Raw genomic sequence first — 55,678 nt, 5'->3', positions numbered from 1 at the left:
CCTTCGGTGCCGAGCGCGGCTTCCCCGCGGGCAATTTCGTATTCGCCGCGGCGCTTGCGCTCGCCGCGCTGCTCATCGTGATTCTGCGCGTCGTGCCAAAAGTTCGCCCCGCACCGATTGCGTAACGAAAACCGCGCCCCATCTCCCGCGCTCAAGCACCGGAGACCATCATGATCGAGCTCTATTATTGGCCCACCCCGAACGGCCACAAGATCACGCTCTTCCTCGAAGAGGCGGGGCTCGATTACGAGATCCATCCGGTGAACATCGGCAAGGGCGACCAGTTCGACCCCGAATTCCTCAAGTTCAGTCCGAACAACCGCATGCCCGCGATCATCGACCGTGCCCCCGCCGATGGCGGCGAGCCGATCAGCGTGTTCGAAAGCGGGGCCATCCTCCTCTATCTCGCCAACAAGACCGGCAAGTTCTTCGGCCCCGACCAGCGCACCAAGATCGAGCAGTCGCAATGGCTGATGTGGCAGATGGGTGGCCTCGGCCCCATGGCCGGACAGAACGGCCATTTCAACGTCTACGCGCCCGAGAAGATCGACTATGCTATCAACCGCTATGTCAACGAAACCAATCGCTTGTATGGTGTCCTCAACAAGCGCCTCGAGGGCCGCGAGTTCATTGCCGGCGACTATTCGATTGCCGATATGGCGAGCTATCCGTGGATCGTGCCGCACGAGGCGCACAAGCAGAATCTCGACGATTTCCCCGCCCTCAAGGCCTGGTTCGATCGCATTGCCGCCCGCCCCGCTACGATCCGCGCCTACGAAAAAGGTGGCGAAGTCCGCTCCTATGCGACCCCGATGACCGACGAGGAACGCAAGGTCCTGTTCGGCCAGACGTCGAGTGCGTCAAAAAGCTGACCATCCTCCAGGCCTCTCCCGCTTCAGTCTTGGGCGTGGATAGAATTTTCGAAACTTGCGTATGGCGTTCGTCCCGGCGGTCGGTTAGCGTTCCAGACATATGGGGGACACTTTCACGACCGCCGCGACGATGCTCGCCAGCGACTTCGCCACACTCGCCGATCTCATCCGCGCCCATGCCCGCGAACGCGGCACCAAGCCCGCGATTGTCTTCGGCGACCGCGTAGTGAGCTATACCGAGCTCGACCGGACGATGGATCGCATCGCCTTCTCGCTCCAGCGCGACGGCGTCACGCCGGGCCAGCCGGTCGCGATCCTCGGCCCCTCCACGCTGGACTATGGCCTGGTGCTGCTGGGTGCCCTGCGCGCCGGCTGCGTCGCCGCCCCGCTCGCCCCCTCCGCCACGCCCGGGCAACTCGCCGCAATGGTTGCCGATTGCGGCGCGCCGATCCTGTTCCACGACGCCGCGCACGCCATCGACGTGCCGGTGCGCACCGTCGCGCTGGAAAATCTCGACGACTGGCTCGGCGACGGCACGCCGGCGCCCGCGATCATCGCCCCCGAAGATCCGTTCAACATCATCTATTCTTCCGGCACCACCGGCACGCCAAAAGGCATCGTCCAGCCGCACGCGATGCGCTGGGTCCATATCGGCCGTGCCCCTGCCGGGTTCGGCGAAGCAGTGACGATGGTCGCCACCCCGCTTTATTCGAACACCACACTGGTCAGCTTCCTCCCCACGCTCGGCTGGGGCGGCACGGTCGTGCTGATGGCCAAGTTCGACGCGCGCGACTATCTGGTCCAGGCCGAGAAGCACCGCGGCAGCGTCACGATGCTGGTGCCGGTCCAGTATCGCCGGCTGATGACCGATCCCGAATTCGACCGCTTCGATCTCTCCAGCTTCACGCTCAAGACCTGCACCAGCGCGCCCTTCTCCGCCGAGCTCAAGGCCGATGTGCTCGCCCGCTGGCCCGGCCTGCTCGTCGAATATTACGGCATGACCGAAGGCGGCGGCACCACGATCCTCATCTGCAACGCCCACCCCGACAAGCTCAACACCGTCGGAAAGCCGATCGACGGCCACGACATCCGCCTGATCGACGACGAAGGCCGCGAAGTCGCACAAGGCGAGACCGGCGAAGTCGTCGGCCGCTCGGGCGCGATGATGACCGGCTATCATGGCCGGGCCGAGGCCACCGACGACGCCAGCTGGTATGACGAGGCCGGCAACCGCTTCATCCGCCACGGCGATATCGGCCGCTTCGACGAAGACGGCTTCCTCACCTTGCTCGATCGCAAGAAGGACCTGATCATCTCGGGCGGCTTCAACGTCTATCCCTCCGACCTCGAAGCGGTACTGGCCCAGCATCCCGAAGTCGCCGACTGCAGCGTCGTCGGCATGCCGTCCGAGCAATGGGGCGAGACTCCGGTCGGGTTCTATGTCGGCGGCGGCGAAACCGCGGATATCCTGGCCTGGTGCAACGCCCGCCTCGGCAAGACCCAGCGCCTTGCCGATCTCCGCCGCGTCGACGAGCTGCCGCGCAGCGCGATCGGCAAGGTGCTCAAGCGCGAGCTGCGCGACCGCCATCTATGACACCGATCGCCGATATCCTCGCCGCCGCCGAGCGCCACGACGCCGGGTTCCGCGCCACGATCCCGGGCGACTGGATGCAGGGGCGTACTGCCTATGGCGGGCTTTCCGCTGCACTCGCGCTTCAGGCCGCGCTCGAACTCGAACCCGACCTGCCCCCGCTCCGTTCGGCGCAGATCGCGTTTATCGGCCCGCTCGCCGGTGACGTCACCGTCACCGCGACCAAGCTCCGCCGCGGTCGCAACGCCGCCTTCCTCCAGGCCGATGTGACGTCCGAGGCCGGCCTCGGCCTGCGCGCGACCTTCGTGTTCATGGCCGAGCTTTCCTCGGTGATCGCGCATGACGAAGCGCCCCGTGGCACGATCGCGCCTCCCGCGCCCGACGCTGAACTCTACACCGGTCCCGAAACCTTCTTCACCGGCAACTTCAATTTCTGGGATTCGAAAGCCGATCTGGGGCCCACCGAATGGCTGCGCTGGGCGCGCCTTCGCGCGCGCGAAGGCCTCCACCCGATGGTCGAACTGATGGCGATCGGCGACGGCCTGCCCCCCGGCGCCTTCAAGCTCGCGGCGCAGCGCCAGACTCCGCTCAGTTCGCTCAACTGGCAGATCAACTTCCTCACCCCCGAGCCGCGCACCGATGACGGCTGGTGGCTCCTCCACGCCCGCGCCGACACCGCGCATCACGGCTATAGCAGCCAGCGCATGTCGATCTGGAATGCCGCCGGCGAACCGATCGCAGAAGCCATGCAGGGCGTCGCGATCTTCGGCTGAGCCCCAAGCCGAAACCCACCCGTTCCCCGGCGAAGGCCGGGGCCCAGTTGCAATCCCGTCGGTGGATGGTGCCAAGCTCGCCAGTTCGTCGAAGCTGGGCCCCGGCCTTCGCAGGGGTACAATATGCGTCGCACCTCCCGCGACAATTTGCGACAACTTGCCCACTCGCTGACAAACCCTTGCGACAGCTCCCCGCCAAAAGGCCATCAGTCGCGGAATTCCGCGCCCTGTTGGAGTTCGCCGCATGAACAAGACCCTTGCCGCCGCGCTGCTCGGCACCGCGCTGCTCGCCGCCCCCGCCCTCGCCGCGCCGCAGGCCGGCGCCGACCCCTTCGGCCAGGCCGATACCAATAGCGACGGCACTGTCACAAAGGCTGAGTTCCTCGCCGATGTCGACGCACGGTTCGCCAAGCTCGACGCCAACAAGGATGGCAAGATTGCCAAGGACGAGCGCCCCGGCGACGGCACGCGCGGCGGCCGCATGATGGGCCGCATCGACACTGATGGCGACGGCGCCATCTCGCTCGCCGAACAGCGCGCCCAGGCCACGCGTCGCTTCGAGCGCCTCGATACCAACGGCGACGGCAAGCTCGACCAGGCCGAACGCACCGCTGCGCGTGAGCGGATGCGCGGGATGATGGAGCGCCGCGGCGCCGAATAGCTTCCCTGTGCCGGGCGGCTTACCCTCCTCTCGCCGCCCGGCACTTCTTTTCATCGTCGGAGTTGTTACGGTCGCATCATGTCCGAAGCCCCCCATCTCCTCCTCGTCGACGACGAACGCTCGATCCGCGAGCCGCTCGCGCAATATCTCACCAAGCAGGGGTTTCGCGTCACCCAGGCCGGCGATGCCGAGGGCGCTCGCGCGCGGATGGCTGCCTACGCGATCGATCTCGTCATCCTCGACATCATGATGCCGGGCGAGGACGGCCTGAGCCTTTGCCGCCATATCCGTGAGACCGGCGAAACCCCGGTGATCCTGCTGACCGCGCGCAGCGAAGAGACCGACCGAATCGTCGGACTGGAGATGGGTGCCGACGACTATGTCGTGAAGCCGTTTTCCCCGCGCGAGCTCGCCGCGCGCATCAAGGTCATCCTCCGCCGCGTGGCCGGCGGCGGCGCCAAGCAGCATGCGCCCGAGACCGGCAGCTACGCCTTCGCCGGCTGGGTGCTCAAGACCGGCGAGCGCGCGCTGGTCGACCGCGAAGGCGTCTCGGTCCCGCTGTCGACCGGCGAATACAACCTCCTCCACGCGCTGGTCACCCGCCCCCGCCAGGTCCTCACCCGCGATCAGCTGCTCGATCTGACCCAGGGTCGCGAGGCCGCCGCCTTCGACCGCGCGATCGACAACCAGGTCAGCCGCCTGCGCAAGAAGATCGAGCCCGACGCCAAGAACCCCGCGCTGATCAAGACCGTCTGGGGCGGCGGCTACACCCTCGCCGCCGAGGTGACCCGGCTTTGAGGCGTTTTCTCCCGAAAAGCCTGGCCGGCCAGATGGCGCTGCTCATCGCCGTCGCGCTATTCACGGCGCAGGCAGTCAATTTCGCCATCGCCGTGCGCGACCGCACTCAATTCCGGCTCGCCCAGGCGACGAGCCAGTCGATCACGCGGATCACCGACGCGCTCGAACGCGAACGGACCAACGGGCGCGCGCTGTCCCCCGATCGGGGCCGGGTGCGGCGGGTCGCGAACAATCCGATCCCGTCCGGGCTCGAACGGCGCGACGAAGTTGCTGCAGAGCTCCGCGCCCAGCTGTCCGAACTCGGCATCGCCGCCGGACGGATCGACACCGGGATCCGCCAGATGGCTCCCGAAGAGAGCCGCGATCGCCGGCGGCCGGGCATTGCGCTGGTCGTCGCGATCGAGCAGCCGGGCAAGGGTTGGCTTACCACCAATGCGCCCTGGTATCGCGCCGATCGCCGGCTGATTGCCGCGCTGATCTTCCAGACCCTGATCCTCTACGTCATCATCCTGTTGCCGGTGATGTGGATCGTCCGCCGCATCTCCAAGCCGTTGCGCTCGCTCGCCGGCGCCGCGCGCGACTTTCGCCCCGGCGATGGCGCCAACCCGCTCGAGGAGCGCGGACCCAGCGACGTCCGCGCAGTGATCGCCGCCTATAATCTGCTCAGCCTGCGCGTGAACGCGATGCTCGACGAGAAGGACCGTATGCTCGGCGCGATCGGCCACGACCTTCGCACACCGCTCGCCGCGCTGCGCGTCCGGATCGAATCGGTCGATGACGACGACGACCGCAATCGCATGGCCGACACGATCGACGAGATGAACCGCACGCTCGACGACATCCTGTCGCTCGCCCGCCTGGGTCGGCCGAGCGAGCCGCCCACCGACGTCGATCTCTCGGCCTTGATCGACGCGGTGGTCGATGATTTCCGTGAGCTCGATCACCCGGTCGAGTTCGAGGAAGCGCCGCGGCTCAAGATGCACCTGCGCCCCTCGCTGATGCGCCGGGCGGTGCGCAACCTGATCGAGAACGCCGTCAAATATGGCGACGGCGCGCAAGTCCGCCTGCTTCCCGGCGAGCACAAGGTCGCGATCGAAGTCGCCGATCGCGGCCCCGGCATCCCCGCCGACAAGCTCGCCGCGGTGTTCGCGCCGTTCACGCGATTGGAGACCTCGCGCAACCGAGACACCGGCGGCATCGGCCTTGGCCTCGCGCTGGCGCGTGCGATCGTCAATGACGCCGGCGGCGACATCGTCCTCGCCAATCGCGACGGCGGCGGCCTCACTGCGACGATCACGCTGCCGCGTTAGCGGTTCCCGTAGCCGGCGCTCTGCGCTAGCAAGGGTCGATGCGGGAGAAGCGCGAGATACTGGTGGTCGGCGGGGGCACGGCCGGGTGGCTCACCGCCGCCTATCTCGCGCGCTTCTTCGAGGGGCGGATCACGGTCACGCTGCTCGAATCCCCCGATATCGGCATCATCGGCGTCGGCGAAGGCGCCTTCCCGACGATTCGCTCGACGCTCAAATTCCTCGGCATCGACGAGACCCGCTTCATTCGCGAGGCTTCGGCCACCTTCAAGCAAGGCATCCGCTTCAACGACTGGCTGCATGCGCCAAGCCCCGACGGCACGCGCCACCAGTATCTCCACCCGTTCGAAGCGCCCTTCTACACCGAAGGCGGCAGCCTGGTCCCCTATTGGCTGCTCCAGGACGCGGACAGCCGCCCGCCCTTCGCTGCGGCGATGACAATCCAGAACCGCGTCGCCGAGGCCCGGCGCGCACCCAAGCGGCCAGGCGAAGGCGATTATGCCGGCCCGCTCAACTATGCCTATCATTTCGACGCGGCCCGTCTCGCCCAGGTGATCGAGGCACGCGCGGTCGAGCTCGGCGTTCGGCATTTGCGCGGCCTGCTCACCGGCGTCGACCTCGCCGCGGACGGCAGCATCGCCGGCATCCGCACCGACGCCCACGGCACGCTGGAGGCCGACCTCTACATCGACTGTTCTGGCTTCCGCGCCGAGCTGATCGGCAAGGCGCTCGGCGTGCCGTTCAAGTCGGTCAAACACCAGCTGTTCACCGATCGCGCGCTGGCCTGCAAGATCCCCTATGACCGGCCCGACACACCGATCGAGAGCTTCACGATCGCCACCGCGCACGAGGCAGGCTGGACCTGGGACATCGGCCTCGAAGGCGCCCGCGGCATTGGCTGCGTCTACTCCTCCGCGCATATCGGCGACGATCGCGCGGCGGAGATCCTGCGCCGCTATATCGGCCATGACGACTATACCGCCCGGATAATCCCGTTCGAGCCCGGCTATCGTGAGCGCCAATGGGTCGGAAACTGCGTCGCGGTCGGCCTGTCGGGCGGCTTCCTGGAGCCGCTCGAATCGACCGGCGTGGTGCTGATCGAGGCCGCGGTCGGCATGATCGCCGAGCTGTTCCCGCATAGCGGCCCGGCCGACGCACCCGCGGCGCGGTTCAACCGGCTGATCGCCGCGCGCTACGAGAACATCATCAACTTCCTCAAGCTCCATTACTGCCTGAGCCGCCGCCCCGAGCCCTTCTGGCGCGACAATGCCGATCCCGCCTCGATCCCCGAGCCGCTCCAGGAGCTGCTCCGGCAATGGCGCCACCGTCCGCCCAGCCGCTTCGACTTCCTGCTCGATCTCGAAAGCTTCGCCTTCTTCAACTACCAGTACATCCTCTACGGGATGGAATTCCCCACCGATCTCTCGGCAAGCCGCGGCGATTTCCCCAATGTCGAGGCGGCGGAGAAGCTGTTCGCCCGCATCCGCAATTTCAGCGAACAGGCGACCCAAGACTTGCCGAGCCACCGCGCGCTGATCCGCGAGATCAACCAGGGGGCGTCGCGGGGGGCTTGATCCGCCGACTTTCCCCGCCGGCCCGGTCCGGGCTCGCATCGGCGCTGCTCTGCGCCGGCGTGCTGCTCTTCTTCTGGCCTGGTGTCGCGCATTATGACAGCGTGGCCCAGTACCAGCAGGTCGTTTCCGGCGCCTATTATGACTGGCATCCGCCGGCGATGGCGCGGCTCTGGTCGCTCTTCCATGCGCTGGGCTGGACCGGCCAGGGACCGATGTTCCTGCTCCAGACCCTGCTCTGCTGGACCGGCCTGGGTCTCCTCGCGGCGGCGCTGGCCCGTAGCGGCGCACGCGTCGCCGCACTCGCGGTGCTCGCACTCGGCCTGTGGCCGCCCTTGCTCGGCTGGCAGGCGGTGGTGGTCAAGGACGGGCAGATGGCCGCCACATTGCTGGCGGCAACCGGCCTCGTCGCCTGGCAGCGGCTGCGAGGCAGGCCGCTCGGCGCCCCCGGCACCGCCGCAGTGATCCTGCTCCTCGGCTATGCAATCCTCGTCCGGTCCAACGCCGTCTTCGCCGTGACGCCGCTCGCGGTCGGGCTGCTCGCGCCGTGGCGGTGGCGCGACTGGCCCTCGCGGATCCTGCTGATCGTTGCGGCGACGCTTGCCGTCCTCGCGCTATCCCCTGCGATCAACCACGGCTTGCTGGATGCCGAGGAAAGCGGTGTCGAGGCCACCCAGCCGATCTTCGACATCGCCGGCATCGCGCATCGCGCCGGGCCACAGGCAGTGCCGTTGCTGCGGCCGGAAACCTGGCACCGTCTGGAGGCGCAACGCTGCCACTCCTCGATCCTGTGGGACATATTCTCGATCGGCAAGCGCTGCGATTTCCTCCAGCACGACCTCACCGGCCGGCCCCGCCAGGAGCTATTCTCGGCTTGGACCGGCGCCATCATCGCGCACCCCGGCGCCTATCTGTCGCATCGCGCGGCGCACTGGAATGCGACGATGCGCTGGTTCGTCCCCTGGCACTTCCCGCAGGCGGTGCCCCAGGCCCAATCGCTGCCCAACACCTTCGGGCTCGGCTCGCCGAGACGTCAGGTGGTGCTCTATGACCGGTTCGCCGGCTGGCTCGCCAACAGCCCGCTCGGCGCGCCGATCCTCGCGCTGGCCGTGGCATTGGCGGTGCTGGCCCTGGCGCAGCCCGCGCAAAGTGCCGCGCACGGCCTCGCGGTTCCGCTCGCGCTATCGGCGACAGCGATGGAACTGAGCTTCCTGGTCGTCAGCATATCGATCGACTGGCGCTACCATCTCTGGTCGATGCTCGCCGCCGGACTGTCCGCGATCCTGCTGCTCACCGAGCCGCTTCCGCGGCGTCCGGCGCGGATTGCGCTGGCGATGCTGGCATTGGTCGTTCTCATTGCGCTAGGCGCACGGCTGGCATTGCCGCAGATCGGCGACGACTATTCGGCGCTGATCCGCTGAGCCCGCCTCACAGGCTCCAGTCGAACTGTAGCCAGAATTTGTCGGTATCGGTCGCGAACGCATCCGCCTTGTAATGCGCATAGCGCGCCGACAGCGCATACCGCCCCCGCTTGACGCTCGCCAGCAGGTCCAGCTCGTCGCCGTAATGCTGGTCGAGCCGATCGCTGTCGAAACGGTGGACGACTGCGCTCAGATTGACGGTGTCGAACGGCCCCACGCCTTTCCAGCCATGCCCCAGCGATCCGTACAGGTCGCGCAGCCCATTGGCCGGGGTCGGCCCGACCTTGCCCGCCCAGCCATTGTAGCGGAACGCCGAGCTCAGCGGCACCTGCACGCTTGTCAGCGCCACGCCCTGGTCGGCGCCGAGCACTTCATAACCCGCCGTCGCGCTCAGCCCCTTGGCAGTCAGGCTGGCCTCACCCTGCCAATAGCCCGCGGCATAGTCGTTGGGATTGCGGCGCCAGTCGCTCTGCCGCGCCCAGGTCGCGACATAGCCGAGCTTGAGATCCTTGCCGATCGGCGCCGCCCCGACGAAGCGCACGCCATAGGTCTGGCTCGACAGCCGATAGCCCTGCACCGCCGCTTCGTCCTGGTCGATAAGATAGGCGAACCCGGTCAGCGTACCCACTGCGGTCCCATAGTTCAGTAGCGCAAAGACATTGTCCCCGCCGATCGCCGTCGGCCGCGCGCCGGTGCCGTTGCGGCCGTTCACCGTCCGCACGCTCCAGCTATAGGTCAGGTCGGCGCTCAGCCCCTTGGGCTTGCCAAGCTGGACGCGCACTGCGTCGAAGGTCTGCTCGCTCTGCCGCCACGGCGCCGATCCGACGAAGCGATCGTCGCCGAGCGCGATCCGCTGGCGCCCGAGCGTCACTGATCCGCCCGTTCCGGCGTAGCGAATCTGCGCGCGGTTGAGCTCGATATTCTCGGGATCGACCACCAGCGGATAGGCGATCTTGCCGTTGGTCCCGTCATTATAGCTATCGGCAAGCGCCACCACGCCCTCGCCTTCGATCAGCGCGGACCAGCCGGTCCAGCTCGCCGTCAGCCCCGGCCGCACCCGCAGCGTCACCGCATCGGCATCGCGCGGCACTCCTTCCTGATCGACATGCTCGTAGCGCAGCCGCACGTCGGCGCTGGGCGTCAGCTTCACGTCCTGCGCATGCGCAGAACCACAAGCCAGCAGCCCCGCGGCCCCGGCAACCATCCGTTTCATGAATTTCTTCCCCGGAAAAAGATGCCCGCCCCGCAAAGCGCGCGGGGCGGGCTACAGGAGGAACTCAGGCAGTGGCGAGGCGCGAGTCGATCTGGTCGAGTTCGCCGGTCTCGCGGGCCTTCTTGCCATAGACCAGTTCGAAAACCGGGGTCGCCATCACGGTGGTGATGATCGCCATCAGCACCAGCATCGAGAACAGGGTCGGCCCGATAATGCCCTTTTGCAGGCCGATATTGATGATGATCAGCTCCATCAGCCCGCGCGAGTTCATCAGCGCGCCGATACCCAGCGCCGTCCGGTTGTCTTCACCCGAAAGCCGCGCCGCAGCGTAGCAGGCACCGAACTTGGCAAGCACCGAAACCACCAGGATGCCGAGTGCGATCAGCAGCAGCGACACCGAATTGACCATGTCCATCCGGGTGTTGAGCCCCGAATAAGTGAAGAACATCGGCAGCAGCAGCACCACCGCCAGCGGCTCGACCTTGCGCTTCAATTCCTCGACGAACAGCCCGCGCGGCATGCACACGCCGATCAGGAAGCCGCCGAAGATCGCATGGATGCCGATCGCGTCCATCACGAAGGCCGAAAGGCAGAACAACAGCATGGTGATCGCGAGCACGTTGGTGCTCATCTCGCCCCGCGCCTCGACTGCGCGGCCCAGCGGCGCGAGCAGCTTGCGCCCGAACAGGATCATGAAGCCGGCATAGGCGACAGCTCCGACGATCGCGATCACGGCAACGCCCGGCCCGGCGCCGAACGTGGCAAGCACCACTGCCAGCACGCACCAGGATGCCGCATCGTCGAATGCGCCCGCGGTCAGCGTCAGCGTGCCGAGCGAAGAATTGGCGAGCCCGCGCTCATTGATGATCCGGGCGAGCATCGGGAAGGCAGTCAATGCGATGCACGCGCCCATGAACAAGGTCGCGTTCGCCTGGCTGATCCCGGCAGTGAACAGCCCGGGCACGGCGAGCAGAAACGGCGTGATCAGCGCGGCAAGCAGGAACGGCGCGGCGATGCCGGCTGCCGAAACCGTCGCGGCGCTTTTCGCCTTGGACTGGAAATGATCGAGCCGCAGCGTCAGGCCGACCATGAACATGTAGAGGCCGACGCCCAGCTGCGCGCCGACATAAAGAACGTTGCGCGTCTCCTTTGGGAAGATCGCGAGCTGGAGATCGGGAAAGAACAGCCCGAGCAGCGACGGCCCGAGCACGACGCCAGCGATCATCTCGCCGACAACCTGAGGCTGCTTGAGCAGCTTCTGCCCGAGCCAGCCGACGACGCGGCAAGTGAGAATGATGACGGCGAGCTGCAGGAAGAAATGCACGCTGAAGTCCGCCGGCGTATAGCTTTTGACGGCGTTCACGGCCGGCCCGTGCGGATTGAGCACGTCCGTCAGCGCAAACCAGGAATTCTCCAGTAGATCCAGCATTCAACCTCCCCCGATATCATGTCCGCGCGGCAATGTTGCTGCCTGTCGCGAAGCTGAAACATCGCCGCATCCATCTGGTGTGCAACTCAAAATCATGTGCCTCCCGCATTTTCCCGGGTTCGGCGACGTTTGTGTTGCACCGGGCGCACAGCATAGTAACGTACCTACATGACAACGCGGACATTCTAGCGACGTAGGTACGATAATGAGGGTGATCGGAAGCCGCGAATTCAACCAGGACGTCAGCGCGGCGAAGCGACTCGCGCGGCTTGAGCCCGTGTTCGTTACCGATCGCGGGCGGCCTACGCACGTGCTTATGAGCATCCAGGCCTTTCGCCAGCTGAGCGGTCAGCGCGAAAGCATCGTCGACTTGCTGGCGCTCCCCGCCGCTTCCGACGCCCAGCTCGCCCCCGCTGAGCGCTGGGACGGGAGCAAGGGCTGATGTACCTGCTCGATACCCCGATCGTCTTCGAACTGCGCAAGGCCCGGTCGGGCGATACCGATACGGGCTTCGTCGCCTGGGCGGCGGAGGTGCCGCGCGAACGCCTCTTCCTTTCCGCGATCAGCCTCGTCGAGCTGGAAGCAACGGTTGCGCAGACCGTCCGGCGCGACAAGGCGGCCGGCGCAGCGCTGCGCAGCTGGATCGACGATCAGGTCGTCCCTGCATTCGACGGGCATATCCTCGCGCTCGACGCGGCAGTGGCGCGCCGGCGCGGCCAGCTCGCGCTTGCCGAGACGCGCGATGCGCTGTTCGCCGCTACTGCGCTCGAACATGGCCTGACTTTGGTCACCCGCAACGCCGCAGCGTTCAAGGGCGCGCGGGTGAAGCTGTTTGACCCCTGGGGCTATGAACCTAGCGCGCTCGATGAGGACGGCGATTGGCGCGCCGCCGGCCGCAGCGGCCCGCTCTGGCTGCGCAACCTGTTCGTGCGCGCGTAGCATCATAGTACGATAGCGTACCCAACCGAGTTGAGCGGGACGTACGTTCAAGCAATGCGACGCACGAACTAGAGAATTCGCCGATTTGTTTACCTTGATTGATCTAGCACATACGGACTGGAGGCTGGATCATGCTGACGATAGTCAAGCTCAAGACGAAACAAAGCAACGTTATGCGGGCGTCTTGGGCTGACCGGCGATCGAGCGAGCGCCTCTCCACCTGTCTCAAGGCAGAGTTGCGCGGCCGCGGCACCAGCCGCCGGATAAAGGCCGAAGTCGTCGATGTATCGGTCACCGGCTGCCGGTTGCTTACCTGGGCCTGTCGCCTCGGCGACGAAGTGCTCGTGGCGATCGGCCATCTGTCGCCTGTCCCGGCACAGGTCTGCTGGGTGCATAATGGCGCGATCGGCGTGCGATTTGCCACCAAGCTGCACCCCTCCATCGTGAGCCATCTCGCGAAGCTCTGACGCTTCGCACACGGAAAAGCGGCGCCCCCTCGCCCCTTTCGGCCGTGGCCGCTGGAAGCAAGGGAACGCCGCGCGTCCTTATCGGCCTCGCCGGAGCGAGGCTATCGCCGGCAGATTTAGCCGACGATTTCTTCGGGCTTGAAGAAATAGGCGATTTCGATCGCCGCGTTCTCGTCCGAATCCGAACCGTGCACCGAATTGGCCTCGATCGACTCGGCCAGTTCCTTGCGGATCGTGCCGGCATCGGCGTTGGCGGGATTGGTGGCGCCCATGATGTCGCGGTTGCGCTGCATCGCGTTCTCGCCTTCGAGCACCTGCACGACGACCGGGCCCGAGATCATGAACTCGACGAGCTCGCCGAAGAAGGGGCGCTCCTTGTGGACGGCATAGAAGCCCTCGGCCTGCTCGCGGGTCATCTGGATGCGCTTCGAGGCAACGACGCGAAGGCCGCCATCCTCAAGCATCTTGGTGACCGCACCGGTCAGGTTGCGGCGAGTGGCATCGGGCTTGATGATCGAAAAGGTCCGGGTCGCGGCCATGGCCGTGCGGCTCCTGTATTTGGGTTGTGGAAAAGTCGCGGCTCCCTAGTCCGGCCCTGCGCGCGATGCAAGCCACGGTGCTTGCAATGTAGGATAGCGCGCGCTGAGGTCGCCGGGCCGCCTTCGCTTGGCGCCCGCTCTTTGCAATCGTCGATCTACAGCGTTCCATTGCCAGGACCCGCGTGCATGCAATGTGGAATGCCAGATTCCCCAGGTGTCAATCTCGGCGTCTACTTGTTCCGCTTTCCCTATGGCGAAACCGGGCGGCGTGGAAATTTCCCACCGATCCGCCGCAATCCCTTCCACCTTCGCCTTGGCAGACGTCGACGTCAGGCCGCTTTTTCCCACCGCCCGTTCTCGTTCTGCTTCCAATAGTTGCGCTCGACTCCATCGCGGTCGGCCAGCCCCTTCCACGCCGCCCGCGCCTCGCCGATCCGTTCCTCGTCGAAGAAATGGAAGACCCGATCGAAGCGCAATGCCTCCTCCCGCCAGACCCCGTCGGCAAGCGCGATGTTGCGCGCCCCATTTGCCGCATCGGGTTCGCCTGCGATCAGCACCGGCTGCCGCGCATCGTCCTCGCCACCGGCCTGGCCATGCGGCAGGAACGTCTCCGCCGCATAGCTCCACAGCAACTGGTCGAGCCCGGCGCGCTGCGCTGCCTCTCCGGCCACGATCAACAGTCGCCCGCCGCTGGCGAGTACCTTCTCCGCGATCTGCGGCAGCGCGCGTTCGAGCGGCAGCATTGTGAGATGATAGAAATCGACCTGCATGGCTCCTGTTAGCGGTTCCGTGCGTTCGGGCCAACGCACGTGACGTTGCGATGCCGCAACCGCTGCGATAGGGCGGAGGCCGCCGCGTGCCGGGAGTGAAGTCAAAGGTGGGAATCGTCGTTACGCGCAAGGTCTTGCTGCTGTCGGCCGCGCTTGGTCTGTGCCTTGCCGCTCAGGCGCGCGCGCAGCAGATCGGCGATCCGCCAGAGGCGCCGACTCAGCAGGTTCTGCCGCCGCCCACACCGGTGCCCAGCGCCGATCTGCAGGATCGCGGCACTACGCCGCCGCCGCCCTCGACCGAAGCCACGGCGATCAGCCCCGACGAGGTCCAGTTCAACGCCGACCAGCTCGACTATGACTATGAGAACGACGTCGTCACCGCCGCCGGCGAGGTTCGCCTCTATCGTCGCAGCGATCGGTTGCGCGCCGACAAGATCGTCTGGAACCGCAAGACCGGGCAAGTCGTTGCCGAAGGCAACATCGTCATCGTCAATCCCGAGGGCGACGCCGCTTATGGCGACCGCATCGAGCTCACCGACACGCTGAAGGACGGCGCCGTCGAGAACATGCTCGTCGTGCTCGAAGCCGGCGGCCGGATCGCCGCGCAGCGCGGGGTCCGCGCTGACGGCATCATCACTGTCGAGAACGCCGCCTACACGCCCTGTGCGGTCACCGATACCGACGGTTGCCCGAAAGAGCCGTCATGGAAGATCACCGCACGGCGCGTGGTCTATGATCCAAGCAAGAAGCGCATCCGCTATACCGGCGCGCGAATCTCGGTGTTCGGTTTCGCCTCGATCCCCCTCCCCGCCTTTTCGCATCCGGCGGGGGGGAGTAGTGATGATGGGTTTCTCACTCCTGATGTACGCTACGATCGCACCAACGGATTCCAGATCGCGCTGCCTTATTACTTCAGTTTCGCGCCCAATCGCGACCTGACGATCACGCCGCGCGTATTCACCGACACGCTGCCGATGCTCCAGGGCGAGTATCGCGCGCTCGAAAGCTTCGGCGCCTATCGCGTCACCGCCTACGGCACCTATAGCCGCCGCGCCGACGACCTCACCGTCCCGGTCACCCCGGCCACGTCGAGCAACAATTTCCGCGGCTATCTCGACGCCGTCGGCCGTTTCCAGCTGTCCCCCGAATGGAGCGCCAGCACCTCGCTCCGGCTGGCCACCGACCGCACCTTCCTGCGCCGCTACGACATTTCGCGCGACGATCGGCTGCGCAACAATGTCCGCGTCGAACGGATCGATCCGGACAGCTATTTCTCGATCAATGCCTGGGCAGTGCAGACCCTGCGCGTCGGCGAGCGCCAGGGCCTCCAGCCCTTTGTGCTCCCCGAGCTCGACTATCGGCGGCGGATGGACGACGGCCTGATCGGCGGCCGCTTCGAATTCCAGCTCAACACGCTCGCAATCGGTCGCACCGACGGCCAGGATTCGCAGCGCGCCTTCGCCAGCGCGCGCTGGGATCTGCGCAAGCTGACCAATTGGGGCCAGGAAGTCACCTTCACTGCCTATGGCCGGGCTGACGCCTACAACACCGACGATACGCTCTCGACGCTCGTCCCCAGCTATCGCGGCGACGAAGGCTTCCAGTTCCGCGGCATTGCTGCTGCCGCGATCGACGTGAAATGGCCGCTGGTCGGCGAGTTCCTCGGCGGCACCCAGCGGATCACCCCGCGCGTCCAGATCGTCGCCGCGCCCAAGCTCGAGAACCTCGCCGTCCCCAACGAGGATGCCCGCGCCGTAGATCTCGAGGATTCGAACCTCTTCGCGCTCAATCGCTTCCCCGGCTACGACCGCTTCGAGGATTCGACGCGCTTCACCTGGGGCGTCGATTACTCGCTCAACCTTCCCGGCTTCAGCGTCGACGCCAATGTCGGCCAGAGCTACCGCCTTACTTCGCGCCCGACGATCTTCCCCGACGGCACCGGCCTCTCCAATCGCGTGTCCGACATCGTCGGCCGCACCGTGGTGCGCTTCCGCGACTTCATCGCCTTCACCCACCGCTACCGGCTCGACAAGGACGGCCTCGCCGTCCGCCGCAACGAGATCGACGCGACGGTAGGCTCGCGCAGCACCTATCTTCAGCTCGGCTATCTCCGCCTCAACCGCAACATTTCCGCCACGCTGGAAGATCTCCAGGACCGTGAAGAAGCCCGGGTCGGCGCGCGCGTCCAGATTGCCCGCTTCTGGTCGGTTTATGGCGCAATCCTGGTGGACCTCACCAATCGCGACGAGGACATCCTCTCCCAGGCCGACGGGTTCGATCCTGTGCGGCACCGGCTGGGCTTCGCCTATGAGGACGACTGCCTGCGGCTCGGCCTAACCTGGAAGCGCGATTACGAGACGACCGGCGACGCACGGCGCGGCAACAGCTATCTTTTGTCTCTGGCGTTCAAGAATCTGGGACGCTAGCGTGCCGCCCGGCGGGGCGTAGCTCGAATCCGTCAAGCCTTGGTTCAGGCACAATTGGCGAGTATGCGCCACGATCTCCCGTTATGGATGAGGGTACGGCTCCACGTGAACATGGGTGTTGCAAAGGCGGCTCGCTTCGGCCGCAAGACTATTCTGGCGCTCGCGCTGGGCGGCGTGGCGTCGATCGCGCTCGCTCAGACCGTCCCCGATCAGCAGGTGCCGAGTACCGGCCTCAACCTGCCGGCGAACTTCCAGCTCTTCGGCAAGTCCGATCCCAACATCCGCAAGCCGACGGCGATCGTCAACGACACGGTGATCACCGGCACCGATGTCGATCAGCGCGTCGCGATGGTCGTGGCGATCAGCAAGCTCAACCTCAAGCCTGAGGAGCGCGACCAGCTCAAGCTGCAGATGCTGCGCCAGCTGATCGACGAAGCGCTGCAGATCCAGGAGGCCAAGGCCAACGAGATCACCGTCGATCCCAAGGAGATCGAGCAGAGCTTCGCGCGGGTCTCCAAGAACTTCCAGCGCACGCCGGAGCAGATGCGCGCCTGGCTAAAGGAAGTCGGCGCATCCGAGCGTACGATCCGCCGCCAGATCGAAGCCGATCTCGCCTGGGGCCGCCTGCTCCGCCGCCGCGTGAACATCAACGTGGGCGAGGCCGAAGTGAAGGCGATGATCGATCGCATGAAGGCCGCCAAGGGAAGCGACGAATATCACGTCTACGAAATCTACATGAACGCGACACCCGATCGCGCGCAGGAAGTCCATGCTTCCATGCAGAAGATGATCCAGCAGATGCGCGAAGGCGCGCCGTTCGACTATCTCGCCAAGACCTATTCGGAAGCATCGACCAAGTCGGTCGGCGGCGATCTCGGCTGGGTTCGCCCGTCGATGCTGCCGGACCAGCTTGCCGCCGCCGCGCAGGACATGCAGGCCGGTCAGGTCGCCGGACCGGTCCAGCTGCCGACGGGCTTTTCGATCCTCTACCTCGCCGAGAAGCGCAAGGTGCTGACCGCCGATCCGCGCGATGCCAAGCTGAGCCTTCGCCAGGTCGCCATCAATTTCGTCAAGGGCACCACCGAAGCGCAGGCGAGCGCTCGCGCCGGCGAGTTCGCCACGGCGACGCAGGCGATCAAGGGCTGCGGCGACGTCGCCGCTGTCGCCAAGGCACAGAATGCCGAGATCGTCGATCGCGACGGCATTGCGATCAAGGAACTGCCGCCCGCGCTGCAGAACATGATCATGCCGCTCCAGGTCGGCCAGGTCACCCAGCCGTTCGGCTCGGTCGAGGACGGTGTCCGCGTGCTCGTTCTGTGCGGGCGCGACGAGCCCAAGGAATCCTACGATCCGTCGGTCGAGCAGGTGCAGGAGCGGCTCGAAGAGGAACGCACCAATCTGCGCGCCCAGCGCATGCTGCGCGACCTTCGTCGCGACGCGCTGGTCGAATATCGCTGAGGTGAGCGCCGAGCGGATGCTTCCGCCGCTCGCGATCGCCATGGGCGATTCGGCCGGAATCGGGCCGGAGATCACTGCCAAGGCCTGGGCCGCCCGCGCACTTCAATCGCTCGCGCCGTTTTTTGCGGTGGGCGATCCGCGGGCGATCGAGAAGGTCTGGAACGGCCCGATCGCGCGCATCAGCGATCCCAACCAGGCCGCTGCGGTGTTTGCCGATGCCCTGCCAATCATCTCGGTCGGCGATGTGGGCGACGTCACGCCCGGATCGCCCGATGCCGAGAGCGCCCGATGTGCGCTGCAGTCGCTCGAGCTCGCCTCGGGACTGACTCGTTCGGGTGCTGCGAGCGGGTTGGTCACCGGGCCGGTCTCGAAAGCGCAGCTTTATCGGATCGGTTTCACCCATCCAGGCCAGACCGAATTTGTCGCCGAGCGCTGTGGCGTCTCCGGTGAAAACGCGGTTATGATGCTCGCCGGGCCGACGCTCCGGGTCGTGCCGATCACCGTGCATGTGCCACTGGCCGATGTGCCGCACCTCATCTCGCAGGAGTTGATAGTTGCCAAGGCACGGGTGACCGCACGCGGGCTCCATCGCAATTTTGGCATCGAGAAGCCGCGCCTCGCCTTTGCCGGTCTCAACCCGCATGCCGGGGAGAGCGGTGCGATCGGGCGCGAGGAGATCGACATCCTGATGCCCGCTATCGAACAGCTGCGCGCCGAGGGCATCGACGCCGTCGGGCCCTTTGCCGCGGACACCATGTTTCACGCCCGCGCGCGCGCCGGCTATGACGCCGCACTCTGCCTCTATCATGATCAGGCACTGATCCCGATCAAGACGCTCCATTTCGACGATGGCGTGAACACCACGCTGGGACTGCCGATTGTCCGCACCTCGCCCGACCACGGCACGGCCTTCGGCATCGCCGGGCGCGACGAAGCCAATCCCGGCGCGATGATCGCGGCGATCCGCATGGCCGCGGCCCAAGCCGAGCGCCGCGCCGAGGCGGCCACCGTAAACCCGTGACCGAACTGCCGCCGCTCCGCGAAGTCATCAAGAGACACGGTCTCAGCGCGAGCAAGGCGCTGGGACAGAACTTCCTGTTCGACCACCAGCTTCTCGCGCGCATCGCCAAGGTTCCCGGCAGCATCGAAGGCGCCGAAGTGTTCGAAGTCGGCCCCGGCCCCGGCGGCTTAACCCGCGCATTGCTCGAAGGTGGCGCCGCGGTGACCGCCGTCGAGCGCGACCGCCGCTGCATTCCCGCGCTCGCCGAACTGGGCGATTTTTTCCCTGACAAGCTCAAGGTGATCGAAGGCGATGCGCTCGAAGTTGATGCGCCGTCGCTGTTCGCGGGCAAGCCGCACATCGTTGCCAACCTGCCGTACAATGTCGGCACCGCGCTGTTGATCGGCTGGCTGTCGGCATCGTGGGAGCCGTGGTGGGCCAGCCTTACGCTGATGTTCCAAAAGGAAGTCGCCGAGCGCATCATCGCCCCGGCAGGGTCCGACGCCTATGGTCGGCTGGCGGTGCTCGCCCAATGGCGGTCGACGCCGCGGATCGCCATGACGGTCCATCGCTCGGCGTTCACCCCGCCGCCCAAGGTGATGTCGGCAGTGGTCCATATCGTGCCTGCTGAGGCGCCCGAGGGCGTCCGGCTGCAAGTATTAGAAGGGCTGACCGCCGCGGCATTCGGTCAGCGCCGCAAGATGCTGCGTCAGAGCCTGAAGGGCGTGCCCGGTGCGCTCGAGGCGATGGAACAGCTCGGGATCGAGTCGAGCCGGCGCGCAGAGACGGTCTCGGTCGCCGAATTCGTCGCGCTGGCGCGCGCGCTTAGCTAGGGCTTGGCGGTCACCGGCTGCGCCGGTTCGACCTGCGCCGTTGCCGTCACCGGCGGCCCCTTGGCAATCGAGGCGGCGAGGACAGTGGCATCGTTGCACGCGGTCGTGCCGCAGATCGTCTTGATCTTGGCGAGGTTCTCCTTCGCCTTCGTGGTCGCGCCCTTGGCGACCAGCGCCTCGCCTTGCCCGCGCAATGCCGCAAGGTCGTTGGGTTCCAGCGCCAGCGCCTCGCTATAGAAGCGGATTGCCTTGCCGGGCAGGCCGCGGCCGCGCGCGATCTCGGCGAGGACCACGAAGGCCTCGCGGTTACGCGGATCGACGGCGAGCGCACTCTCCAGTGCGTCCTGCGCGCCATCGAGATTGCCGGCCGCCTTTGCCAGGCGTCCTTCCTGCAGCAGTGCAAGCGACTTGGGATCGATCTGAGCGTCCGGGCGCTGCGCCATCAGCGACGTCGAGACCGAAAGCACCATCAACGCGGCGGCGGCCGAAATCGCGGTAACTCGCATGAAAATCTCCGAAATCCGGGTATTGGCTACCATGGCCGAACCATCTTCGCGACAAAAAAGCCGTCGGTCGAGTCCGCCAGGGGGGTGAGCCTAAGCCCGGCGCCGCGTTGCCGGCCTGCGCCGAGCGCAAGCGTCTTGGCAGTCCAGCCGGGATAGGCGGCGAGAAACGCCTGGACCTGATCCGCACCCTCGTCATCGAGCACCGAGCAGACGACGTAGACCAGCGCACCGCCCGGCCGCACCAGTTCGGCGGCGAGCCCCATGATATGGCGCTGGGTCGCGACCAGCTTGTCGAGCCGATCGCGTGTCAGCCGCCAGCGTGCCTCGGGATTGCGCCGCCAAGTGCCGGTGCCCGAGCAAGGGGCATCGACGAACACCACGTCGCCCCGCGCCACCTGGTCGCCCAGTTGCTCCGCCTCGCGATTGGGATTGAGCAGCCTCGTCTCGGCGATCGTCACCCCTGCCCGTTCGGCGCGCTGGGGCAGGCGCTGGAGCCGGCCGCGATCGATGTCGCAGGCAAGAATGCTGCCGTGGTTCGCCATCAGCGCGGCCAATGCCAGTGTCTTGCCGCCACCGCCGGCGCAGAGATCTACGACATGCTGCCCGCGCTCGACTCCGGCTGCCAGCGTCACGAGCTGACTGCCTGCATCCTGCACTTCGAGCTGTCCGGCATCATAGGCAGGGAGCTGATCGACCTTGGTATCGTGCGGCAGCCGCAACGCATCGGGCGCGAATGCCAGCGGCTCGGCGCCGGCAATCTCCGCTGCAAGCTCATCGCGCGTGGTCTTGAGGCGATTGACGCGAATGTCGAGCGGAGCCCGGCCAAGCAATGCCGCCTGCTCCTCGATGCCGATTTCGGAGGCGCGCAGCCTCTTGATCAGCCAACCCGGGGCATGACCGGACGTAGCGACGGGCTCGCCTGCCTCGATCGCGGCAGGACCGTACGGCGAGCCATCGAAGGTCTCGGCGAGTTCGGGCCGCCCGGCCATCAGCGCCAGCATCGCTGCGCGCCCGCTTTCCGGTCGTTCGCCGCACAGCCGGATCGCATCGTAGATCAATTCGCGAACTGCGCGGCGATCCTTCGATCCTGCGTAGCGGCGCTCGGCGAACCAGCGCGCGATGAGTGTGTCTGCGGCGGCGCCCTGGTCGCGGGCGGCGGCAACGATGCGGTCGAGCAACTCGATCGCCGCCTGGGTGCGGGCAGCGGGCGTCATGATTTACCGTGTGGGATAATTGGGTGCCTCTCGGGTGATCGTCACGTCGTGAACGTGGCTCTCACGCAGGCCTGCGCCTGTGATCCGCACGAACTTCGCCTTTTTCTGGAACTCGGCGATCGTCGGGGCGCCGACATAGCCCATCGCGGCCTTCACGCCGCCGACCAGCTGGTGGACGACGTCGCGGGCACTGCCCTTGAACGGCACCTGACCTTCGATCCCCTCGGGCACCAGCTTGAGCTGGTCCTTGATGTCCTGCTGGAAATAGCGGTCGGCCGACCCGCGCGCCATCGCGCCGACCGAGCCCATGCCGCGGTAGGATTTATAGGCGCGGCCCTGATAGAGGAACGTCTCGCCCGGCGCTTCGGCAGTGCCCGCCAGCAGCGACCCGACCATGCAGGTCGAGGCGCCGGCTGCAAGCGCCTTGGCGAGGTCGCCCGAGGTGCGCAGCCCGCCATCGGCGATCACGGGCACGCCGGACTTCGCGGCTTCGTTCGCCGCGTCCATCACTGCCGTGAGCTGCGGCACACCGACGCCCGCCACGACGCGCGTGGTGCAGATCGAGCCTGGCCCGATACCGACCTTGAGCCCGTCCGCGCCCGCATCGATCAGCGCCTTGGCGGCTTCGGCGGTGGCGATGTTGCCGGCGACCACTTGGACGCGGTTGGAGAGCTTCTTCACGCGCTCGACGGCGCGGCCGACATCCTTGTTGTGACCATGCGCGGTGTCGATGACGATCAGATCGACTTCGGCATCAACCAGCGCCTCGGTGCGCGCAAAACCCTTGTCGCCCACGGTAGTGGCGGCCGCGACGCATAGCCGGCCTGCGCCGTCCTTGGTGGCGTTGGGGAAGTTGACGGCCTTTTCGATATCCTTGACCGTGATCAGCCCGACGCAGCGATAGTCATTGTCGACGACAAGCAGTTTCTCGATCCGGCGCTGGTGGAGCAGGCGGCGCGCCTCCTCCTTGCCGACGCCCGTCGCGACAGTGGCGAGATTATCATGGGTCATCAGCTCGGAGACCGGCTGGTTGGGATTTTCGGCGAAGCGGACGTCGCGGTTGGTGACGATGCCGGCGAGCTTGCCGTTCGCTTCGACCACCGGGATGCCGCTGATCTTGTGGCGCTCCATCAGCGCGCGCGCCTCGCCCAGCGTACCGTTCGGCGCCATCGTGATCGGATTGACTACCATCCCGCTCTCGAAGCGCTTGACCGCGCGGAGTGCCTCGACCTGCTCCTCCACATCGAGATTGCGGTGGAGCACGCCGATCCCGCCCAGCTGCGCCATGACGATCGCCATGTCGGCCTCGGTCACGGTATCCATCGCCGAGGAGATGATCGGGATGTTGAGCGCGAGGCTGCGCGTAACGAAGGTACGGGTGTCCGCCATGCTCGGCAGGACTTCGGACTCGCCCGGATACAGAAGGACGTCGTCGAAGGTGAGGCCGAGGGGGATATCCATGAGGTGCGCCAAAGTCCTGAGTCGGAGGTTGGCGGCCCATGTAACCGCGGTCAGCCCAATGTGCTAGTGCCGCACTGGCCACCCGATTTCACAAATACGCGTAAAGCGTCGCCTTCTCGACTTCGATCTGCGCGCGCATCGACCGGCGCATCGCGAACGACGCCTGGCAATAGCCCTGCCAGTCCTTCGCGATCTCGCGCAGGCTCCACGTGCTGATATGCTCCGAGGATGCCGTCATGGCGGCGGTATTGGTCTCGTGCAGCGCCTCCAGCTGCGCGGTCTCGCCCTCGGGCAAAACCATCTTCAGTTCGAGGCATAGCGCGTCGATCAGCTTGCGCCGCGCGCTGCTGGTCCGGGTCAGCCGGTAGCGCAGGCCGGCCAGTACCGCCTCGTCGGGACCGGGCTGCGCGGTCAGCCGCTCGAGATCGTCCAGCATTTGCAGCAGCTGGGCGTGCAGATCGTGAAGGTCGGACATGGTTCACCGTCGCAAAGGCGGGTTCGCGAGGCCCCATAGCGGCAACTTCGCCCGACGACATTGCAGGAGAATCCCGGAGCTTAGCGGCGATGGCGCTCGATCAGCGCGCGGGCCTGGTCGACATGCATCGCCTCGATCATGCGATCGCCGAAGCGCTCCGCGCCGCCGGTCGCCGCCTCGACCAGCGCGAGGGCATCGGCGAGTTCCTCCGTGCTGGGCCCAAAAGCCTGCGCGGCGATGTCGATCTGATTCGGATGGATCAGCGACTTGCCGTCGAAGCCAAGCGTGCGGCCATGACGGCACTCGGCAGCGAGGCCGTCTGCATCGTCGAGCGCGTTGAAAACGCCGTCGATCGCCCAGACCTGGCTTGCCCGGGCCGCGAGCACGATCATCTGGAGTGACAATGCCAGCCCCTCGCGCCCGCCGCCGGCCGGTATTCCAAGCGTCGCGCGTAAATCATTGGCGCCGGCAAGCAGGCCACAGACCCCGACCACCGCAGCGATATCCGCCGCGGCAAGGATCCCGCGCGGCGTTTCGATCATCGCCAATAGCGGCTTGCCCACCACATCGGCGATCGCCCTGGCGGCTCCAGCGGTCTCGACCTTGGGAACGACGACAAAATCGCAGGCCGAGCCGGCGACGGCGGCGAGATCGGCTTCGTGCTCCCGGGAGCCGCTACCGTTGATCCGAATCGCGCAGAGACGATCCCCGAATCCTTCGTCGGCGGCCGCCACTGCAGCCAGTCTCGCCTCAGCCTTGGCATCGTCACGCACTGCATCTTCGAGGTCGAGGATGACCAGATCGACGGCGAGCCCGCGCGCCTTGGCGATCGCCCGCGGATTGGAGGCAGGCAGAAACAGCGCAGTGCGCGGGGCGAGGCGGGCTGTGGTCATCGCCCGACTCTATGCTAGCAAGGTGGAGGAAATGCGAGGGGGAGTCGGAGTATGGATGTGTTGAACGTATTTCTCATCGTGATGGTGGCCGTGGTGCTCCTCTACCTCTTCTCGAGCGTGAAGATCGTCACCCAGGGCTATCAGTACACGATCGAGTATTTCGGTCGCTTCACCGCCGTCGCATCCCCCGGCCTCAATTTCTACCCCGCCTTCTTCTATCGCGTTGGCCGCAAGGTGAACATGATGGAGCAGGTGATCGACATTCCGGGTCAGGAGATCATCACCAAGGACAATGCGATGATCTCGACCGACGGGGTCGTGTTCTTCCAGGTGCTCGATGCCGCCAAGGCCGCCTATGAAGTGTCGGATCTCTATGTCGCGCTGCTCCAGCTCACCACGACCAATCTGCGCACCGTGATGGGATCGATGGACCTCGACGAGACGCTGTCGAAGCGCGACGAGATCAACGCGCGGCTGCTCAACGTCGTCGATCACGCCACCACCCCATGGGGCGTCAAGATCACCCGCGTCGAGATCAAGGACATCCGCCCGCCCGCCGACATCGTCAACGCGATGGGCCGCCAGATGAAGGCCGAGCGCGAGAAGCGCGCCAACATCCTTGAGGCGGAGGGCATGCGCGCCTCCGAAATCCTGCGCGCCGAGGGCCAGAAGCAATCGCAAATCCTCGAAGCCGAAGGCCGCCGCGAGGCCGCCTTCCGCGACGCGGAGGCGCGCGAACGTTCGGCGGAGGCGGAAGCGACCGCCACCCGCGCAGTCTCCGAAGCGATCGAGAGCGGCAGCACGCAAGCGATCAACTATTTCATCGCGCAAAAATATGTCGAGGCGATTGGCAAGTTCGCGACCTCGCCCAACGCCAAGACCATCCTATTCCCGGTCGAGGCGACCCAGCTGATGGGCACGCTGGGCGGTATTGGCGAGCTGGCACGCGAAGCGATCACGGGCTCGGGCCCCAGGCCGCCGGTTCCGCCCGTGCCTCCTGCCCCGCGCGCGCGACCAAACCCCTTCGGTTCGCAGGAAGGCTGAGGATGGACGCGTTGCTCGCCACTCCCGGGCTCGCCTGGCTGATCCTTGCCGCCGTGCTCGCGATCACCGAGCTGCTGGTGCCAGGCATCTTCCTGGTGTTCGTCGCTGCCGGCGCGGCGGTGACCGGCGTAGTAACGCTGATCATTCCCGAATTCGCGCTGCTCTTCCAAGTCGTAGTATTTACCATCGCGACATCGGCGGCAGTGGGAATCGGGCGACGCTGGTATGCTAACAATCCGGTGCCGAGCGCCGACCCGCTGCTCAACGATCGCGTCGCGCGGCTGGTCGGCGAGGTGGTGACCGTGGTTGAGCCAATCGCGGCGGGCAAAGGCAAGGTTCGCGTCGGTGACGGCGAATGGCTTGCTTGCGGCCCCGATGCGCCGGCGGGCGCGCGCGTGCGGATCACGGGGGCGATAGGCACCTCGCTCAATGTCGAACCCGTGATCGCCTGAGTTCCAAGGAGTGACGATGCTTACCACCCGCCGCGAGCTGATGCTCGGCACTGCCGGCACGCTCGCCTTCGCCGCTTTGCCGCGCCAGGCCGACGCGTTCTTCGCCGACCCCGATGCCCGAGCCGATGCACTGCTGACGCGCACCGCCGAGGCGTTCCTAAAGCTGTACCCCGAGAACGCGACCTCGCTTGGGATCGACAAGGACAAGCGCGCGCAGCTCAAGCACCAGCTGACCGACCGTTCGCCTCAGGGCCAGGGCAAGATCGTCGCGCATCTGCGCCAATCGCTCGCCGATCTGGGCAAGCTGGACGCCGCGGCGCTGAGCCCGGTGATGCGCACCAATGTCGAGGTCGTCCAAGCCTCCTACCGCAACGCGCTCGATGGCTTCGGCTTTGGCTATGGCGACGTGGCGGTCGGCAGCTGGCGCAACACGCCCTATGTCGTCGTCCAGAATGTCGGCGCCTACCTCGACGTGCCGCGGATGCTCGACACCGATCATCAGGTGAACACCCGTGAGGATGCCGAGGCCTATCTCGACCGGCTCGAATCCTATGCCGAGCAGCTCGACGGCGAGACCGAGCGGCTCGAGGTCGCCGCCACGAAGGACGTGATCCCACCCGATTTCCTGCTCGACAAGGCACTCAAGCAACTCAAGCTCGCCCGCAGCGGCAATACTGCCGGCTGGGGGCTGGTGACGTCGATCGCCAATCGCAGCGCGGGGATGGACGGCGATTTCGGTAATGGCGCGTGGATGCTGGCGAATGACAAGATCGCGCCGGCACTAGATCGTCAGATTGCCGAGCTCGAACGCCACCGCGAGCGCGCCACCTCGGACGCGGGCGTGTGGAAGTTCAAGGACGGCGAGGCCTATTACGCCTGGGCGCTGCGCGCCGGCACCACCACGACGATGAGCCCCGAGGAAGTCCACCAGATGGGCCTCGACCAGCTCCGCGCGATCCAGGCCGAGATGGACACGATCCTCAAGAAGCAAGGCTATAGCCAGGGCAGCGTCGGTGCGCGGATGGAAGCGCTGGCGAAGGATCCCCGCTTCACCTTCGCGGAAGGCGATCCGGGCCGCGCCGAGATTCTCAAGTTCCTCAACACCCGCATTACAGATATTCGCAGCCGCATGCCGCAGGCGTTCAACACGCTGGTGAAGGGCAATGTCGAGGTCCGCCGCCTGCCGCCCGAGGAAGAGCCAGGCGCCCCCGGCGCCTATGGCGGCCCCGGCTCGATCGACGGGACGATCCCAGGCAAGTTCTGGATCAACCTGCGCACTACCAGCCTGCACACGCGCTTCAGCCTGCCCGATCTAGCCTATCACGAGGCGATCCCGGGCCATGTCTGGCAGGGCGAGTACGCGTTCAAGCTGCCGCTGATCCGCTCGCTGCTCCAGTTCAACGCCTATTCCGAAGGCTGGGCACTCTATGCCGAGCAGCTCGCCGAGGAGCTCGGCGTCTATGCCGACAATCCCGCCGAGAAGCTCGGCTATCTCCAGTCGCTGGGGTTTCGCGCATGCCGGCTGGTGGTCGATACCGGGCTCCACGCCAAGCGCTGGACGCGCGAACAGGCGATCCGCTGGTTCGTCGAATCCAATGGTTCGTCCGAGGAGGAAGTCTCCGGCGAAGTCGATCGCTATTGCTCGTGGCCGGGACAGGCGTGCGGCTACAAGGTTGGGCACAGCGAGATCAATCGACTGCGCGACCGCGCCAAGACTTCGCTCGGCGCGCGCTATGATTTCAAGGCGTTCAACGACGCAGTGGTGCTGGGCGGCAACGTGCCGATGACAGTGCTCGGCCATGTCATCGACCGCCACATTGCGGCCCGAAACGTCTGACGAGCAGCGCCGCTGCGCTCAGTTGCCCGCGACGACCGCGGCAATCGCCTCGGTGACTTCGGCGACGGTCGAACTCAGCACGACTTCATGGGTCTTGTCGAAGCCGATGATGCCCATTTCGACGCCGGCGAGGTCGATCGAGGAGACCGTGCGGATGGCGGTGACGTTGACGAGGATCGGCTCGCCGTTGATCGCCTTCAAAGAGATGAACTTCACGTGGTGACCCCTGCTTTGTTATCTCTCCCCTTATAGAGGCTATGGCAGCGGAGCGCGGTCCGGGGGGACGAAACCGCGGCGCGCCGGCACCGAAAACAGCAGTTCGCGGCTGTAGAAGCCGAGCGGCCAGTCGCGACGGCCAATCGGCGATATCAGGAGCGCATTGACCCGCTCGGCAAGCGCACCTTCGGGATGCGCGCGCAGGAACAGGCGGATCCCGGCAACATAGGCACGCGTGATAGTGTCGTGATAGCCGCCCCTATCATCGTTTACTCCGCCGACGCTTTCGTTGAAGCGCGAGATCAGGCCGGCGATCTCGGCATCGACATCCACGCCCGGCCGTTCGGCCAGTAGATAGAGGCTGGCGCCGAGGTGCGCCTCGTGCGTCCAGTCCTCCCTGGCGAGATCGCAGGCAAGCAGGCCCTCGCCGAGCCGGACGATCTCGGTGTCGGAAGCGAACAGGCGGGGGGAATGGCCGGTCATCGATCGAGCTCTTACGATCCCGATCGGTGACTGGGCAAGTCAGGCAGGTAGCGGCGCACGGGGTGCCGGTCGGCGCACCCCCTCGTCGAGGTGGTAGGCGAACTCGGCGAAGTTCCTCGTTGAACAGGTCGACCAGTTTCGCCGCGGTGGGATCATAGTGCGCCTTGTTTGCCCAGCTCTCGCGCGGATCGAGCACCGCCAGGTCGATCCCGGCGAAATTGGCCGACGCCCCGAACCCGAAATTGGGATCTATCCGGAATTCGGCGTCGCTCAGGCTGCCATCGTAGCCATGGTCCTGCCCGGCCCGTATTGACCAGCCGGCAATCCACCTTGCCTCTGGCGATCCGCAACTTGAGCTGTTTGCCATATTCGGAAGGATGGCGCGGCATGAAGCAGGTCGAGAAGGTCGCTTCGGGCTCGGACACGCCGATCTCGGTGGCGGCCACCTTGGCGGTATAGCCCGACAGGAAGTGGGACATCGCCTGGTCGGGGCTGACCCTTGCGATCGGCGGCATGATCCCGAAGGCGTCGGCGGTGAGGAGGCAGCCGCAAGAGCGGCTCAATCCGGGTGAGCGGTGTCAATAGATTGAGCCGGCCGCGACTTTGCTTTACCCCCTCCCATTATGCTTCAAAGCCACGCACGCTGCCCGGCATGACCGCGACGATCGCGCTGGTCGATGACGACCGCAACATCCTCACTTCGGTCTCGATTGCGCTCCAGGCCGAGGGGTTCCTGACTCGCGTCTATTCGGATGGCGAAAGCGCACTCAAGGCGTTGATCGAGAATCCGCCCGACCTGGCAGTGCTCGACATCAAGATGCCCAAGATGGATGGGCTCGAGCTGCTGCGGCGGCTGCGCGAGAAGAGCGCTATCCCGGTGATCTTCCTGACCAGCAAGGACGACGAGCTCGACGAGGCGCTTGGCTTGGCGATGGGCGCGGACGATTATATCGCCAAGCCGTTCAGCCAGCGGCTGCTGATCGCGCGCATCCGCGCGATCCTGCGCCGCACCGAGATCGTACAGCCCAGCGTCGAAGGCGAACAGGCACCGGCAGAGAGCCTGGAGCGCGGGCGGCTGGTGATGGACCCGGCGCGCCACCGCGTGACCTGGGGCGGCACCAACGTGACGCTGACTGTCACCGAATTCCTGATCCTGGAGACGCTGGCGCAGCGTCCGGGCATCGTGAAGACGCGCAACCAGCTGATGGACGCAGCCTATCAGGACGACATCTACGTCGACGATCGCACCATAGACAGCCACATCAAGCGTGTGCGGCGCAAATTCCGGCAGGTCGATCCGGAGTTCGATGCTATCGAAACGCTCTATGGCGCCGGTTATCGCTTCTCGGACGAATAGCGAGCGCGACCTTGCGCTCAAATGGTCGAATCGCGTCAGCCTGACGCCGCGGATTCTGGCGGTCAATATCTTCGCGCTGGCGCTGCTCGGCAGCGGCTTCTTCTATCTCGATTCCTACCGCAGCCGGATCGTCGACAGTCGAATCGCGCAGGCACGCGGCGAGGTTCGGCTGATCGCCCAAGCCGTCGCCTCGGCGACGCCAGAGCGGCGCGACCTGCTGGTGCTCAGCTTGGCGCGCGACACCGGCACGCGGATCCGGCTATACGACGAAGACGGTGTACTGATCACCGACAGCCATGAACTTGGCCTGCGCAATCTCGTGCTGCGCGATCCGGACAAGGATCCGTTCAACCAGTCGACTGCGCGCTTCCTCGACGCGGTCATCGATACGGTAGCGGGCGCAGACCGCGCGCCGCTGTACCGCGAACGCAGGCGCGATCGCGGGCTCGACTGGCCCGATGTCAGCGTCGCGCGCGCGACCCACGGCACGCCCGCGACGGTGTGGCGAGCACCCGATCGCACCCCGGTGATCACTGCGGCGGCGCCGATCACCCAGCTCGGGGTGGTGATGACGACGGTCAATGCCCGCGACATCACCCAGACCGTGCGTTCCGAGCGCTTCCGGCTTAGCGTGGTGCTGGCGATCGTGTCATTGCTGTCGATCCTGCTCTCTCTGTTCCTAGCACGGACGATCGTGCGGCCGTTGCGCCGCCTAGCGCGGGCAGCGGTACGCGTACGTTTGGGGCGAGCGCGTGAAGTCGTGGTGCCGCGCCTGCCGGAGCGCAGCGATGAGATCGGCATGCTGGCACGCGCGCTCTCCGACATGAGCCAGGCGTTGCGCGCGCGGATCGACGCCACGGAAAGCTTCGCGGCCGACGTGACGCACGAACTGAAGAACCCCCTCGCCTCGCTCCGCTCTGCCGTGGAAGGTCTTTCGAAGGTCAAGGACCCCGCGTTGCAGGAGCAATTGCTGGCGATCGTCCGCGACGACGTCCACCGGCTCGACCGACTGATCACCGATATCTCTGATGCCTCCCGCCTCGATGCCCAGCTCAGCCGTGCCACGTTCGAGCCAGTCGATGTCGGCGCAATGATCGCAGCGCTTCTCGATCAGCGTGCGACGCGCGGACTCCCTAACGGGATCCGCATCCTCTTCGATCGTCGCCCCGGCGACCTGCTCGAGGTGCTGGGCGAAGGCGCGCGGCTGGAACGGGTGTTCGAGAATTTGATCGAGAATGCGGTTTCCTTTTCGCCGAAAGGCGGGCTGATCACGGTTTCCGCCGCGAGCGATGGCGAGATGCTGATTGTGCGCGTCGAGGATGAGGGACCCGGTGTGCCCGACGAGGCGCGTGAGGCGATCTTCCGTCGATTCCATTCGGTGCGTCCCGAAAGTGAAGCCTTTGGTCAGCATTCGGGGCTAGGCCTTGCCATCGCACGCACCATCGTCGAAGGCCATCAGGGGAGCATTTCAGTGGAAACGCGAGAAGATCGAGTGAGCGGAGCACGGTTCGTGGTGCGGCTGCCTCTGGCGGAGCGCGACTGATGCCTGAGCCCCGGCTTCCCGAAGTCTCTTCCGAGACGGTGCATGGCGCATGCGTCGCGATCGGCGGGCGCGGCGTGCTGATCGAAGGGCGTTCAGGCGAAGGCAAATCCGACCTCGCGCTCCGGCTGATCGATCGCGGCGCGGCACTGGTGTCCGACGGCCAAGTGATCTGCCAGCGGCAGGACGGCGGATTGATCGCCTGCGCGCCCGCGAACCTCGCCGGGCGGATCGAAGTGCGCGGTCTGGGCATTGTCGAGATGCCCAACGTGGAGCGTGTTCCCGTGGAACTGCTGATCGTGATCCTGGATACCCCGCCTCGCTTCCCCGAAGATCAGCGGACGCGGCGCATTGCTGGCATCAACGTGCCGGTGCTCGCGCTTGCTGCGCTCGAACCTTCGGCGCCGATCAAAGTGGAGCTGGCGCTGAAGCAGGCGGCCCGGTGAACCGGCGACAACCCAAACAGATATTGCTGGTCACCGGCATGTCGGGCGGGGGCAAATCGACGGTGCTGCGGACGCTGGAGGATCTCGGCTGGGAGACCGTCGACAATCTGCCGCTGCTCCTGCTCCACCGGCTGCTCGACACTCCGCCCGGCGAAGGCGCCGACGGCGACGACGACCGGCCGCTCGCACTGGGCATCGGCACCCAGACTCGCGGGTTCGATGCCGAAAGCATCGTCCAACGCGTCAAGAAGCTGAGCGAGCAGGACGGCCATCATGTCGGCACGCTGTTCCTCGAATGCGCCGAGTCCGAACTCGAGCGGCGCTATTCGGAGACACGGCGGCGCCACCCGCTGGCGCAGGACCGCCCGGCGAGCGACGGCATCGCCCGCGAGCGCGAGCTGCTGATGCCGCTGCGGCGCTGGTCGAACCGGCTGATCGACACGACCAATTTGTCGTCCAACGAACTCCAGCAGCAGATTCGCGCGACCTTCGCGGACGACAGCATGGGACGGACCGTACTGACGATCACGTCGTTCGGCTTTGCACGCGGACTGCCGCGCGACGCCGATCTGGTGTTCGACATGCGCTTTCTGCGTAACCCGCATTGGGTAGACGCGCTTCGTCCCGGTACTGGCAAGGATGCGGACGTTTCGGCCTATGTCGCCGACGATCCCGCTTATGGACAGGCGATGGCGCAGATCGAGGCGCTGCTGCTCCTGCTGCTGCCCCGCTATCAGGCTGAAGGAAAGGCATATGTTACCGCCGCATTCGGGTGTACGGGGGGCCGCCATCGCTCGGTCCACGTCGCCGAACGGATGGCGCGGCGGTTGCGTGAAGAGGGATTTTCGCCCACGGTGACCCACCGCGATTTACAGACCGCGCCGCAGGACTCGCTGGAGGGGGCCCCGGTGACCATAGCAGGGGGCGGAGTTTGAGATGATTGGTTTGGTGCTCGTGACCCATGGGCGGCTCGCTGAAGAGTTCGTGGTCGCGATGGAACATGTAGTGGGCCAGCAGGAGCGGATCGAACCGATCTCCATCGGCCCCGACGACGACATGGAAGCCCGCCGCGCGGACATCGCCGCGGCGATTGCGCGCGTCGATGAAGGACGCGGCGTCATCGTGCTCAGCGACCTTTTCGGAGGCACACCGTCCAACCTCGCCATTTCGCTGATGGAAGCCGGTCGGATCGAAGTGATCGCGGGCATCAACCTGCCGATGCTGATCCGGCTGGGAAGCGCACGCAAGACGATGAAGGTGACCGAGGCCGTTGCCGCCGCGCGTGATGCCGGGCGGAAATACATCACTGTCGCATCCGAAGTCCTGGGAGAAGCCGCCGCGTGAGCCGGACGACGCGCACCGTGAGGATCGAGAATCGCCGCGGCCTGCACGCGCGCGCCAGCATGGCCTTCGTCACGCTCGCCACCGGCCAGCCGGTCGAGCTGACCGTGGAGAAGGACGGCGCCAGTGCATCAGGCACGTCGATCCTCGACCTGATGATGCTTGGCGCTGCCAAGGGCGATTCGATCACGATCAGCGCTGAGGGCGAAGGCGCCGATGCCGCGGTGCAGGCGCTCGCCGAACTGGTCGAGGCACGCTTCGGCGAGGAATAGCCATCGTTCGTCTTCATCGAACGGATCCACCGATCAAGAACGGCCCTTCGACAAGCTCGGGGCGAACGGGTTAAAGGCCTGCCATGCCCCGCGAGATAACTGCCTTTTCCAATCCGCTGATCAAGCGCGTCCGCAACCTGCGCGACAAGAAGCATCGCCGCGAGGAAGGACTGTTCCTTGCCGAGGGGCTGCGCATCCTCACCGAGGCACGCGAAGCCGGGAGGCTGCCGGAATATCTGTTCTTCGCGAGGGAGATGGCGGGGCATCCGCTGGTCCGGGCACTGGTCGATGCCACCGAGGGCGCCGGCGGCGAGGCGATCGAGACCAATGCCGACATCCTTTCCAAGCTATCGGGCAAGGACAATCCCGGCGCGGTGGTCGGCGTCTATCCCGATTTCGCACTGACGCTGGCCGATCTCGACCGCAGCACCGCACCGATCTGGCTGGTCGCGGAACGGCTGCGCGATCCGGGCAATCTCGGCACGATCCTGCGTACCGGCGACGCAGTCGGCGCGGGCGGGCTGATCCTGATCGATGAGTGCGTCGATCCGTTCTCGGTCGAGGCCGTCCGCGCAAGCATGGGGGCGTTGTTCACCGTTCCCGTCGCCAAAGCGAGCTGGGCCGAGTTCGTTGCGTGGCTGCGCGCCGGTCCCGGACAACTGGTCGGACTAAGCCTCGACACCGAACATGATTACAAGGCCCCGCCCTACACCGCGCCGACCTTCCTGCTCACCGGCAACGAGGCGCAGGGCATGCCCGATTTCATGGCCGCGGAATGCGATCTCCTGGTCAAGATTCCGATGCTCGGCAAGGCCGACAGCCTCAACGCGGCAGTGGCGACGGCGGTGATGGCGTATGAAGTGCTGAGTAGGATTCGCGGTGGCTAATTTCACGGTTTATACGGTGAATCGGCAATTTAATTATAGCTTGTTGTAAGATTGTTTTGCCGAAATGCAGTTCTGTGCCGGACATTTTCAAAGAGCTGAACCCAAGGCTGGCACAGCAAATCCTACATTGCCAGCATCCTGAACGGCAGCCGATCGTTACGGCCATGCGCGGTTCAGCCGCGCGGCGGCATACCGCCCGAGACGAAGGAGACCTATCTTGATCAAGCTTGCTGCTGCCGGCGCCTTGGTGCTGATCGCCCTGCCCGCCTACGCCCAGTCGAACGCCGCGCCCTATCGCGCGCTGGGCACCGAGCCGTTCTGGTCGCTGACCATCGACGGCAGCACGATCCGCTATGAGCCTGCCGGCGGCCGTGTGGTGCGCGTCGCCAAGCCGCGGCCGATCGTCGGGTTCAATGGCGAGCGCTACCAGGCGCGCGGTATGACCGTAGACATCACCCATGTCGAATGCAGCGACGGGATGAGCGACCGCACCTTCCATGATACCGTCACAGTCACCCTGCGCGGGCGCACGCTGCGCGGCTGCGGCGGCGAGGTGCTTTCCGAAACGCCGGAGCAGACCTCTTTGCTCGAAGGCGATTGGCGGATCGAATCGATCAATGGCCGGCTGGTCGCGCCGCGCACCAACCCGCGGGTGACGTTCAACGGCGCCCGGATCAGCGGCAATGCCAGTTGCAACAATTTCAACGGCAGCTTCCGCTTCGAGCGCGGGCGGCTCACCGCCGGCCGGCTGGCTTCAACGAAAATGGCGTGCGCCCAGCGCATGCAGAATGTTCAGGAGAGCAGCGTGCTACGCATCCTCGGAGAGCCGCTCAGCGTCAGCCGCAACCGCAACGGAAAGCTGGTGCTGACCGGCGCGCATCGCACAAGGCTGGTGCTGGCGCCCGAGAGGCGCCTGTAGATGGTGCGGACGACAAAGTCGCCCGCACCGCCTACACCGCGGTCGCTTGGGAACTAGTAAAAGACAAACCCAGAAGGCGATTGAGCGCCTTCTGGGCGTCCCTACGATCTTCCCAAGAGCGATCGATCTCGAACACCGGCTGGCCGTCGGGTGTGAACCCGCCGATATGCCACCGCTGATCGCAATCTTGGTGCAGGTTGTATAACAACCTGTCCATGATCGTTCTCCGTAGTCGATCAGGCCCGGAGACTGCGACCGCAAGGTAGAGACAAGCATTCTTCGATCAAACGAAGCCCCGGCCGGTTTTGGGCTGGGCGAACGCTAATTGTAACACTACCGAGAAGGGCAATTGCCGAGCTAACCATCGGCGATGAAAGAACTGCCGACAAACCAAGGGTACTCCTCCGCGAGCCGCAGTCAATCGATGTTCTCGCTCCGTTCGTCGCTCGCAGGCAGCGCCTCGACGGAACCATATCTCGCCAAGGCTTCGATCTCTTGCGTGGACTCAATCTCCCTAGAGCCCGTTTCGATGTTTAGGTCTTTAAATTTTCTTCCAGTACTCAACACGTTACGCTCAAAGCTCCCAACAAATTTGTTGTAGTTGTTGACCGCGCTGGAGAGCCCTGACCCTACAACGCGAAGATGTTGAGAGGCGACCGCAAGCCGGTCGTACAACTCCTTGCCGAGCTCGCCGATTTGCCGCGCCTCCTTGGCGAGCTTTTCCTGACGCCATACCGCCGCGACCGTGCGCGCGATCGCGATGAGATTGGTCGGAGTGGAAAGCAGAACCCGTTTGTCGAACGCGAAGTCCCAGAGCGTCGGATCATGTTCGAGCGCGGCGGAGAGGAAATGCTCGCCGGGGACGAACATGATCACATAGTCCGGCGCATCCTCGAACTGGCTCCAATAGGCCTTGTTGCCCAGGCCATTGATGTGCGCGCGCATCGAATCGGCATGCGCCTTGAGCCCGGCGAAGCGCTCGATATCATCGACCGCGCCGAATGCGTCCTGATAGGCATTGAGCGACACCTTGGCGTCGATCACCAGCGCGCGACCGCCCGGCACCCGGACGATCGCATCGGGACGCAGGCGTCCCCCCTCCTCGCCTGCGGCGTTCACTTCGGTCTGGAAATCGGTGTGTTCGGAGAGTCCACAGGTCTCGAGCACGTTCTTGAGCTGCTGCTCGCCCCAGCGACCACGCGACTTGGGGGCGTTGCGCAGCGAATTGACCAGCTTGGCGGCTTCGGTGCTGACCTTTTCCTGGCCGATCCGCATCTGCTCGATCTGGCCCTTGAGCTCGCCGAACGCGTCGCGGCGCTCGGCCTCAACCTTGGCGACGCCTTCCTCATAACGCTGGAGGCGATCGCTGACGGGCTGGAGCATCGATTTGAGGTTCTGCCCGGCGACGTCCTCCGATTGCTTGAAGCGGGCCTCTGCACGTTCGAGGAAGGCCTTTTGGGTTTCGCCAAGCATCGTGGTGGCGAGTTCGCGGAACTGGCCCGCCATCGCCTCTCGCGCGCCCTTGAACTCGTCGAGGCGCTCTTCGAAAGCTTCGGCCTTGGCGCGGAGTTCGGTGAGCTGGAGGCGGGCTTCGTCGCGTTCGTCGCGCAACGTGGCGTTCTCGTCGCGGAGCGCGGGCAGCTGGCCGGCGCGTTCCTCGGCGAGGACGAGATCGGAGATTGCCGCCTTGAAGTCAGATTCGCGGCGATCGCGCTCGGCGCGTGCCTCGGCGACACCGCGGGTGCCGAGAAACCAACCGAGGCCGAGGCCGGCAATCAGCACGACGACGATCAGGATAAGTGCGAGCGTGTCCAACCTTGCCTCCCGGAACAGAAGGCGAACTTACTCGGCGGCGCGCCTTGGAGCAACCCTATAGTCGGCGTGCGGCGCTGTGGTGCGTGACGGCAGAGGAAGCTTCCACCGTGCTCCGGTGAAGCGCTTACGCGGCGGCCTTACGCGCCTTGGTCAGCTTCTTGAGGATCATGTCGCGCTTGAGGCGAGAGAGATGGTCGATGAAGACGATCCCTTCGAGATGGTCCATCTCGTGCTGGATGCAGGTGGCGAGCAGGCCCTCGAAGAGCTCGTCATGCGCGACGCCCTGCTCGTCGAGCCAGGTCACGCGGCAGCGCGCGGGGCGCTCGACATCGGCGAACTGCTCGGGAATCGACAGGCAGCCTTCGGTGTAGACCGACTGCTCCTCGGCGGGATCGAGAATTTCGGGGTTGATGAAGACGCGCGGGGCGCGGATCGGCTTGCCCTCCTCGTCCTCTTCCTCCTGCAGGTCCATGACGACGATGCGCTTGGGCACGCCGACCTGGATCGCGGCCAGGCCGATGCCGGGGGCATCGTACATTGTGTCGAACATGTCGGCGATAAGATCGCGCACCTCATCGTCCACCGTCTCCACCGGCGTGGAAATGAGGCGCAAGCGCGGGTCCGGTACTTCGACGATCGGTAAGAGAGCCATAAGGCTGATTTAATTCGCCGTTCGCGCCGCCGCAAGTCTCGGAAACTACGCGACCGGACGGCGCGCGCGAAGCGCCTGGGCGAGCGTGCCTTCGTCGAGATAGTCGAGCTCGCCGCCGACGGGCAGGCCGTGGGCGAGCTGGGTGATGCGGATCGGGTAGCTCTCGAGCCGCTCGGCGAGGTAATGCGCGGTGGTCTGGCCGTCGAGCGTGGCATTCATCGCGAGGACGACTTCGTCGATCCCGCCGGCGGCGACGCGGCGGACGAGCCCGTCGACGCGCAGATCCTCGGGGCGGATGCCTTCGAGCGCCGACAGGCGACCGCCGAGGACGTGGAACTTGCCGGGAAAGAGGCGCGAACGATCGAGTGCCCAGAGGTCGGCGACTTCCTCAACCACGCAGAGCGCGCGGGCATCGCGGCGCGGATCGGCGCAGATCGCGCAGGGGTCGCTGGTGTCGACATTGCCGCAGATGCCGCAGGTGCTGAGCCGGCGGCTGACTGCAGTGAGCGCCGCGAGCAGCGGATCGAGCGCAGTCTCGCGCTTCTTGAGCAAGTGGAGCACCGCGCGGCGCGCCGAACGCGGGCCGAGCCCGGGAAGGCGGGAGAGCGCCTGAGTCAGTGCCTCGATTTCAGGGGATGCCATGCAGGAAGACATAGGGGCTTGCCTAGCGCCCTGCCAAGCGGCGAGAGGGACACTATGCGGATCATCTTCATGGGCACCCCCGAATTCGCCGTCCCCGTGCTCGACGCGTTGGTCGCGGCGAGTCATGACGTCGTGGCGGCATATAGCCAGCCGCCCCGGCGCGGGAATCGGGGCAAGGTAGCGCCATCGCCCGTCCAGGCACGCGCCGAGGCGCTGGGGATCGAGGTCCGAACGCCGCTTTCCTTCCGCAAGGAGCCCGACGCGGTTGTCGCTTTCGCGGCGCTGGGGGCCGACGTAGCGGTGGTCGCGGCCTACGGGCTGATCCTGCCGGTTGCGGTGCTTGCGGCGCCGCGGCTGGGTTGCCTCAACGTCCACGGCTCGCTGCTGCCGCGCTGGCGGGGTGCGGCGCCGATCCAGCGGGCGATCCTCGCCGGCGATGCCGAGACCGGGGTGGGGATCATGCAGATGGAGGCGGGGCTCGATACTGGCCCGGTGCGGCTCGAGGGGCGGACGCCGATAGGGGGAAAGACCGCGGGCGAACTCAGTGGCGAGCTCAGCGAGATGGGGGCGCGGCTGATGGTCGAGGTGCTGCGGGATATCGGCTGCTATCCGGCGGCGGCACAGCCCGAGGATGGCGTCACCTATGCCGCAAAGATCGACAAGGCCGAGGCTCGGCTCGATTTCTTGAGAACCGCGGCTGAGGTCGAGCGGCAGGTGCGCGCGTTCAATCCGGCGCCGGGGGCGTTCTTCGAACTAGGCGGCGAGCGCGTGCGAGTGCATTCGGCGGAAGTGGCGGCCGAGAGCGGAGAAGCCGGAACCGTACTCGACGACCGCATGACGATCGCCTGTGGCGCAGGGGCGATCCGGCCGCTGCTCGTCCAGCGGGCGGGACGTGGTGTCATGACGTCACAGGATCTGTTGCGGGGCTTCGCGATCCCGGCGGGCACGCGGCTTTGACGCGGTTCGCGCTCACCGTGGAATTCGACGGCCGGCCTTTCATGGGCTGGCAGCGGCAGGACCACGGCCCGAGCGTCCAGCAAGCGATCGAGGACGCCGCTTTCGCAGTGACCGGCGAGAAGGCAGTGGTCCATGCCGCGGGGCGTACCGATGCCGGGGTGCATGGCCTCGGTATGCGCGCGCATCTCGACATCGCGCGGGAGATCGCGCCGTTCCGGCTGATGGAGGCGCTCAATGCGCGGCTGCGGCCCAATCCGGTAGCGATTCTCGATTGCGTCGAAGTGCCGGACGACTGGCATGCGCGCTTTTCGTGCCTGGGCCGGCACTATGAGTATCGTATCGTCACGCGCCGCGCACCGCTGACCTGGGAAAAGGGGCTGGCATGGCGGATCCCGGCCGAGCTCGATGCACGCGCAATGCACGAAGCCGCGCAATTGCTGGTGGGACGGCATGACTTCACTACCTTCCGCTCGGCGCATTGCCAGTCGGAGAGCCCGGTCAAGACGCTCGACCGGCTCGACGTGTCGCGCGCAGGCAACCGGCTACTGGTACACGCGTCGGCGCGGTCATTCCTGCATCATCAGGTGCGATCGATGGTCGGATGCCTGGGGCTGGTGGGTCAGGGCAAATGGGCGGCCGAGGACGTAGGTGCCGCGCTGGAGGCACGCGACCGTTCGCGGCTAGGCCTGAACGCGCCACCTGACGGGCTGTTCTTCGTGCGGGCGAACTATCCTAGCGGCTGAACTTCGCGGCGAGTTCAACATGCGTCGACCAGCGGAATTGCCCGACGGGCTGGACCCAATCGAGGCTATAGCCGGCTTTGGACAAAATCTCGGCATCGCGTGCGAACGTGCTGGGATTACACGAAACATAGGCGATGATTGGCGCGTTGGACGCCGCAATCTCGGCGACCTGTTCGCGTGCGCCGGCGCGGGGTGGATCGAGGACGACCGCGTCAAAGCGAGAGAGATCGGCGGCGGTAACCGGGCGCCGGAAAAGGTCGCGATGCTCGGCGAACACCATGCGGCCCGCAAGGCTTGCCGCAGCCTTTAGCGCCATGATCGGATCGCGTGCGGCTTCAGCGGCATAGACCTTCGCCTTCGGGAAGGCGAAGGTAAAGGTGCCCAGACCAGCGAACAGGTCGGCCACCGCCTTTGCGCCGCCGGCGATCTCCTGCGCCGCCGCGACGAGCGCGGCCTCGCCCTCGGGGGTAGCCTGGAGAAAGTTGCCCGGGGGGAAGGGCACGGAGATGCCGCCCAGCGTGACGGTGACCGGCTCGGGCTCGTAGCGCGCAGTGGGGCCGAAGCCTTCGTCGATCGACAAGCGTGCGAGATGGTGGCGATGCGAGAAGGCGCTGAGCGCCTCGGCAGCGGCAAGTCCTTCGGCTTCGAGGCCGTCGATCAGGACGTCGGGCCCTTGGTCGGTCTGGACGAGATGGACGTTGATCCGGCGAGTGCCGGGGATCAGCGCGGCGAGCATGCCGCGCAAGGGGGCGACCAGCGCGAAAAGCTCGGGAGCGAGGACCCAGCATTCCTCGATATCGATCAGGTCGTGGCTGCCCTGCCGGGTGAAGCCGAGGCGTACCTGACGGCCGCGGCGCTCGGCATGGAGCGTGGCGCGGCGGCGGGTGTTGGGCGGCGACAGCAGCGGCGCGCGGACATCGGCCTCAAGCCCTTGCGCGGCGAGCGCGCCGGTGACGCGATCTGCGATGAACTGCGACCAGCTGATATCGTCGAGATGCTGGAGCTGGCAGCCGCCGCATTCCGGGTAATGCTTGCAGGGCGGTGTCTGGTGATGCGGGCCGGGGAGGACGGCGCCGTCAGGCGTTACCCGATCGCCGGGTGCCGCGAAGGCGACATGGCGGCCATCGGAAGTGACGCCATCGCCGCGCGCGGCAACGCGCAGCACTTCATCATCGTTCACAGACATTCTGAAATCGCCCCGGGGATATGCCCGACAAGCGCATCGGCGATCAGCGCGGGTCCGGCAAGCCGCGCGGCGCGGGCGTGAAGCCAGACCGCAGCTTCGGCGGGGGCAAGCCCCTTCCCGCCCTGCGCCACTTGCGCAGCGAGCAGCCCGGCGAGGACGTCGCCGGTGCCGGCGGTCGAGAGCCAGGGCGAGGCGCCGGCGAGGACGCGGACCTGGCCTTTCGCATTGGCGACCACGGTATCGGCGCCCTTGTGGAGGATCGTCGCGCCGGTCTCGGCAGCGGCGGCGAGTGTGCGATCAATCTTGCTGGCGCCTCCGCCTGCGAACATTCGGTCGAACTCGCCCGAATGCGGGGTGACCCAGGTCGACGCGGCGCGGGTTTCCAGCCAGCGCGCGGCGCCGCTGCCAAGCAGGCTCAGCGCGTCGCCGTCGAGGATCAGTGGCTTGTCGGCAGCGAAGGCGGCGCGGAGATAGGCCTCTGCCCGGCGATCGCGGCCGAGACCCGGGCCGAGCACCACGGCGTCGATGCGGTCCCAGTCGAGAAATTCGGTGAGGTCCTCGGCACTGCGCACCTCGCGCCGGACCAGCGCATCGGGACCGGCACCCCAGGGGCGATCGCCCGCGAGCACGACATAGCCCGCACCACCCGCCATGGCGGCACGCGCGGCAAGGCGCGCGGCGCCGGGCATCGCGCCCTCGACCACCGCGACCAGGCCTCGGGTGTATTTGTGGCTGTTGGTATCGGGAGCGCGGAGCCGGGGCCGCGCGACGGTGCGCCTGCTGCCCTCGACGGGGATCCCGATATCGGCAAGCAACACCCGACCGCAGCGTTCGAGCCCGGCGTCCAGGACATGGGCAGGCTTGAGTGCGCCGAGCGCGAGCGTAACGTCAATTCCGCGGGGTGCGCCGAGATCGGCGCCGGTGTCGGTGTCGATCCCGGAGGGCAGATCGATCGACAGTGTGAATTCGGCCTGCTTGCAGAGATCGGCGAAGACCGCAGCAAGCCCGCGTTCGAGCGGCCGAGTCAGGCCTGTGCCGAACAGCCCGTCGATGACGACCGGACGCGAGCGGGCTGCGTAGAGCGAGCTTGTGGGGCCTTGCCAGCGTACGTGCATGCGCTCGGCGGCGCCTGGCGCGGGCGCACCGGTGGCGACGAGGTTGACGTCATGACCCCAAGCCTGGAGCAGCCGCGCTGCGACATAGGCGTCACCGCCATTGTTCCCCGGACCGGCGAGGATCAGGATCGGGCGGCCCATCGCGAACCGCGCGGTCTCGCGGGCGACTGCGGCCCCTGCCCGCTCCATCAATTCGTCCTGCGCAACGCCGCCGGCGAACACGGCCTCTTCGGCGTGGCGCATTTCGACGGCGGTGAGGATCGGCGCGCCCGAGGGGATCATTTCGCCTGCCCGCGAACCGTGGCCGGAAGCCGATAGCGCGCTCCGCCGAGTTCGACTTCGATGCGATCAGACCCGAGTGGCGTCACTTTCGCCGATTCGGCGCCGTCGGCGGCGATAACCCCGCGGCCGTCGCGGGTGATCTGCAGGCGATGGAAGCCGCCGTCGGGGTGGCGAAGGGTCAGGATGACGCCATTGGGGGTTTCGGTGCGGTCGAGGGTGCAGACCGGGGCGAAGTCGGCGACTCCGGGGGCGGCGCATTCGATCTTGGGCGCCTCGGGCTCGGAAACAGCCGTCTGGCTGGCTTCCGCTTCAGGCGGAGCGGCATTCTCCGCCGGTTGTGACCCGCACGCCGCGAGCGAGAGGGGGAAGAGCAGCGCCATCAGCACGCCCCTCCCCGCAAGGGAGGGGATGCGGGCGGGTGCGAGCACAGCGAGCCTATCGACACAGCTCGTCGGGCGCGCCCCTGCGGGCCGCGCACCCACCCCTAGCCCCTCCCTTTCAGGGAGGGGAATCTAGTATCAGATATCCGCGTAGACATGGCGTTCGGCGCTGGCTCCCGGGTGCGTTACAGCGCCCTTATAGGCGGGGCCCACCGTACGGGAATAGCGCCAGAGCGCGCCGGCCTGGTAATCGTTGACGCGCGGCTGCCATTTCGCGTGGCGCTCTGCCAGAACATCCTCAGGAACGTCGAGATCGATCGTGCCGCTCTCGGCATCGATGCGAATGATGTCGCCATCCTCGACCAGGGCAATCGGGCCGCCATCGGCTGCCTCCGGGCCGACATGGCCGATGCAGAAGCCGCGGGTGGCACCGGAAAAGCGCCCGTCGGTGATCAGCGCAACCTTCTCGCCCATGCCGAGGCCATAGAGCGCGGCGGTGGTCGACAGCATCTCGCGCATGCCCGGACCGCCCTTGGGCCCCTCATAGCGGATGACGATGACTTCGCCTTCGTTGATCTCGCGATTCTCGACTGCCTGGAAGCATTCCTCCTCGCAGTCGAACACACGCGCCGGGCCGGTGAACTGGAGCCGGTGCATTCCGGCGACCTTTACGATCGCACCTTCGGGAGCGAGGGTGCCGCGCAGGCCGACCACGCCGCCTGTGGGCGAGAGCGGCGTCTTGACGTCATAGATGACCTTCTGGTCGGGGTTCCAGGTGACCTGATCGATATTCTCGCCCAGCGTCTTGCCAGTGACGGTGATGCAATTGCCGTCGAGGAAACCACCTGCAAGCATCGTCTTCATCAGCATGTAGACGCCGCCGGCCTCGTGCATGTCCTTGGCGACATACTTACCGCCGGGTTTCAGATCAGCGATGTAAGGTGTTGATTTGAAAGCTTCGGCTACGTCATGAAGATCGAATTCGATCCCCGCTTCGCTCGCCATCGCCGGCAAGTGCAGCGCGGCGTTGGTCGAGCCGCCGGTCGCCGCGACGACGCGGGCGGCGTTGATGAAGGCCTCGCGGGTGCAGATGTCGCGGGGGCGCAGGTTCCGCTCGATCAGGTTCATCACCTGATGCCCCGCCGCGACGGCGATCTGCTCGCGCGACTGATAGGGTGCGGGCACCATGTTCGAATTGGGCAGCGACAGGCCGATCGCCTCCCCGACGCAGGCCATGGTATTGGCAGTGAACTGGCCGCCGCACGCGCCGTGACCGGGGCACGCGACCTTTTCGAGCGCGGTCAGCTCATGGAGCGGGCAGCTGCCGGCGGCGAACTTGCCGACCGCTTCAAACACATCGACGACGGTGACGTCCTTGTCATGGAAGCGGCCGGGGAGGATCGAGCCGCCATAGACGAAGATCGAAGGCACGTTGAGGCGGAGCATCGCCATCATCATGCCGGGGAGCGACTTGTCGCAGCCGGCAAAGGCGACGAGCGCGTCGTAGCAATGGCCGCGAACACTCAATTCGACCGAGTCGGCGATGACTTCGCGGCTGACCAGCGAGGACTTCATGCCCTGATGGCCCATCGCGATGCCGTCTGTCACCGTGATCGTGTTGAAGCGGCGCGGCATGCCGCCATTGGCAATCACGCCTTCGCGCGCGGCATCGGCCTGGAAATCGAGCGTGGTGTTGCACGGCGCGCTGTCATTGCCAGCGCTGGCAATCGCGACGAAGGGCTTGGCGATGTCCTCCTCGGGAATGCCCATCGCGTAATAATAGCTGCGATGTGGCGCGCGCTCGGGTCCAACGGAAACGTGGCGGCTCGGAAGGCGGGATTTGTCGAATCGGTTTGTCATGATGCGCAAGCCTATGTCGCGGAGGACGCATTTCGCGCAAGACTATTGCGCAAAGAATTTGCCAGCCCGGCTAAAGCCTGGCTCCATCGCTCGATGCCGGATGCATCCGCGAGCAGGTCGTTGCGGACTTCGATCGCGACCGAGGGGATGCCATTGGCCTCGGCATGGCGGTTGAGCGTGGCGTTGAGCAGGCGGCCCGAATAGGGCTCGTTATCGCCCGTGACGAAGCCCCTGCTCCGGAGGAACTCGATTGCGGCATGCGCGGCGCGGGCGTCGCGATTGTACAGGATGCCGACCTCCCACGGGCGCTGCGTGCCGCCATGGTCGAGGCAAGGCGTGAAGCTGTGGATCGAGAGAATGAGCCCCGGCCGTTGGGCACGAATGCGCCGGGCGAGCAGCCGGTGATAGGGGGCGTGGAAGCGGGCGATGCGCGCGGCACGGTCCACGGGATCGTTGCCAGGGATCAGATGGCCATCGCTGCGGCGCGGGATCAGGCCGATATGGTCGGGCTCGCGGTGGAGATCGATGACGAGACGCGAGACCGTGGCTAGGATCGCCGGCACATCGAGCCGTGCGGCGAGACTACGCGTGAGCGGGTCAGTGCCGATATCGACGGCGATATGGAGATCGAGCAGTTCGGGCGCAGTACCAAGGTCGATATCCGCCGGTACGGCATTTGAGGCGTGATCGCAGAGCAGCAGGATATCCTGCTGACTTCCCTCGATGATTTCTGCAGGCGCGCTCATCTGTATACCGGTCTGCGGCGTTCGCGGAACGACGCCAGCCCTTCGGCGAACTCGGTTTCGCCGAACGCATCGTCGAATGCCTGGTCCAGCCCTTCGCCGCCGAGGAGCGTGCGCTTGAGCAGGCGGACTGCCTGAGGTGCATTGCCGGCAATCGCCGCAGCCAAGGCCGCTGCGGTCTCGCCTGCATTCTTCGCCTGGAGTTCGACGAGGCCAATGCGCTTGGCTTCGTCTGGCATCAGCCGGTCGCCGGTGAACAGCATCAGCGATGCCATGCCCTTGCCTACCTGCGCCGCGAGCCGTGCGATATCCTGCTGCGGATAGCCCAGGCCGAGCCGCGCCGGGGTAGTGGCGAACTCGGCATGGGCGCCGGCGATGCGGATGTCGGCGGCGAGGATCAGCGCGACCGCGGCGCCGAAACAGCCGCCGTCGATCGCGGCGATCACCGGCATGGGAAGCGCGGCGATCGCCTCGATGGCGTCGCGCATTGCCGTGCGAAAGACGGAGCGGAGCGCCGGATCTGTAGCGAGAGTCTCGAATTCGCGAACGTCGGCACCGGCGGAGAAGATGCCGGGCACGTCCGACTTGAGGATCACGGCACGGGCATCGCCGATATCGCGTGCGGCAGCGGCGAGCGCCTGCCACGCGGCGATCGGCAGTGCGTTCTTCGCTTCGGGGCGGGCCAGCGCGATGGTCGCGACCGGGCCGTCGCGGGTGACGTGGATCATGGCAGCGCTCTGCCCGATCGGGCCGCCGCTGTCACGCCGGCTTGCAGGGCAGCGCGATGCCCGATAGCGCGCGCCGATGACCCGCATCGTCGGCCATGTCGCGGCGCTCAACCGCTTTCCCGTCAAGTCGATGGCGGGCGAACAGCTGGCGATCGCCGAAGTCGACTGGCAGGGCATCGAGGGCGACCGGCAATATGCCTTTGTCCGCAAGGCTAATGGCACGCGGGTTCCGTGGCTTACCGCACGGCAGGTGCCGGCGATGGTGCTGCACCGCGCCGGCTTTGCCGATCCCGGGGGCCCCAAGACGTCGGCGGTGATGGTCGAGACGCCGGATGGCGCCCTCGTGTCGCTCCACGATCCGCTGCTTCAGGGACATCTCGAGGCGGCCGCCGGCGAACCGGTGGGGCTGCTCCAGGTCGCGCGCGGCATCTATGATGCGATGCCCATCTCGATCCAGACGACCGGCGGGCACGCCCTAGTCGAAGCAACGCACGGTAGCGCGTTGGATGTGCGGCGGTTCCGCATCAACATCGTCATCGAGAGCGAACTCGAGGCGGCGGACTGGATCGGACGCCGGCTGGCATTCGGCAACGACGCCGACGGCGCGCTGGTCCAGTGCGCCGATCCTATCCCGCGCTGCGTGTTCGTGACGATCGATCCGGATACCGGCGCCAAGGACGCCAGCATCCTGCGCACCGTCGCGCAGCGCTTTGGCAATCGATACGGCATCTATGCCGGCCCGGCCCGGCCCGGCCTGATCCGGATCGGGGACGTCGCTCGCCTGATCGACTGATCTCAGCCGGGCTCGACGACGAAGATCTTTCCGTCCGGCTGGAGAATGTAGAGGTTCCGGTTGGCATCCTCGCCGAACGCAAAAGCCCATTCGGCAGGCGACAGCTCGGTGCGGAGGCTGATCTGCGGATAGACGTTGGGATCGACGACGTTCTGATCGAACAATGCCGCGTTGCGCGCTGCAAGGAGCTTCAGAGCGCGCGACCCATAGACCAGCATCCCCTGAAGCGGCTCGATCGGTCCGCGATAGACCGGCCCGGCAACCAGCGTGAGCTCGTTCGCCGGAGAGGGGCTGGTCAGGCCATAGCCGAGCCGGAAGATCGGGTAGAACAGACCTGCTCCCAGGGGCCCGGAACTCCCTAGGCGCTCTCGCCACGGCGAGAAGTCGCTACCGGCATCCTGCGGGCGGATCATGTTGATTTCGGGTTCGTAGAATGCGCTGACCGGGGCCCCCAGATCATCCACGTAGAGATTGTTGGTGAAGGTATCGAAGGCCGCGCGGCGCGGATGGCGGAACCCAGTCGCCCAGATCTCGGGCCTTCCCCCCGTCGTCGCGAAGGGATTGCCGGCGGGAATGGCGTAGTCGCGGAGCGGATCCGCAGGATAGGCGTCGCTGCGCACGTCGATGCGAAGCACCTTGCCGGCAAGGTTGGTCTTGTCCGTTCCGGGTTCGGGACCGTTGCCGGTAGTCACGTAGAGATTGCCGTCGGTGCCGAATCCCAGCCAGCCGCCAGTGAAATTATTGTCCGGCGTCGGCACAGACAGGATCACGTCGGCCGAGGCGGGATTGCCGATCTCGCGCGTGCCCGGCAGCGCGCGATAGCGGCGCACCTCGAGATTGTTCGCCGGCGTGACCAGCGCCACATAGACATATCCGTTGGCCACATAATCCGGATCGGCCGCGAAGCCGAGCAGCCCGGCTTCCAGGCTGGTCGTCACTTCGGCGCTCAGATCGAGGAAAGGCGTGGGCACCGCCGCACCCGTCGCCAGGGTGAGCAGCCGCACGGCGCCGGTCTTTTCGGTTACGAACACGCGTGTGGCATCGCCCGGCTTGACGACAAGGTTGTTCGGTTGCGTGAATGTCGCTGCCAACTGGCGCGCATGATAGGCGCCCGCAGTAGCATTGGTGACCGTGACCTGGAGCGCGAGTGACGTCGTGGCGACACCGTCCGATGCGACTAATGTAACCTGATAGACATTGTCACGATTGGCATCGCCCGGCGCTTCGAAATCCGGTGCCGCGCGGAAGGCCAGATGGCCGCTGGCGTCGATCCTGAACAGCGGTGAATCGGTGCCCCCGCCTATCGAATAGGTGATCGTGTTACCGTCAGCATCGGTCCCGGTCGCGGTGTAGAAGGTCGCAGTCGTATTCTCCGCTACCGTCCCGGTCGTCGCCGAATTGAACACCGGCGCATTGTTGGTTGCCGTGGGCGCCGGAGTCGGCGTGGGGGTGACCACGCCGCCGCCCGAGGAGTCACCGCCGCCGCATGCCGCGAGCATCAGCGACGTCGCGAGCGCAACGCTCGAAGACAAGTACCGGCAATTGGGCGACATGGCCTCTCTTTCGTCTGTTTGGCGAAAGATATGAACGCCCCGTCGACGACCGGCAAATTGTTTCGTTTGGCGCATCCCGTTCGCGAAACGTCGAAATCACACTTCAGGACGACGGGCTCGATATCTGCGGTGGGCCAGCTGCAGGGCTAGGATTCGAGTCCGTTCAACGCCTTCTCGACTGCGTCCATCGTGAAGGGCTTGGACAAGATCGGGCGGTCGCGCCACGGTTCGGCGATCGAATCCCCTGCCCCGCCGGTAGCGAGGATGAAGGGAATGCCGAGTTCCGCGAGCCTAGCGGCAATCGGCCAGCTCTGCTCGCCGGCGCGCAGGTTCACATCCAGGATCGCGGCATTGACGCCGCCCTGCTCGATCACCGCGAGCGCCCCGACGACATCATCGGCGGTGCCGGCGACCTCCCGGTCGAGGGCATCGAGAAAATCCTCAAGCATCATCGCGATCAAGGGTTCGTCCTCGACGATGAGGACACGGCGAAGGTTTGGCATGGTCGCTGCTTTGCAGGAAATCCCGCCGAGGCCAAGAGGTTATTTCGCAGCGAGAACGTCGCGGGTAGCTTCGGCAAGCTGTTGAACCGAAAAGGGTTTGGGCAGGAAGGCGACATTATCGATGTCGATCGAATTTCGCAGCTGCTCTTCGGCATAGCCGGACATGAACAGGATCGGCAGGTCCGGATAGCGCGCGCGGATCTGGCGCGCCATCGTCGGGCCGTCCATCAAGGGCATGACCACGTCGCTGATCAGCAGGTCAGGCTTGTCCATCGTCTCGAGCGTTTCGAGTGCGACTTCGCCATTCTCGGCGGTGACAACGGTGTAGCCTTGGCGAGTCAGCGCGCGCTCGGCGACGGCGCGGACCATGTCCTCGTCCTCCACGAGCAGGATCGTCCCCGAACCCCAGAGGTCGATCTGCTTGGGCTTGACCGGCGTCTTGGCGACCACGGCCTCGGGCGCGCTGTGCACCGGCAGATAGATGGTGAACTCGGCGCCGCCGCCGGGATTGTTGTCGGCGAAGATGAACCCGCCCGATTGCTTGATGATGCCGTAGACAGTCGAGAGGCCGAGCCCGGTCCCCTTCCCCACTTCCTTGGTGGTGAAGAACGGTTCCCAGATCTTGCCCAGGATATCGGGCGGAATTCCTGTGCCGGTATCGGTGATGCGCAGCGCGGTATAGTCGCCGACGGGAAGGACATCGTCGTCCATCTGGCGCACTTCGGCCGCGGCGACGCAGGCGGTCGCGATGGTCAGCGTGCCGCCGCCATTGGGGTTGGCGGTGAGCATTGCATCGCGGGCGTTGACCGCGAGGTTGACGACCACCTGCTCGAGCTGGCCCGGATCGGCGCGGACCGGTCCCAGATTGCGCCCATGCTTGACCTCGAGGCTCACCGTCTCGCCGAGCAGGCGCTTGAGCAGGTTCGAGACCTCGGAGATGACGTCAGGGAGTTGAAGCACCTGCGGGCGCAGCGTCTGCTGACGCGAAAAGGCGAGCAACTGGCGCGTCAGCGACGCGGCGCGGTTCGAGTTTGCGCGGATCTGCTGGATGTCGTCATAATCGCTGTCGCCAGGCGAATGACGCATCAGCATCAGGTCGCAATGGCCGATGATTGCGGTCAGGATGTTGTTGAAATCATGTGCGACGCCGCCGGCGAGCTGACCGACTGCCTGCATCTTGGTGGCCTGGGCGATCTGTCGCTTGAGCTTGCCCTCCTCGCCCGAATCCTTGAGGCTAATCAGCACCGCGGCGTCGCCCAGACCGCGCGCGCCAGCGATAGTGAGCGCGACCGGCTCCTCGGGCGCGTCGGTGAAGCGCACGGTCATCTCGGCAGATTGCGCGGCGCCCCCGGCGAAGCGGCGGACGGCATCGGCGAGCGCAGCCTTGTCCTCGCGCACGACGAGATCGATCGGATAGAGCGGCGGGGCGGCGGCGTTGATCCGCGCGGCGCGGACGAACGCATCGTTCATGCTCACGAACCGCCCGTCGCGATCGACCAGTGCCAGTCCCGAGGGCAGCATCGCGATCAGCGAGCGCACGTGCGCCGAGGCGCTCGCGCCGATCGCCGGCGACGGCAGGTTGAGATTCTCCTCGTCGAGTAGCGCGACGAGCATCGGCGCCTCCTCGCCATCGAGGAACGGGATCTGCAGGACGCGCAGCGGCGTACCATCGAGCCCCTCGCGCTCGAAATGGACGAGTCCGGCCGAGTCGGTGATCAGGAAGCGCGTAAAATCGCGCCCCTCGACGGGCGCGTCGGGCGATCCCATCGCGCGCATCTTGAACACCCGGTTGGCCGATCGTACGCGGCCCTCCGGGGTGACCATCACCGCCATGATCCCGGCACCGGCAAGGCGATCGCCGGTATGGCCGTGGATCAGCCCTTCGACCTTGGCGGCGAGATCGAGCGCCTGGACGCCGACGAAGCGCCATACCAGCGACTCGTCACCGACGCGCGCGACGCGTGCCGAAACCGGGGCGCCGAAGACCTGGATATTCTCTACCCGCGCCTCGCCGTCGCGCCATGCGGCACGGGCGGCGACGCCAAGATCGGCGATGGCAGTGTCGCTGACCGGCAGGCTGGGCGGAGTCGGCCAGCCGGCGAACAGGGTCTCGTAGCGGGCATTGGCACAGACCAGCCGGCCGGCGCGATCTGTGACGGCGAGCGCATGATCGGAAGCCGCGGCGAGTGCCTGGGCGACGGACCAATCGGTCTCGGTTTCGACGGTCTCCTCGCTATGGAGCAATCGCCGAGCGCCGAGCAGTACGCCCGCGGCAAGCACGCCCGCCGCGACGAAGCCCACCGCCACTGCACGATCGTTGAGCGCGAGCAGGATCAGTGCCCCCGCGATCAACCCGGCAGTCGTCGCCGCGAGCAGCGGCATCAGCCGGCGCGTCGGGGCGGGATTGGGCAAGGTCGCCATTGGCTAGCGATGTTCGCTGACGCGTGGCGGGTCAAGCCTGTTCCCTCTCGCATTGGCATGAGCGGAAGCTGGCAAAGGGTGAGGATCGACAGCTGCCCTCACCCTTCCCACGCGCTTCGCGCGCGGCCCCTTCCCGCTCCCGAGGGGAGCGGGAAAAGACAATCACCAGATGCGGACGCGCTGCTCGGGAGTCAGGAACAGCTTGTTGGCCGGCGCCGGGGCGAAGGCCGAGTACCAGGGATCGAGATTGCGCACGACCCAGGTGCGCTGCTGCGACGGTGAATGCGGGTCCGTCAGCAGGCGCTGGCGCAGATTGGCCTCACGATAATTGCGCCGCCAGACCTGCGCCCAGCCGAGATAGAAGCGCTGGTCGCCCGACATGCCGTCGAGCACGGGCGCGCCCTGCCCGCCCAGCGAATGCTTATAGGCATCATATGCGACGGTGAGCCCGGCGAGATCGGCGACATTCTCGCCGAGCGTCAGCGCGCCCTTCACCTTCAGCCCGGGCAGCGGCTCATATTGGTCATATTGCGCCACCAGCGCGTCGGTGCGCGTCTTGAACGCGGCGACATCGGCGGGAGTCCACCAGTCGGTCAGCCGCCCCTCGGCATTATATTTGGCGCCCTGGTCATCGAAATGGTGGCTGAGCTCATGGCCGATCACTGCGCCGATGCCACCGTAGTTGACCGCGGGATCGGCATTGGGATCGAAGAAGGGCGGTTGCAGAATCGCGGCCGGGAAGACGATCTCGACCATGCCGAAATTGGCATAGGCATTCACTTCCATCGGAGTCATGCCCCATTCCCAGCGGCGGATCGGGCTGCCGAGCTTCGATATCTCGTCGTCATGCGCCCAGTTGTTGGCGCGGACATTGTTGCCGAAGGCGTCGCCCGCAGTGATCTGCAGGTTCGCATAATCGTGCCAGCGATCGGGATAGCCGATCTTGGGGGTGAAGGCGGCAAGCTTGGCATGCGCCTTGACCTTGGTCTCGGGCGCCATCCAGTCGAGCTGGTCGATGCGGCGATCCATCGCCGCGATGACATTCTTGACCAGTTCGTCGGCAGCAGCCTTGGTCGCGGGCGGGAAATACTTCGCGACATAGGCCTGGCTGACTTCGTCCGAAACCGCGCCGGTGGTGAACTCGACGGCGCGCTTCCAGCGGACCTGCTGCTCGGGCGTGCCCGACAGCGTGGTGCCGAAGAATGCGAACTGCTCCTTGTCGAACGACGAAGGCAGCACATCGGCGAAACCATCGAGGCTGCGGACGAGCAGCTGGTCCTTGAGGACTTCGAGCGGGGTGCCGCGGACCTGGCGGGCGATGCCGGTGACCGCGCTGGGCTGGGCGACGATCACGCTGTCGACATTGGCGCCGATACCGGTGAAGAAGCCCTTGAAGTCGAAGCCCGGCGCCTTCCGCGCCAACTCGGCCACGGTCATCTTGTTGTAGGTCTTGTTGGCGTCGCGGCTCTCGACTCGCGTCCAGTGCGCCTGCGCGATGCGCGTCTCGAACGCGACGATCGCCTTGGCGCGGGCGGCAGCATTGGGCTCGCCGGCGAGCGTCAGGACGTTGGCGAGGTGCTTCTCATAGGCAGCCTTGGCTTCGGCCAGCTTGGCGTCCTTCGACAGATAATAGTCGCGATCGGGCATTCCGAGGCCGCCCTGGCCGAGGCTGAGGGCGTAGACTTCGGGGTTCTTGTCGTCCTGGCCGACATAGCTGCCGAACAGATGGCGGACGCCGTTGCGGTCGGCCTGGGCATAGAGCGCGGCAAGGCCCGACTTGGCTTTCACGCCCTTGATCTGGTTGAGCCAGGGCTGGATCGGGGCGAGCCCCTTGGCGTCAACGGCCGCGGTGTCGAGATAGGTAGCGTAGGCGATGCCGATCTTCGAATTGGGATCGGCTTTCGCCGCTTCGAGGATTTCCTGGGTGCGCTGCTTCGACAGATCGTCGATCACATTGAACGCGCCGAAGTTCGCCTTGTCGGCCGGGATCGGCGTGGTGCGCGCCCAAGTGCCGTTGGCGAAGCCGTAGAAATCGTCACCCGGAGCAATCGACTTGTCCATGCCGGCCTCGTCGAAGCCGTAATTACCCAGCTGCGGGCGCAGCGCGATGGCAGGGGCGACGGGGCCGACCGCCGCCTGCGAGACAGTGGCGGTCTGCGCCGAGACGGCTTCGGGCGGCGGGGTATCGCCGCGGGTGCAGCCGGCGAGCAGCGCAGGGGCTGCGAGGAAGGTGGTGGCGAGGAGCGGAAGACGCATGGAGGGCCCTTCGAAAAGAGAAAGGCGCCGTCTTAAGCGCCTATAACGCCACGTCAATCTGCCGTTCTGCACGCTCGGTTGAGCGCTTGCGCCACTTTCGCGTGATCCACATCCGCCAGCCGAGCGCCGCGACGAAATAGCCCAGGATTCCGCCGATCACGGCGCAGATTGCCATGCCGACCGCCGTGGGAAGCCCGACATCCGCGGCGAACCATTGCAGCCAGCCGGTGTCTGCAACGGCAGTCCTCGCCTCCGCCGGGCTGGTGCCGCTGAGGTGCAGCACCCAGCCGCCGACCTTGTAGTACAGGATGAACAGGAACGGCGTGGTGAGCGGATTGGTGAAGAAAGTCGTCAGCGCCGCCGCCGGGACGTTGGCACGTAGCGGCAGCGCGAGCACGGCCGACGCCGGGATCTGTCCCATCGGGATCAGGATGCCGGTGAACATGCCGAGCGCCACGCCGCGCGGCACCGAACGCCGCGTCATCCGCCACAGCGAGGAGTGCAGGATGCGGTGCGCGATCGGGCGCAGCCAGCGGTTCGATTCGAAGCTCTCGCGGGTCGGCAGGTTACGGTCGACCCAGGCAGTGAAACGGGCGCCCAGCCCGCGATCAGCCACGGTCGCGGAGGATGCGGCCTTGCTCCCGCTTCCAATCCCGTTCCTTGATCGACTCGCGCTTGTCATGCGTCTTCTTGCCCTTCGCGAGCGCCAGCTCGACCTTTGCGCGCCCTCTTCCATTAAAATAGATGGAAAGCGGGACGAGCGTCATGCCTTCGCGCGCGACGGCACCGTGAAGCTTGTTTATTTCACGCTCATGAAGGAGCAATTTACGCGGCCGCTTGGGCTCGTGATTATAGCGGTTGCCGTGGCTGAATTCGGGGATGTTGGCATTGACCAGCCACACCCCGTTTTCCTTCACCTCGGCATAGGCCTCGGCGATCGAGCCTTCGCCGAAGCGCAGCGACTTCACTTCGGTGCCGGTGAGAGCAAGCCCCGCCTCGTAGACCGTCTCGATGAAATACTCGTACCGCGCGCGCCGGTTCTCGGCGACGGTCTTCACTTTGTCGAAGGTAGCGGGACGGGGACGGGCCATGGGAGGTGGGCATGTAGGGGCGCGGCGGGCGGAAGGGAAGCCGTGGATCGGGCGCGCGAAAGATAAAGGCCTGGCGCGCAAGGCCGGACCAATTCCCTACCTGCAAGGGAGGGGTTAGGGGTGGTTGGCGGCGGCGAGGCTCGATGCCTCGTCCGCCGCCTTGTTACCCGGCATTCGAAGAGTCGTTGGGCGCGCAGACGCGCCCCCTTACCTCCAACCCCTCCCTGCAGGCAGGGAGGGAGCTTAGAGAGGTCAGCGCATGCGGGTGCTGAACGAGACGCCGATAATGCGCGGGTCGTTGAACACTGCGGCCATATAGTTCTCGATCACGCCCTTGAGGTTCTTCTGGTTGGTGATGTTGCGGGCGAACGCCGCAATTTCCCACTCGCCACCATTGCCTTCATAGCCGATCTTCAGACCGCCTTCGAAATTGCCGTTCGAAGTGAACTCCTTGGTATCGTACAGCACGAAGCTGGTGAAGCCCTGGAGGTTCCAGTCGGTCGAGACGAAGAACTTGCCTTCGTCCGCAACGGGAATGTCGTAGCGC

The 55,678-nt window shown here is 66.0% G+C and carries 57 protein-coding genes and 1 pseudogene (2 of these 58 cut by a window edge); 30 read left to right on the top strand and 28 right to left on the bottom strand.

Annotated features, from left to right (window positions below; translation table 11 throughout):
* The 9 genes from BXU08_RS04165 to BXU08_RS04125 form a co-directional block, all read left to right on the top strand.
* On the top strand, positions 1-125 hold the end of the coding sequence (locus BXU08_RS04165) for a TCR/Tet family MFS transporter (RefSeq protein WP_171982414.1). 1,090 nt of this gene lie to the left of the window's left edge; only the last 125 of its 1,215 coding nucleotides appear in the window; the start codon falls outside the window, past its left edge; the stop codon is at positions 123-125.
* A 45-nt stretch (positions 126-170) separates the two neighbouring features.
* Positions 171-872, top strand: coding sequence for a glutathione binding-like protein (locus tag BXU08_RS04160; protein WP_077508936.1), 702 nt, complete (start codon positions 171-173; stop codon positions 870-872).
* Positions 873-972: 100 nt separating this feature from the next.
* Complete coding sequence (locus BXU08_RS04155) at positions 973-2,466, top strand: class I adenylate-forming enzyme family protein (protein ID WP_077508935.1); 1,494 nt, start codon at positions 973-975, stop codon at positions 2,464-2,466.
* On the top strand, positions 2,463-3,236 hold the full coding sequence (locus BXU08_RS04150) for a thioesterase family protein (protein ID WP_077508934.1): 774 nt from the start codon (positions 2,463-2,465) through the stop codon (positions 3,234-3,236). The genes BXU08_RS04155 and BXU08_RS04150 overlap by 4 nt, the downstream gene beginning before the upstream one ends.
* 244 nt (positions 3,237-3,480) lie before the next feature.
* Complete coding sequence (locus BXU08_RS04145) at positions 3,481-3,897, top strand: hypothetical protein (RefSeq protein ID WP_077508933.1); 417 nt, start codon at positions 3,481-3,483, stop codon at positions 3,895-3,897.
* A gap of 78 nt (positions 3,898-3,975) precedes the next feature.
* Positions 3,976-4,695, top strand: a complete 720-nt coding sequence (locus BXU08_RS04140; RefSeq protein WP_077508932.1) for a response regulator — start codon at positions 3,976-3,978, stop codon at positions 4,693-4,695.
* A gap of 32 nt (positions 4,696-4,727) precedes the next feature.
* Positions 4,728-6,005, top strand: coding sequence for an ATP-binding protein (locus BXU08_RS04135; RefSeq protein WP_077508931.1), 1,278 nt, complete (start codon positions 4,728-4,730; stop codon positions 6,003-6,005).
* Positions 6,006-6,043: 38 nt separating this feature from the next.
* Complete coding sequence (locus tag BXU08_RS04130) at positions 6,044-7,576, top strand: tryptophan halogenase family protein (RefSeq protein ID WP_077508930.1); 1,533 nt, start codon at positions 6,044-6,046, stop codon at positions 7,574-7,576.
* Complete coding sequence (locus BXU08_RS04125; protein ID WP_150125408.1) at positions 7,573-8,994, top strand: hypothetical protein; 1,422 nt, start codon at positions 7,573-7,575, stop codon at positions 8,992-8,994. Before BXU08_RS04130 ends, BXU08_RS04125 begins: the two co-directional genes overlap by 4 nt.
* Before the next feature lie 7 nt (positions 8,995-9,001).
* Here the strand turns inward: BXU08_RS04125 and BXU08_RS04120 are convergent, their stop codons facing one another.
* A complete protein-coding gene (locus BXU08_RS04120) occupies positions 9,002-10,207 on the bottom strand; it encodes an alginate export family protein (protein WP_077508929.1) in 1,206 nt (401 codons plus the stop codon).
* A 64-nt stretch (positions 10,208-10,271) separates the two neighbouring features.
* Positions 10,272-11,636 (bottom strand): cation:proton antiporter, encoded by a 1,365-nt coding sequence (locus BXU08_RS04115; RefSeq protein WP_077508928.1) that lies wholly within the window; start codon positions 11,634-11,636, stop codon positions 10,272-10,274.
* Between the two features lie 205 nt (positions 11,637-11,841).
* On the opposite strand from BXU08_RS04115, the gene BXU08_RS04110 reads away from it, so the two are divergent.
* The 3 genes from BXU08_RS04110 (at position 11,842) to BXU08_RS04100 (ending at position 13,042) form a co-directional block, all read left to right on the top strand.
* Complete coding sequence (locus BXU08_RS04110; protein ID WP_077508927.1) at positions 11,842-12,078, top strand: type II toxin-antitoxin system Phd/YefM family antitoxin; 237 nt, start codon at positions 11,842-11,844, stop codon at positions 12,076-12,078.
* Positions 12,078-12,575: a type II toxin-antitoxin system VapC family toxin gene (locus tag BXU08_RS04105; RefSeq protein ID WP_077508926.1), complete on the top strand. Its 498-nt coding sequence runs from the start codon at positions 12,078-12,080 to the stop codon at positions 12,573-12,575. Before BXU08_RS04110 ends, BXU08_RS04105 begins: the two co-directional genes overlap by 1 nt.
* A gap of 131 nt (positions 12,576-12,706) precedes the next feature.
* Positions 12,707-13,042 carry a PilZ domain-containing protein gene (locus BXU08_RS04100; protein WP_077508925.1) on the top strand — a complete coding sequence of 112 codons (336 nt, stop codon included), beginning with the start codon at positions 12,707-12,709 and terminating at the stop codon, positions 13,040-13,042.
* Positions 13,043-13,158: 116 nt separating this feature from the next.
* Here BXU08_RS04100 and ndk read toward each other — a convergent pair whose 3' ends face one another.
* Positions 13,159-13,581 carry a nucleoside-diphosphate kinase gene (ndk, locus tag BXU08_RS04095; protein WP_077508924.1) on the bottom strand — a complete coding sequence of 141 codons (423 nt, stop codon included), beginning with the start codon at positions 13,579-13,581 and terminating at the stop codon, positions 13,159-13,161.
* A gap of 329 nt (positions 13,582-13,910) precedes the next feature.
* The gene (locus BXU08_RS04090) at positions 13,911-14,351 is read right to left on the bottom strand and encodes a DNA polymerase III subunit chi (RefSeq protein ID WP_077508923.1); all 441 of its coding nucleotides are present in this window, start codon (positions 14,349-14,351) and stop codon (positions 13,911-13,913) included.
* Between the two features lie 107 nt (positions 14,352-14,458).
* Between BXU08_RS04090 and BXU08_RS04085 the strand changes: the two genes are divergently transcribed.
* The 4 genes from BXU08_RS04085 to rsmA all read left to right on the top strand — a co-directional run bounded on the left by BXU08_RS04085 (position 14,459) and on the right by rsmA (position 20,068).
* Positions 14,459-16,777 (top strand): LPS-assembly protein LptD, encoded by a 2,319-nt coding sequence (locus BXU08_RS04085; protein ID WP_077508922.1) that lies wholly within the window; start codon positions 14,459-14,461, stop codon positions 16,775-16,777.
* A 111-nt stretch (positions 16,778-16,888) separates the two neighbouring features.
* Positions 16,889-18,235: a peptidylprolyl isomerase gene (locus BXU08_RS04080; protein WP_253190571.1), complete on the top strand. Its 1,347-nt coding sequence runs from the start codon at positions 16,889-16,891 to the stop codon at positions 18,233-18,235.
* Positions 18,236-18,251: 16 nt separating this feature from the next.
* Positions 18,252-19,256, top strand: a complete 1,005-nt coding sequence (gene pdxA, locus BXU08_RS04075) for a 4-hydroxythreonine-4-phosphate dehydrogenase PdxA (protein WP_077511988.1) — start codon at positions 18,252-18,254, stop codon at positions 19,254-19,256.
* Positions 19,253-20,068 (top strand): 16S rRNA (adenine(1518)-N(6)/adenine(1519)-N(6))-dimethyltransferase RsmA, encoded by an 816-nt coding sequence (rsmA, locus tag BXU08_RS04070; protein ID WP_077508920.1) that lies wholly within the window; start codon positions 19,253-19,255, stop codon positions 20,066-20,068. Before pdxA ends, rsmA begins: the two co-directional genes overlap by 4 nt.
* Here the strand turns inward: rsmA and BXU08_RS04065 are convergent.
* The 5 genes from BXU08_RS04065 to BXU08_RS04045 form a co-directional block, all read right to left on the bottom strand.
* A complete protein-coding gene (locus BXU08_RS04065; protein WP_077511986.1) occupies positions 20,065-20,574 on the bottom strand; it encodes a tetratricopeptide repeat protein in 510 nt (169 codons plus the stop codon). The two genes, rsmA and BXU08_RS04065, sit on opposite strands and share 4 nt — an antisense overlap.
* Before the next feature lie 26 nt (positions 20,575-20,600).
* Entirely contained in the window at positions 20,601-21,788 is a 1,188-nt protein-coding gene (locus BXU08_RS04060; RefSeq protein ID WP_077508919.1) for an RsmB/NOP family class I SAM-dependent RNA methyltransferase, read from the bottom strand.
* 3 nt (positions 21,789-21,791) lie between these two features.
* Positions 21,792-23,249, bottom strand: coding sequence for an IMP dehydrogenase (gene guaB, locus BXU08_RS04055; RefSeq protein WP_077508918.1), 1,458 nt, complete (start codon positions 23,247-23,249; stop codon positions 21,792-21,794).
* Positions 23,250-23,337: 88 nt separating this feature from the next.
* The gene (locus BXU08_RS04050) at positions 23,338-23,724 is read right to left on the bottom strand and encodes a hypothetical protein (protein ID WP_077508917.1); all 387 of its coding nucleotides are present in this window, start codon (positions 23,722-23,724) and stop codon (positions 23,338-23,340) included.
* Between the two features lie 80 nt (positions 23,725-23,804).
* Positions 23,805-24,617, bottom strand: a complete 813-nt coding sequence (locus tag BXU08_RS04045; RefSeq protein WP_077508916.1) for a CoA ester lyase — start codon at positions 24,615-24,617, stop codon at positions 23,805-23,807.
* A gap of 51 nt (positions 24,618-24,668) precedes the next feature.
* Here BXU08_RS04045 and BXU08_RS04040 point away from each other — a divergent pair, with 51 nt between their 5' ends.
* From BXU08_RS04040 to BXU08_RS04030, 3 genes are read left to right on the top strand one after another with little or no spacing between them, the layout of a single operon-like run.
* On the top strand, positions 24,669-25,661 hold the full coding sequence (locus tag BXU08_RS04040) for an SPFH domain-containing protein (RefSeq protein ID WP_150125406.1): 993 nt from the start codon (positions 24,669-24,671) through the stop codon (positions 25,659-25,661).
* A 2-nt stretch (positions 25,662-25,663) separates the two neighbouring features.
* Entirely contained in the window at positions 25,664-26,113 is a 450-nt protein-coding gene (locus BXU08_RS04035; protein ID WP_077508915.1) for an NfeD family protein, read from the top strand.
* Positions 26,114-26,129: 16 nt separating this feature from the next.
* Positions 26,130-27,950: a DUF885 family protein gene (locus tag BXU08_RS04030; protein WP_077508914.1), complete on the top strand. Its 1,821-nt coding sequence runs from the start codon at positions 26,130-26,132 to the stop codon at positions 27,948-27,950.
* A gap of 18 nt (positions 27,951-27,968) precedes the next feature.
* Here BXU08_RS04030 and BXU08_RS04025 read toward each other — a convergent pair whose 3' ends face one another.
* The 3 genes and pseudogenes from BXU08_RS04025 to BXU08_RS04015 form a co-directional block, all read right to left on the bottom strand.
* Positions 27,969-28,166, bottom strand: a complete 198-nt coding sequence (locus BXU08_RS04025) for a hypothetical protein (protein WP_077508913.1) — start codon at positions 28,164-28,166, stop codon at positions 27,969-27,971.
* A 39-nt stretch (positions 28,167-28,205) separates the two neighbouring features.
* On the bottom strand, positions 28,206-28,649 hold the full coding sequence (locus BXU08_RS04020) for a hypothetical protein (RefSeq protein WP_077508912.1): 444 nt from the start codon (positions 28,647-28,649) through the stop codon (positions 28,206-28,208).
* A 39-nt stretch (positions 28,650-28,688) separates the two neighbouring features.
* Positions 28,689-29,191 (bottom strand): annotated as a pseudogene (locus BXU08_RS04015) (phosphoenolpyruvate carboxykinase (ATP)); the annotation flags it as partial.
* A 110-nt stretch (positions 29,192-29,301) separates the two neighbouring features.
* Here BXU08_RS04015 and BXU08_RS04010 point away from each other — a divergent pair.
* From BXU08_RS04010 to BXU08_RS03975, 8 genes are all read left to right on the top strand, one after another.
* Entirely contained in the window at positions 29,302-30,006 is a 705-nt protein-coding gene (locus tag BXU08_RS04010) for a response regulator transcription factor (RefSeq protein WP_077508911.1), read from the top strand.
* A complete protein-coding gene (locus BXU08_RS04005) occupies positions 29,975-31,549 on the top strand; it encodes a stimulus-sensing domain-containing protein (protein ID WP_077508910.1) in 1,575 nt (524 codons plus the stop codon). The genes BXU08_RS04010 and BXU08_RS04005 overlap by 32 nt, the downstream gene beginning before the upstream one ends.
* Positions 31,549-31,992, top strand: coding sequence for an HPr kinase/phosphorylase (locus BXU08_RS04000; RefSeq protein ID WP_077508909.1), 444 nt, complete (start codon positions 31,549-31,551; stop codon positions 31,990-31,992). Before BXU08_RS04005 ends, BXU08_RS04000 begins: the two co-directional genes overlap by 1 nt.
* On the top strand, positions 31,989-32,927 hold the full coding sequence (gene rapZ, locus BXU08_RS03995) for an RNase adapter RapZ (protein ID WP_077508908.1): 939 nt from the start codon (positions 31,989-31,991) through the stop codon (positions 32,925-32,927). The genes BXU08_RS04000 and rapZ overlap by 4 nt, the downstream gene beginning before the upstream one ends.
* Position 32,928: 1 nt before the next feature.
* The gene (locus BXU08_RS03990) at positions 32,929-33,336 is read left to right on the top strand and encodes a PTS sugar transporter subunit IIA (RefSeq protein WP_077508907.1); all 408 of its coding nucleotides are present in this window, start codon (positions 32,929-32,931) and stop codon (positions 33,334-33,336) included.
* Positions 33,333-33,605 (top strand): HPr family phosphocarrier protein, encoded by a 273-nt coding sequence (locus BXU08_RS03985; protein WP_077508906.1) that lies wholly within the window; start codon positions 33,333-33,335, stop codon positions 33,603-33,605. The genes BXU08_RS03990 and BXU08_RS03985 overlap by 4 nt, the downstream gene beginning before the upstream one ends.
* A gap of 83 nt (positions 33,606-33,688) precedes the next feature.
* The gene (locus tag BXU08_RS03980) at positions 33,689-34,492 is read left to right on the top strand and encodes an RNA methyltransferase (protein ID WP_077508905.1); all 804 of its coding nucleotides are present in this window, start codon (positions 33,689-33,691) and stop codon (positions 34,490-34,492) included.
* A 217-nt stretch (positions 34,493-34,709) separates the two neighbouring features.
* Positions 34,710-35,411 carry an META domain-containing protein gene (locus tag BXU08_RS03975; RefSeq protein WP_077508904.1) on the top strand — a complete coding sequence of 234 codons (702 nt, stop codon included), beginning with the start codon at positions 34,710-34,712 and terminating at the stop codon, positions 35,409-35,411.
* Between the two features lie 417 nt (positions 35,412-35,828).
* On the opposite strand, the gene BXU08_RS03965 is transcribed toward BXU08_RS03975, so the two are convergent.
* The 3 genes from BXU08_RS03965 to recR form a co-directional block, all read right to left on the bottom strand.
* Positions 35,829-37,226, bottom strand: a complete 1,398-nt coding sequence (locus tag BXU08_RS03965; protein WP_077508902.1) for a DNA recombination protein RmuC — start codon at positions 37,224-37,226, stop codon at positions 35,829-35,831.
* 124 nt (positions 37,227-37,350) lie between these two features.
* Positions 37,351-37,878: a peptide deformylase gene (def, locus tag BXU08_RS03960; protein ID WP_077508901.1), complete on the bottom strand. Its 528-nt coding sequence runs from the start codon at positions 37,876-37,878 to the stop codon at positions 37,351-37,353.
* 45 nt (positions 37,879-37,923) lie between these two features.
* Positions 37,924-38,520: a recombination mediator RecR gene (gene recR / locus BXU08_RS03955; protein ID WP_077508900.1), complete on the bottom strand. Its 597-nt coding sequence runs from the start codon at positions 38,518-38,520 to the stop codon at positions 37,924-37,926.
* Between the two features lie 54 nt (positions 38,521-38,574).
* Between recR and fmt the strand changes: the two genes are divergently transcribed.
* Both fmt and truA read left to right on the top strand, forming a co-directional pair.
* Complete coding sequence (gene fmt / locus BXU08_RS03950; protein WP_077508899.1) at positions 38,575-39,477, top strand: methionyl-tRNA formyltransferase; 903 nt, start codon at positions 38,575-38,577, stop codon at positions 39,475-39,477.
* Entirely contained in the window at positions 39,474-40,220 is a 747-nt protein-coding gene (truA, locus tag BXU08_RS03945) for a tRNA pseudouridine(38-40) synthase TruA (RefSeq protein ID WP_077508898.1), read from the top strand. Before fmt ends, truA begins: the two co-directional genes overlap by 4 nt.
* Here truA and BXU08_RS03940 read toward each other — a convergent pair.
* From BXU08_RS03940 to BXU08_RS03915, 6 genes are all read right to left on the bottom strand, one after another.
* Positions 40,210-41,406 (bottom strand): class I SAM-dependent RNA methyltransferase, encoded by a 1,197-nt coding sequence (locus BXU08_RS03940; protein WP_077508897.1) that lies wholly within the window; start codon positions 41,404-41,406, stop codon positions 40,210-40,212. The genes truA and BXU08_RS03940 overlap by 11 nt on opposite strands.
* On the bottom strand, positions 41,397-42,803 hold the full coding sequence (locus BXU08_RS03935; protein WP_077508896.1) for a bifunctional ADP-dependent NAD(P)H-hydrate dehydratase/NAD(P)H-hydrate epimerase: 1,407 nt from the start codon (positions 42,801-42,803) through the stop codon (positions 41,397-41,399). The genes BXU08_RS03940 and BXU08_RS03935 overlap by 10 nt, the downstream gene beginning before the upstream one ends.
* Positions 42,800-43,183 carry a hypothetical protein gene (locus BXU08_RS03930; RefSeq protein WP_077508895.1) on the bottom strand — a complete coding sequence of 128 codons (384 nt, stop codon included), beginning with the start codon at positions 43,181-43,183 and terminating at the stop codon, positions 42,800-42,802. The genes BXU08_RS03935 and BXU08_RS03930 overlap by 4 nt, the downstream gene beginning before the upstream one ends.
* Before the next feature lie 138 nt (positions 43,184-43,321).
* A complete protein-coding gene (ilvD, locus tag BXU08_RS03925; protein WP_077511982.1) occupies positions 43,322-45,043 on the bottom strand; it encodes a dihydroxy-acid dehydratase in 1,722 nt (573 codons plus the stop codon).
* Positions 45,044-45,054: 11 nt separating this feature from the next.
* Positions 45,055-45,789: an N-formylglutamate amidohydrolase gene (locus BXU08_RS03920; RefSeq protein WP_077508894.1), complete on the bottom strand. Its 735-nt coding sequence runs from the start codon at positions 45,787-45,789 to the stop codon at positions 45,055-45,057.
* Positions 45,786-46,514 (bottom strand): enoyl-CoA hydratase/isomerase family protein, encoded by a 729-nt coding sequence (locus tag BXU08_RS03915; RefSeq protein WP_077508893.1) that lies wholly within the window; start codon positions 46,512-46,514, stop codon positions 45,786-45,788. Before BXU08_RS03915 ends, BXU08_RS03920 begins: the two co-directional genes overlap by 4 nt.
* Positions 46,515-46,590: 76 nt before the next feature.
* On the opposite strand from BXU08_RS03915, the gene BXU08_RS03910 reads away from it, so the two are divergent.
* Positions 46,591-47,307, top strand: a complete 717-nt coding sequence (locus tag BXU08_RS03910) for an MOSC domain-containing protein (RefSeq protein ID WP_077508892.1) — start codon at positions 46,591-46,593, stop codon at positions 47,305-47,307.
* Between the two features lie 2 nt (positions 47,308-47,309).
* Here BXU08_RS03910 and BXU08_RS03905 read toward each other — a convergent pair whose 3' ends face one another.
* From BXU08_RS03905 to BXU08_RS03875, 7 genes are all read right to left on the bottom strand, one after another.
* Entirely contained in the window at positions 47,310-48,860 is a 1,551-nt protein-coding gene (locus tag BXU08_RS03905) for a PQQ-dependent sugar dehydrogenase (protein ID WP_171982413.1), read from the bottom strand.
* Positions 48,861-49,006: 146 nt separating this feature from the next.
* Complete coding sequence (locus BXU08_RS03900; protein WP_077508890.1) at positions 49,007-49,363, bottom strand: response regulator; 357 nt, start codon at positions 49,361-49,363, stop codon at positions 49,007-49,009.
* A 39-nt stretch (positions 49,364-49,402) separates the two neighbouring features.
* Positions 49,403-51,784: a response regulator gene (locus BXU08_RS03895; RefSeq protein WP_077508889.1), complete on the bottom strand. Its 2,382-nt coding sequence runs from the start codon at positions 51,782-51,784 to the stop codon at positions 49,403-49,405.
* A gap of 162 nt (positions 51,785-51,946) precedes the next feature.
* Positions 51,947-54,040 (bottom strand): M13 family metallopeptidase, encoded by a 2,094-nt coding sequence (locus BXU08_RS03890; protein ID WP_077508888.1) that lies wholly within the window; start codon positions 54,038-54,040, stop codon positions 51,947-51,949.
* 40 nt (positions 54,041-54,080) lie between these two features.
* Complete coding sequence (locus BXU08_RS03885) at positions 54,081-54,656, bottom strand: DUF2062 domain-containing protein (protein ID WP_253190500.1); 576 nt, start codon at positions 54,654-54,656, stop codon at positions 54,081-54,083.
* Positions 54,649-55,131 carry an SsrA-binding protein SmpB gene (gene smpB / locus BXU08_RS03880; protein ID WP_077508886.1) on the bottom strand — a complete coding sequence of 161 codons (483 nt, stop codon included), beginning with the start codon at positions 55,129-55,131 and terminating at the stop codon, positions 54,649-54,651. The genes BXU08_RS03885 and smpB overlap by 8 nt, the downstream gene beginning before the upstream one ends.
* A gap of 252 nt (positions 55,132-55,383) precedes the next feature.
* A protein-coding gene (locus BXU08_RS03875; RefSeq protein WP_150125405.1) for a TonB-dependent receptor crosses the window boundary here: on the bottom strand, positions 55,384-55,678 show its 3' portion. Its footprint extends 2,018 nt past the window's final position; only the last 295 of its 2,313 coding nucleotides appear in the window; its start codon lies beyond the right edge, outside the window; it ends in the stop codon at positions 55,384-55,386.

The organism is Sphingomonas sp. LM7 (genome assembly GCF_002002925.1).
Taxonomy (GTDB): domain Bacteria; phylum Pseudomonadota; class Alphaproteobacteria; order Sphingomonadales; family Sphingomonadaceae; genus Sphingomonas.
Note: the sequence above shows the minus strand (reverse complement) of the source record. Positions and strands in the feature narration are given on the sequence as shown.

Coding starts and splice junctions, on each gene's coding strand:
- BXU08_RS04160 (WP_077508936.1), top strand. CDS start 171: ATGATCGAGCTCTATTATTGGCCCACCCCGAACGGCCACAAGATCACG.
- BXU08_RS04155 (WP_077508935.1), top strand. CDS start 973: ATGGGGGACACTTTCACGACCGCCGCGACGATGCTCGCCAGCGACTTC.
- BXU08_RS04150 (WP_077508934.1), top strand. CDS start 2,463: ATGACACCGATCGCCGATATCCTCGCCGCCGCCGAGCGCCACGACGCC.
- BXU08_RS04145 (WP_077508933.1), top strand. CDS start 3,481: ATGAACAAGACCCTTGCCGCCGCGCTGCTCGGCACCGCGCTGCTCGCC.
- BXU08_RS04140 (WP_077508932.1), top strand. CDS start 3,976: ATGTCCGAAGCCCCCCATCTCCTCCTCGTCGACGACGAACGCTCGATC.
- BXU08_RS04135 (WP_077508931.1), top strand. CDS start 4,728: ATGGCGCTGCTCATCGCCGTCGCGCTATTCACGGCGCAGGCAGTCAAT.
- BXU08_RS04130 (WP_077508930.1), top strand. CDS start 6,044: ATGCGGGAGAAGCGCGAGATACTGGTGGTCGGCGGGGGCACGGCCGGG.
- BXU08_RS04120 (WP_077508929.1), bottom strand. CDS start 10,207: ATGAAACGGATGGTTGCCGGGGCCGCGGGGCTGCTGGCTTGTGGTTCT.
- BXU08_RS04115 (WP_077508928.1), bottom strand. CDS start 11,636: ATGCTGGATCTACTGGAGAATTCCTGGTTTGCGCTGACGGACGTGCTC.
- BXU08_RS04110 (WP_077508927.1), top strand. CDS start 11,842: ATGAGGGTGATCGGAAGCCGCGAATTCAACCAGGACGTCAGCGCGGCG.
- BXU08_RS04105 (WP_077508926.1), top strand. CDS start 12,078: ATGTACCTGCTCGATACCCCGATCGTCTTCGAACTGCGCAAGGCCCGG.
- BXU08_RS04100 (WP_077508925.1), top strand. CDS start 12,707: ATGCTGACGATAGTCAAGCTCAAGACGAAACAAAGCAACGTTATGCGG.
- ndk (WP_077508924.1), bottom strand. CDS start 13,581: ATGGCCGCGACCCGGACCTTTTCGATCATCAAGCCCGATGCCACTCGC.
- BXU08_RS04090 (WP_077508923.1), bottom strand. CDS start 14,351: ATGCAGGTCGATTTCTATCATCTCACAATGCTGCCGCTCGAACGCGCG.
- BXU08_RS04080 (WP_253190571.1), top strand. CDS start 16,889: ATGGGTGTTGCAAAGGCGGCTCGCTTCGGCCGCAAGACTATTCTGGCG.
- pdxA (WP_077511988.1), top strand. CDS start 18,252: ATGCTTCCGCCGCTCGCGATCGCCATGGGCGATTCGGCCGGAATCGGG.
- BXU08_RS04065 (WP_077511986.1), bottom strand. CDS start 20,574: ATGCGAGTTACCGCGATTTCGGCCGCCGCCGCGTTGATGGTGCTTTCG.
- BXU08_RS04060 (WP_077508919.1), bottom strand. CDS start 21,788: ATGACGCCCGCTGCCCGCACCCAGGCGGCGATCGAGTTGCTCGACCGC.
- guaB (WP_077508918.1), bottom strand. CDS start 23,249: ATGGATATCCCCCTCGGCCTCACCTTCGACGACGTCCTTCTGTATCCG.
- BXU08_RS04050 (WP_077508917.1), bottom strand. CDS start 23,724: ATGTCCGACCTTCACGATCTGCACGCCCAGCTGCTGCAAATGCTGGAC.
- BXU08_RS04045 (WP_077508916.1), bottom strand. CDS start 24,617: ATGACCACAGCCCGCCTCGCCCCGCGCACTGCGCTGTTTCTGCCTGCC.
- BXU08_RS04040 (WP_150125406.1), top strand. CDS start 24,669: ATGGATGTGTTGAACGTATTTCTCATCGTGATGGTGGCCGTGGTGCTC.
- BXU08_RS04035 (WP_077508915.1), top strand. CDS start 25,664: ATGGACGCGTTGCTCGCCACTCCCGGGCTCGCCTGGCTGATCCTTGCC.
- BXU08_RS04030 (WP_077508914.1), top strand. CDS start 26,130: ATGCTTACCACCCGCCGCGAGCTGATGCTCGGCACTGCCGGCACGCTC.
- BXU08_RS04020 (WP_077508912.1), bottom strand. CDS start 28,649: ATGACCGGCCATTCCCCCCGCCTGTTCGCTTCCGACACCGAGATCGTC.
- BXU08_RS04010 (WP_077508911.1), top strand. CDS start 29,302: ATGACCGCGACGATCGCGCTGGTCGATGACGACCGCAACATCCTCACT.
- BXU08_RS04005 (WP_077508910.1), top strand. CDS start 29,975: ATGGCGCCGGTTATCGCTTCTCGGACGAATAGCGAGCGCGACCTTGCG.
- BXU08_RS04000 (WP_077508909.1), top strand. CDS start 31,549: ATGCCTGAGCCCCGGCTTCCCGAAGTCTCTTCCGAGACGGTGCATGGC.
- BXU08_RS03990 (WP_077508907.1), top strand. CDS start 32,929: ATGATTGGTTTGGTGCTCGTGACCCATGGGCGGCTCGCTGAAGAGTTC.
- BXU08_RS03980 (WP_077508905.1), top strand. CDS start 33,689: ATGCCCCGCGAGATAACTGCCTTTTCCAATCCGCTGATCAAGCGCGTC.
- def (WP_077508901.1), bottom strand. CDS start 37,878: ATGGCTCTCTTACCGATCGTCGAAGTACCGGACCCGCGCTTGCGCCTC.
- recR (WP_077508900.1), bottom strand. CDS start 38,520: ATGGCATCCCCTGAAATCGAGGCACTGACTCAGGCGCTCTCCCGCCTT.
- fmt (WP_077508899.1), top strand. CDS start 38,575: ATGCGGATCATCTTCATGGGCACCCCCGAATTCGCCGTCCCCGTGCTC.
- BXU08_RS03940 (WP_077508897.1), bottom strand. CDS start 41,406: ATGTCTGTGAACGATGATGAAGTGCTGCGCGTTGCCGCGCGCGGCGAT.
- BXU08_RS03935 (WP_077508896.1), bottom strand. CDS start 42,803: ATGATCCCCTCGGGCGCGCCGATCCTCACCGCCGTCGAAATGCGCCAC.
- BXU08_RS03930 (WP_077508895.1), bottom strand. CDS start 43,183: ATGGCGCTGCTCTTCCCCCTCTCGCTCGCGGCGTGCGGGTCACAACCG.
- ilvD (WP_077511982.1), bottom strand. CDS start 45,043: ATGACAAACCGATTCGACAAATCCCGCCTTCCGAGCCGCCACGTTTCC.
- BXU08_RS03920 (WP_077508894.1), bottom strand. CDS start 45,789: ATGAGCGCGCCTGCAGAAATCATCGAGGGAAGTCAGCAGGATATCCTG.
- BXU08_RS03915 (WP_077508893.1), bottom strand. CDS start 46,514: ATGATCCACGTCACCCGCGACGGCCCGGTCGCGACCATCGCGCTGGCC.
- BXU08_RS03910 (WP_077508892.1), top strand. CDS start 46,591: ATGACCCGCATCGTCGGCCATGTCGCGGCGCTCAACCGCTTTCCCGTC.
- BXU08_RS03905 (WP_171982413.1), bottom strand. CDS start 48,860: ATGTCGCCCAATTGCCGGTACTTGTCTTCGAGCGTTGCGCTCGCGACG.
- BXU08_RS03900 (WP_077508890.1), bottom strand. CDS start 49,363: ATGCCAAACCTTCGCCGTGTCCTCATCGTCGAGGACGAACCCTTGATC.
- BXU08_RS03895 (WP_077508889.1), bottom strand. CDS start 51,784: ATGGCGACCTTGCCCAATCCCGCCCCGACGCGCCGGCTGATGCCGCTG.
- BXU08_RS03890 (WP_077508888.1), bottom strand. CDS start 54,040: ATGCGTCTTCCGCTCCTCGCCACCACCTTCCTCGCAGCCCCTGCGCTG.
- smpB (WP_077508886.1), bottom strand. CDS start 55,131: ATGGCCCGTCCCCGTCCCGCTACCTTCGACAAAGTGAAGACCGTCGCC.